We start from the raw sequence: 57,671 nt of genomic DNA on the forward strand, positions 1-57,671 counted from the left end.
CGTCGACGCGGTGCCCGGGTCGGACTTCGCCCACGCCGCGAGGAACTTCTGCGACACGTCCTTGATCTCGTCCGCCGTCGGCGGCCCCGTCCTGCGCGGCGAGGGTGCCCCCGCCGTACTCGATCCGCCCGAACCGGTCACGGCCGTCACCACGTTGTACGCGCCGTATCCCGCGCCCCCGACCATGATGGCGAACACCCCGCCGATCACAGCCGCCTTGGCCCCCTTGCGCATGCTGCGTCCCCTCCCCAGGTTCCGGTGGGGAACTTTAGGCGGCAGCCGTGCCCGGTGTGACGAGAGTGCGCAGATGTTGTCCGAACTTGTCCGAACGGAGACCGCTTGCGCGGGGTCGGGTCGTCCGAGGTCAGACCCAGGAGTCCAGCCACATCCGGGACTGCCAGGAGCTGAACGGTATCGCCTGGCCGGTATAGATCGGCCAGAAGCAGACGAAGTCTGCCCTGATCCGGCCCCCTAGGGCCCCGATCAGGGCATTTGCCTCTGGTCGGGGGCCGCATCAGGCGGCTTGGGCCGTCTCTGGGCCGTGATCAAGGTAGTGGGAGCGGCGGGCTCGGGCCTGGCTGCGTCGTCGGAGGAGGATGCGTTGGCCTCGTTCCGCTGGACCACGATCATCGCCATGTCGTCGTCCAGCGGGCCTCCTGCGTAAGCCTTGAGGTCGGTCGTGATCTTCTGCACCAGTGCTGCGGGCGCATGGTCGGCCCAGGCGGCGGCGCGCTCCGCGAGCGGATAGAAGATGCCCTCCCCGTCGCGGGTCTCGCTGACGCCGTCGGTATAGAGCAGAAGCTGGTCGCCATGGGCGAACGGGAAGGTCGTCTGGGCGTAGGGGCCGTCGGCCAGACCGCCAAGGCCAAGGGGCAGAGCGGGGTCCGGCACGCTGAGCGCGGTCACGGTGGAGTTGTGCAGGAGCAGGGGCGGCGGGTGCCCGCAGCTGATCACGTGAACCACCGGATCGTTGTCCGGGATGTCCACCACCGCGGCGGTCACGAAGCGTTCCTCGGCGTCCGCCTCGGCCCTCGAGGACTCCGAAAATTCCGCCAGACCCCACCGGACGGCGTTTTCCAGGTACGCGACCAGTTGCGGCAGCGGGGACTGACGGTGGGCCGCGGCGTGGAAGGCGCCCAGCATGATCGAGGTATCGCTGATCGAAGCGAGACCCTTGCCCCGTACATCCCCGATGACCAACCGGGTGGAGTCGGAGGTGCGGGCGACGGCATAGAGGTCACCACCGATACGGGTGTCGGCTTCGGCGCTGCGGTACTCCGAGGCGATGGACACCGGCCCGACCTTGCCCGGCAGCGGACGCAGGACGACGCGCTGTGTCGCGTCGGAGACCGAACGTACCCGGAGCAGCTCCAGCTCATGCCGGTCACGCAGAAGGGAGAAGAGCGTCAAGAGGGCGCAGAGCACCGCGAGGGCCGCCAGCTCGACGAGGACACTCTCGGTGATCAGGACCGAGCGCTCCGCCCCTGCGATGACAAGAGCCGCCACCGCGAGCCCACCGACCAGCGCGGTCAGCCGCGGACCCGTGACTGCGGAGGTAACCGCCGGGGCCACGATGAGTAGGTGGGCGAGATGGACGTCCGGCGGCAGGAAATGGTCGGCCACGGGTACCGCGACAATCAGCACCAAGGGGCCCACCAACCACAGTGCCGACCGGCGCCAGGCTTGCAGAGTCTGGGCCACTGGTGTCGTGATGGTCGCAACTGTCACGTTGATGCTCCTCGTTCCACACGTACCAACGCTTCGCCGGTCGTCACTCATTCCGGCATGCGGCCGTTCCCGGGCTACCGTCCGCGCGTATTTACCCGGACTGCTGTCCGGCGCCGAGCGGGAGGAGCTGCCGGTAACCGGCGGAACAGATCCGGCCCGGACCCAATTAGGGCGCCTCAGTCGCCCCTCAGCTGTACTCGCGGGCGGGGGGACGCCAGGAACAGGCTGTCCACCGCCTTCCGGGTGCGCCCCTCACTGCTCGGCATGAGGTGTGTGTAGGTCCGCAGCGTGAAGCCGGGGTCACTGTGCCCGAGGTACGTGCTCAGGGCTCGGATGTTCTCGCCCGCGTCCAGCAGAACGGATGCGTAGAAGTGCCTGAGGGCGTGCATGCCGTGCTCGCGCGCCGAGGCGTACCGCTCGCCCTCCTGGGGCTCCGGGATGATGCCAGCGGCGGCGATCTCCTAGGGCCTGTCTGGCGGGTGCGGGGTCGCGTCACCGACCCCGCACCCGCCAGTAATGTCACCCGAATAGCGCAACAGCATGGGCGTGCCACCCACATGGGTGAAGGTCAAGCTGACTAGTGCCCCAATTGAGGCAATACGTGAAAGGGGAACCAAATGCGCATTCGACGAATCTTCGCGGCCGTCATCGCCACGGCAGCCCTCGCCGGACTCGGCCTCACAGGCGCCGCCACCGCCACCGCCGCCACCGCCACCGCCGGCAGCGTCACCCCGGCCAGCGTCACCCCGGGTGAGTGCACGGACGGCGGCGGAACGATCGATCGGTCGACGCCCGTGCTCCCGACCTGCAGGGGCGGTATGTACGACGGGCAGACGGTCGACTAATCCCCACTAGGGCCCGTTGTGAAAGTGGATCGGCGCCCCGCAGCCACGCGCTGCGGGGCGCTCCCGCGCGAGCGTAGCCAGGAGAGTCGCAGGGACCGTGCCGACCCGTCGGGCACGCTGGGTCCGAGTCGGCCCGGAAGCACGTGGCGGGTGGGAACTCCTCATCTCGGCTGCCGGCTCGCGGCTCGTCATGATGAGCGAAGGGACGGACTGGCGCTCGCCTTCGAGGGCGCGCTCGCCCATGACGAGCGCCTGTGCCAAGTCGCCCTCCCGCGCGCCCCGCCGGGACCCTTGGAGGCCAAAGCCTGCCGACCGCCCGAAGCCAATGAACGCCGCCACCGGTTCGCCGACATCCGGGTCACCCTGAACCGCCGGGCCACCTCCCGGTCACTGGCCCCGGCCTCGATCAGATCAGCGGCTTCGAACCGCACTTGCTTACGCCGAGCCCGCTCCTCGGCCGCCAGCCCACCGCCATCGGGATACCTCACCTTCCCGGCATAGCGCATCCCACGGGAGCCGTCACGACCCGACGTAACCCGAACCGTTAGAGATCTCTAGTGGCAAGTTGGCACTAGCCAGTAGCCAGTACCTGTCCGTGGCGGCCCCGAGAGCTCAGCTTGAGCGAAGGGCAAGAAGGCGCGGCCTTCGGCCGCACGACCCTTGGCAGCTCGCTCAGCTCGCGCGCGACGGCCTCAGTCCAGCAATGCGCCGCTCCGCCCTCTCAGGCTGCCCCCGGAAGAGACCACCCCGCCCCGCCGGAGGGTGGTCTCTTCATCTCGCAGCCGAGGTTCAGCGTCCGCAGTGTCCGCAACCCCCACTCCTCTAAGAGCGGCCCTGACCTGCGGAAACCGGCTCTTCGTAACCGTGGGTGCCTGGACGCTAGTGGACGCTAAACAATCTGTTTAGCGTCCACACTGAAAGAGCAGGTCAGAGGGGGTAAGGGCAGCCCGGCGGACGTTGCGGACGCTATCTTCCCTCAACTCTCTAGGAAGGGTAGGGACGGCTCTTCAGACGGGGACCGCGAACCACCCCCCACATGAGCAGTGCTTGTCGCTTGTCGCCCACCTCTACAAACACACGCCCTCTGGGTTGTCGTGCGTCCGGGTAACTGAGAATTTCAGTGCGACATGACACTTTTCAGCGAGAAGTGGCACCACTCTGAATGCGCCCTGCGCGGAGCCTAAGCAGGCTGGGTGAAGTTGAATGCCGATCTATGCGAGCCGTCAGAAGCGCGGGTTGGCTTCTCCGGTGCCCATGCATGCTGCACAGGACTGGGGGTACTCAGCCGTAGTCCCCTTCCCGTGGCAGTTGCGGCATGGGGCCTGTCGTAGAGGGTTCGAGTTCGACCGCCGGTTCTCGATCCGCGTCTGCCTCCGCCACCACTTGCCGGTCTTCGAGTTTTCCCACCAGAGCCACAGACCAAGCAGAGTCATCCCGATTACCAACAGTGCGCCCATGGTTGCCATGGAAGCCCCGCCGGGGCGGGCAGTCAACCTGCGCAAGGGCAGGTGCTGACGCGTCAACGGAACCCGTGGCTCAGGATCGGCAGCGAACATCCCCGAGGCGCTTAGTTGGCCTGGCCGGGCGGTTCAGGTCCACGGACTTGCTTGGGTGGGTGCTGTCGAAGCGGTGCCAGAAGGCCTGAAAGCCCAGTAGGGCGCCACCCCTTATCGACATCCGGTGCCAAGTCGCGCTGACAGAACTTGCCGAATCCGCAGATCGGCGCCCACTTCTAGTGCCAACCTCTGCCGAAAGTCTCAGTAACGTCCCCTGACCTGGGAGGCGACAAGCGACAAGACAAGGCACGCGACAAGCTGCACGACAAGTCAGGCGACAAGCCCGCCCGCCTGAAAAGCCTCGCGAGTCCACGGCCGGCCGGAGCGTGGTCGTGGCGGGAACCCCTTGGAAGGCCTTCAGGCAAGAGGAGCACCCTGGGGCGGAGGCGTGCTCCTCTTGCTGTTCGGCGGCAACGCCGCCCCCGCTGAGCCCCCTATTGCCTTCCAGGGCGTGCGGCGCGTTCCTGGCGACGGCCGTCGCGCGCGAGCGGAGCGAGCTGCCAAGAGTCGTGCGGCCGAAGGCCGCACCTTCATGCCCTTCGGGCCGATGGCCCGCTATCGGGGTCGCTAACGTTAGCGGGCTTTCGCCCTGGTGAAGGAGCAAAAACGAGCCCCGGCCGGGGCCGTCTGTGGGCCGCCCGAGGGAGACCGACGACGACCGACAACGACGGAGAACGACAGGAGCGGCACGACCGCCAGCCTTGCCGCTCCTGCCCAACTTCGCAGCTAGACCCAGGAGTCCAGCCACATCCGGGACTGCCAGGAGCTGAACGGGATCGCTTGGCCGGTATAGATCGGCCAGAAGTAGACGAAGTTCCACACGATCAGCAGGACGAGCACGCCCGCGCCCGCCGCGCCCACGACTCTGCGCCGCTCCCCGGAGCCCGGTGGCCCGAGGATCGCGCCGACCAGCATCGCGACGGCGAGACAGAGGAAGGGCACGAAGACGACCGCGTAGAAGAAGAAGATCGTGCGTTCCTGGTAGTTGAACCAGGGCAGATAGCCCGCGGCGATGGCGCACGCGATGGCTCCCGCCCGCCAGTCGCGGCGGAAGAACCAGCGCCACAGCAGATACAGCACGGCGAACGCCGCGGCCCACCACAGCAGCGGGGTGCCGAGCGCGAGGACCTCGCGGGCGCACTTGTCGCCCGCGCCGGCCGGGCAGCCGTCCTTGCCGGGCAGCGGGGACTCGTAGAAGTACGAGACCGGCCTGCCGTCGACGAGCCAGCTCCACGGGTTCGACTGGTAGATGTGCGGGGAGCTGAGCCCCACGTTGAACTTGTAGACCTCGTGCTCGTAGTGCCACAGGCTGCGCACCCAGTCGGGGAACAGCCAGGTCCAGGAGCCGCCCCGGCCGTCGGTCGCCGCCCAGTTGCGGAAGTAGCCGCCGGTCCCGTCGGCAGGAGAAAGGATCCAGCCGAGCCAGGACAGGACGTAGGTGCCGACCGCGACCGGCACCGTCGACAGGAACGCCCAGCCGAGGTCCCGCTTGAGCACGGTGACGTACGGCCGGCCGGCCCCGGCGACGCGGCGCGCGCCGACGTCCCACAGGACCGTGAGGATGCCGAACGCGGCCACATAGATGAAGCCGTTCCACTTCGTGCCCGCGGCGAGACCCAGGCACAGGCCGGCCAGCAGCCGCCACGGGCGCAGGCCCAGGCGCAGCGTCTCGGCGATGTGCGCGTCGGGGCGTGGCACGCCGTCCTCGCCCCTCGGGAGCGCGGCAGCGAGCTTCCCGCGCGCCTTGTCGCGGTCCACGACCAGGCAGCCGAACGCGGCAACGACGAAGAACACGAGGATCGAGTCGAGGAGCGCCGTGCGGCTCATGACGAACGCGAGGCCGTCCACGGCGAGCAGCAGACCGGCCAGGCAGCCGAGGAACGTCGAGCGGAACAGCCGCCGCCCGATGCGGCACACCAGCAGCACGCACAGCGTGCCGAGCACCGCCGTCATGAACCGCCAGCCGAACGGGTTGAACCCGAACAGCCACTCACCGATCCCGATGACGTACTTGCCGACCGGCGGATGCACGACGTACGCGGCGTCGTGCGGGATCGGCACATGGCCGTCGGTCTTGAGGATCAGGTCGTTGGCGTTCTTGTCCCAGTTGACCTCGAAGCCGCGGTGGATCAGCGCCCACGCGTCCTTCGCGTAGTACGTCTCGTCGAATATCACGGCCTTCGGGCTGCCGAGATGCCAGAACCGCATCAGGCCCGCGACCAGCGTCACGAGCAGCGGACCGAGCCAGCCCGACCAGCGCGTCATGCCCCGCGCGACCCCGTCGGAGAGGCCGAGCGTCGCCCACAGCCGCGACGACGGCGGCGCGTACGGCGGCACGAGCCGCGTGCCCACGTCGCCTCTGGGCCGCGCCACGTGACCGAACCGCCGCAGCCGGCGCTCCCACATCGACGGCTGCCGCCCCTCGCCGGGGCTTCGGCCCGGCGGGGCGCTGGTCGAGGGCGAGTGCGGCGAGGACGCAGTACTGGTCACCGCGCCATCGTAGGGAACGTCACTGTGCGAGTCCCGTGTGCGGCCCGACCGAGTCGGCCGGCCCCCGCCCCTGCGAGGATGGATCCCGTGACATCAAGCCCAGAATCCCCCGGAACGCTCGTGCTCGCGGGCACGCCCATCGGAGACGTGTCGGACGCGCCGCCCCGGCTCAGCAAGGAGCTGGCCGGCGCCGACGTCATCGCCGCCGAGGACACCCGCAGGCTGCGGCGCCTGACGCAGGCGCTCGGGGTGACGCCGGGCGGGCGCGTCGTGTCGTACTTCGAGGGGAACGAGTCCGCCCGCACACCCGAGCTGGTCGAGGCGCTCGCGGGCGGGGCCCGGGTGCTGCTCGTGACCGACGCGGGGATGCCGTCCGTGTCCGACCCCGGGTACCGGCTCGTCGCCGCCGCCGTCGAGCGGGACATCAAGGTCACCGCCGTGCCCGGTCCGTCCGCCGTGCTGACCGCGCTCGCGCTGTCCGGGCTGCCCGTCGACCGGTTCTGCTTCGAGGGCTTCCTGCCCCGCAAGGCCGGCGAGCGCATGGGCCGGCTCAAGGAAGTGGCGGAGGAACGCCGCACCCTCGTCTATTTCGAGGCCCCGCACCGCCTCGACGACACCCTCGCCGCGATGGCGGAGGCATTCGGCGCCGACCGCAGGGCGGCCGTGTGCCGCGAGCTCACCAAGACGTACGAGGAAGTGAAGCGGGGCCCGCTCGGGGAACTCGCGAAATGGGCCGCTGAAGGCGTACGCGGCGAAATCACCGTCGTCGTCGAGGGCGCCCCGGAGAAGGGCGCGGAGTCACTCGACGCCTCCGAGCTGGTGCGCAGGGTGCAGGTGCGCGAGGAGGCGGGGGAGCGGCGCAAGGAAGCAATCGCCGCGGTGGCCGCCGAAGCGGGGCTACCCAAGCGTGAGGTCTTCGATGCCGTGGTGGCGGCAAAGAATGCCGCTCGGGGCGCCCCATCGGAGGGCAAAGGACTATCGTGAAAAGCAAAGCGCAGGCCGAGCATCGGGCCTCTTCCGATAAGGAAAGGCCAAATCGGATCCAATAGTCGACAGGCCTGATGCGATCGCGCCGGGAGAAGCGTCCACTGGTTGAAGGGACGCACCCGTCCCTCGCTTCAGGGTGGATGTAATGCCCCGCCCTGAGGTGCCTTGTCCAGCGGACAAGAGGAGCAGGCATGAGTGAGATCGCAGGCGCCGTACCGACCCCGACCGGTGCTGCCGCACCCCAGATACCCAACCGGAGCGCGGCCACAGCCATCGCCCACGAGTCGTACGCCTTCGCCTGCATGCGGTGCGGTCACGGCTGGGAACAGAGTTACGAGATCGAGCACCACATCGACGGCGACGGCGCTGAGTTCGTGATGTACGTGGTGGGCGGCGAGCGGGTCCCGTCGCCGCTGACCCGGCCCACGTGCCTCAACTGCGGCGGCCATGTCGTACGGATCATGAGGGCGGGGCGGGTCTCGTCGATCCTCGGCATGATGCACCGCGAGGAGACGGAGCCCGCGCGACGGCACGAGACCGGCGCGGAGGCGGGGGAGCACCCCGCGAAGGACCACCACTGGCACCTCTCCGACCTGCTGCATCCCTTCCAGAACCGCAAAACAGACTGAGCGCCGACTGCGCACGGGCTGAGCGGCAACCGCACCCCGACGACCCCAGTGACCCCGGCTTCGTAAAATCGGGGCATGAGCTCTGACCGTTCGAAGGACGTCACCCCGCCGCCGCTGCCCGCGCCCCTCGCGGTGCCGGTCGCCGACTCGCACACCCACCTCGACATGCAGTCGGGCACGGTGGAGGAGGGCCTCGCCAAGGCCGCGTCGGTGGGTGTGACGACCGTCGTCCAGGTCGGCTGCGACGTGAACGGGTCCCGCTGGGCCGCCGACACCGCGGCCGCGCACCCGAGCGTGCACGCCACCGTCGCCCTGCACCCGAACGAAGCGCCCCGTATCGTCCTCGGCGACCCCGACGGCTGGTCGCGGCAGGGGGAGCGGCCGGCCGGCGGCGACGCGGCCCTCGACGAGGCGCTCGCGGAGATCGACCGGCTCGCGGCCCTCCCGCACGTCAAGGGCGTCGGCGAGACCGGACTCGACCACTTCCGTACGGGACCTGAAGGCATCGCCGCGCAGGAGCGCTCCTTCCGGGCCCACATCGAGATCGCCAAGCGGCACGGCAAGGCGCTCGTGATTCACGACCGCGACGCCCACGACGACGTGCTGCGGATCCTCAAGGAGGAGGGCGCCCCCGAGCGCACCGTCTTCCACTGCTACTCCGGAGACGCGGAGATGGCCCGGATCTGCGCGGAGAACGGCTACTTCATGTCGTTCGCCGGGAACATCACCTTCAAGAACGCGCAGCCCCTGCGCGACGCGCTCGCCGTCGCTCCGCGCGAGCTCGTCCTGGTCGAGACCGACGCGCCCTTCCTGACCCCCGCGCCCTACCGCGGACGGCCTAATGCCCCGTATCTCATTCCGGTCACGCTGCGCGCGATGGCCGCGGTGAAGGGCCTCGACGAGGACGCCCTCGCGGCGGCCGTCTCCGCCAACACGGCCCGCGCCTTCGGCTACTGAACGACCACGCTCCCGGGACGGCGCCCGGCGGGTGAGGCCGGCAACGAGACGCGACACAGCGTAGTCGTGATGCTTTGGAGAGTGACGATGCTCCGCTAGGTTCTCCTCGCCGATCCGGACCCAGGAGCGTCGTCGTGAGCAATTCGCCGTACGGGACGTATGAGCCGCAGGAAACGCTCGACGCGCTCGGGACATACGACCCACCGCCCGGCCCGCAGTCCTACGGGGGCACCTACCGCCCCGGCTACGAGTCGATGGAGACCCAGCCGGCCTGGCAGGTGCCCGAAGCGCTGCTGCCGCACCAGTCCGCCCCGGCCGCGGGGCGCGCCGAAGCCCGCAGGGCGGCCCGGCGCAGGAAACGGCCCGAGCGGCCCGAGACCCTCAGACGCCTGCTGCCGCAGGCCCTCGTCGTCGTGTTCCTGGCCGGCGGCACCACCGCGTTCGTCGCCGCCGACAAGGCGGTCCAGCTCAGCGTCGAAGGCAGGCCGCGCACCCTGCACACCTTCGCGGACGACGTCGGCGAGCTGCTCGCCGACGAGGGGGTCGACGTCGGCCCGCACGACGTCGTCGCGCCCGCCCCCGGGACCGCCCTGGCCAGCGGGGACGAGGTCACCGTGCGCTACGGCAGGCTCGTCCACCTCACCATTGACGGGCAGCGCCGCCAGGTGTGGACCACCGCGGGCACCGTCGACGGCGCGCTCCACCAGCTGGGCGTGCGCGCCGAGGGCGCCTACGTCTCCGCGTCCCGCTCCCGCCGCATCGCCCGCGACGGCCTCGAGTTCGACGTCCGCACGGAACGCAGCGTCACGGTCATGGCCGACGGGCGCGAGCGCACCATCCGTACCAACGCCGCCACCGTCCGGGACGCCGTGGACGAGGCGGGCGTCTCGCTGCACGGCCAGGACACCACGTCCGTGCCGCAGGACAGCTTCCCGCGCGACGGGCAGACGATCACCGTCATGCGGATCAAGGGCAGCAAGGAGGTGCGCGAGGAAGTCATCCAGTACGCCGTGGAGCGCACCCAGGACCCGACGCTGTTCCGCGGCACCGAGGTCGTCGAACGGGCGGGCCGCCAGGGCGCCCGCCGCGTCACCTACGCCCTGCGCACCGTCAACGGCGTCAAGCAGAAGCCGCGCCGCATGAGCGCCGAGGTCGTGCGCGAGCCGCGCAGCCAGGTCGTGAAGGTCGGCACCAAGCCGCTGCCGCCCTCCGTCGCAGGCGCCGACGGCCTGAACTGGGGCGGGCTCGCCCGGTGCGAGTCCGGCGGGCGCCCCGCCGCGACCGACGCCACCGGCACCTATGGCGGCCTCTACCAGTTCGACGTACAGACCTGGCACAGCCTGGGCGGCGGCGGCCGGCCCCAGGACGCGTCCGCCTCCGAGCAGACGTACCGGGCGAAGAAGCTCTACGTGCGGCGCGGGGCGAGCCCGTGGCCGCACTGCGGGGGCCGCCTGCACGGGTAGGGCCCCCGCGGTCCGGTCGGGACCCGGTCGTGGCGCCCCGTACCCTGAGACCGTGAGCACCACTGACCCCCAGGGCCCCCTGCTTGGCCCCGCCGACATCCGCGAACTGGCGGCAGCCCTGGGCGTGCGGCCCACGAAACAGCGCGGCCAGAACTTCGTCATCGACGCCAACACGGTCCGCCGCATCGTCCGCACCGCGCAGGTCACCCCCGAGGACAACGTCGTCGAGGTCGGCCCCGGCCTCGGCTCGCTGACCCTGGCGCTCCTGGAGGCGGCGGCCCACGTCACCGCCGTCGAGATCGACGACGTGCTCGCGGCCGCGCTGCCCGCGACGATCGAGGCCCGCCTCCCGCAGAAGAAGGACGCCTTCGCGCTCGTCCACTCCGACGCGATGCAGGTACGCGAACTTCCTGGCCCCGCGCCCACGGCGCTCGTCGCGAACCTGCCGTACAACGTCGCCGTGCCGGTCCTGCTCCACATGCTCGACACCTTCCCCACCATCGAGCGCACGCTCGTCATGGTGCAGGCCGAGGTCGCCGACCGCCTCGCGGCCGCCCCCGGCTCGAAGGTCTACGGCGTCCCGTCGGTCAAGGCCAACTGGTACGCGGACGTGAAGCGCGCCGGCTCCATCGGGCGGAACGTCTTCTGGCCCGCGCCGAACGTCGACAGCGGCCTCGTCGCCCTGGTCAAGCGCGCCGAACCCGTGGCGACCACCGCCTCCAAGCGCGAGGTCTTCGCCGTGGTCGACGCGGCCTTCGCCCAGCGCCGCAAGACCCTGCGCGCCGCCCTGTCCGGCTGGGCCGGATCGGCCGCCGCCGCCGAGGCCGCCCTGGTCGCGGCCGGTGTCTCCCCGCAGGCGCGCGGCGAGGCCATCACGGTCGAGGAGTTCGCAAGGATCGCGGAGAACAAGCAGTGAGCGTGACCGTACGGGTCCCCGCCAAGGTCAACGTCCAGCTCGCGGTGGGCGCCGCCCGCCCCGACGGCTTCCACGACCTCGCCAACGTCTTCCTCGCCGTCGGCCTGCACGACGACGTCACGGCGACCGTGGCCGACGAACTGACCCTCACCTGCGAGGGCCCCGGCGCGGACCAGGTCCCCCTCGACCGCACGAACCTCGCGGCCCGCGCCGCGATCGCGCTCGGCGAGCGGTACGGGATCGAGCCCCGCGTCCACCTCCACATCGACAAGGACATCCCCGTCGCCGGCGGCATGGCGGGCGGCTCCGCGGACGCGGCCGGCGCGCTCGTGGCCTGCGACGCACTGTGGGGCACCGGCGCCACTCGGGACGAACTCCTGGAGATCTGCGCCGAGTTGGGCAGCGATGTGCCGTTCAGCCTGGTCGGCGGGGCGGCGCTCGGCACCGGACGCGGCGAGAAGCTTCAACTCCTGGACGTGGGCGGGAAGTTCTGGTGGGTGTTCGCGGCCGCCGACGGAGGGCTCTCGACGCCCGCCGTGTACGGCGAGTTCGACCGCCTCGCCGAAGGCCGCGCCGTCCCCGAGCCGGAGGCCTCGCCCGCGCTGCTCGACGCCCTGCGCTCCGGCGACGCGACCGCGCTGGCCGCGACGCTCACGAACGACCTCCAGCCCGCCGCGCTCTCGCTCTTCCCCGCGCTGAAGGACGCCCTCGACGCGGGCGCGGCGGCGGGCGCCCTCGCGGCGCTGGTCTCCGGCTCGGGCCCGACCACGGCGTACCTCTGCGCGGACGAGACGTCGGCGCACACGGTCGCCGCCGCCCTCACGGCGTCCGGCACCTGCCGCTCCGTACGGGTCACGACGTCACCGGCGCCGGGCGCGACGGTCGTCCGGGGCTGACACAGCGGGACGTACTCACGGGTAACTGAGTACGTCCGCGCTGTCGGCGACCGCGGGTGCCGCGGCACCGTGGTCGCCATGACCACCGACACCACGAGCGCCCGGCACCGGCGCCGCAGACGCCGCATCGGCAGCGCTGTCGTCCCGCTCGGCGCGCTCGCCCTCGTCGGGCTGCACTCCGCGCTCGCCACCCGCGGCCACCTCCTGCCCCCGCCCGCCGGGGGCGGCTGGCAGGGCAGGGTCGTACGGCCGCGCGAGGTCGCCGCGGTCCTCAGTCGGGCCGGCGCAGGTCCCCGCAGCCGGGCCGCTCGGCGGCGCGCTGCACGAAGGCCCTGAACGCGGCCGTCGCGAACTTCCCGTCGTGGGGCATGGCGTGGTACGGCGCGACCGTGAACCGGGCGCCGCGGCACCCGCACCCCCGTCCCCCGCTCCCTCGCCCCCGCCCGTGTCCGGGCCGTCACAGCGAAGGCGCAGGCTGTCGGGCCCCTCGCGGCGACTACGCTGGAAGACTGATCCATCCCCTTGTCAGGAGCGAAATGGCAGTCAACCTGGTCAATGTCGAGGCAGTCAGCAAGGTGTACGGCACCCGTGCCCTGCTCGACGGCGTATCGCTCGGCGTGTCCGAGGGGGACAGGATCGGTGTCGTCGGGCGCAACGGCGACGGCAAGACCACCCTCATCCGGATGCTCGCCAAGCTGGAGGAGGCCGACACCGGCCGCGTCACCCACAGCGGCGGCCTGCGCCTCGGCGTCCTCACGCAGCACGACTCCCTCGACCCCGAGGCGACCGTCCGGCACGAGGTCATCGGTGACCTCGCCGACCACGAGTGGGCGGGCAACGCCAAGATCCGCGACGTGCTCACCGGCCTCTTCGGCGGACTCGACCTGCCCGGCTTCCCGCAGGGCCTCGACACGGTCATCGCCCCGCTGTCCGGCGGCGAGCGCCGCCGCATCGCGCTCGCGAAACTCCTCATCGGCGAGCCCGACCTGATCGTCCTCGACGAGCCCACCAACCACCTCGACGTCGAGGGCATCTCCTGGCTGGCGGGCCACCTCCGGGCCCGCCGCTCCGCCCTCGTCTGCGTGACCCACGACCGCTGGTTCCTCGACCAGGTCTGCACCCGCATGTGGGACGTGCAGAAGGGCGACGTCTTCGAGTACGAGGGCGGCTACAGCGACTACGTCTTCGCGCGCGCCGAGCGCGAGCGCATCGCGGCGACCGAGGAGACCAAGCGGCAGAACCTGATGCGCAAGGAGCTGGCCTGGCTGCGCCGCGGCGCCCCGGCCCGCACCTCCAAGCCCCGCTACCGCATCGAGGCGGCGAACGAGCTCATCGCCGATGTGCCGGAGCCGCGCGACAAGAGCGAGCTGATGAAGTTCGCCAGCTCCCGGCTCGGCAAGACCGTCTTCGACCTCGAGGACGTCACCGTGCAGGCCGGGCCCAAGGTCCTCCTCAAGCATCTGACCTGGCAGCTCGGCCCCGGCGACCGCATCGGCCTCGTCGGTGTGAACGGCGCCGGCAAGACCTCCCTCCTGCGGGCCATGGCACAGGCCGCCCGCACCGCCGGCGAGGAGCAGCCCGCGGCGGGCCGCGTCGCCGTCGGCAAGACCGTGAAGCTCGCCTACCTCTCGCAGGAGGTCGCCGAGCTCAACCCCGAACTGCGCGTCATCCAGGCCGTGCAGCAGGTCCGCGACCGCGTCGACCTCGGCAAGGGCCGCGAGATGACCGCGGGCCAGCTCTGCGAGACGTTCGGCTTCAACAAGGAGAAGCAGTGGACGCCGGTCGGCGACCTCTCCGGCGGTGAGCGCCGCCGCCTCCAGATCCTGCGCCTCCTCATGGACGAGCCGAACGTCCTCTTCCTCGACGAGCCGACGAACGACCTCGACATCGAGACCCTCACGCAGCTGGAGGATCTCCTCGACGGCTGGCCCGGCTCCATGGTCGTGATCTCCCACGACCGGTTCTTCATCGAGCGCACCACGGACCGGGTGTTCGCGCTGCTCGGCGACGCCACGCTGCGGATGCTGCCGCGCGGTATCGACGAGTATCTGGAGCGCCGCCGCCGCATGGAGGAGGCCGTCGCCGCCTCGATGACGGCCGCCGCCCCGGCCCCCGCCACGGGCACGCCGGAGAAGGCGGTGTCCGCCGCGGACGCCCGCGCCGCGAAGAAGGAACTCCAGAAGATCGAGCGGCAGCTGGACAAGATGTCCGAGCGGGAGACCAAGCTGCACGCACAGATCGCCGATAACGCCACGGACTTCGCGAAGGTGGCCAAGCTGGACGGCGAGCTGCGCGAACTGGTCGGGGAGCGCGAGGAGTTGGAGATGCGCTGGCTCGAGCTCGCGGAGGACGCGTGAAGCTCCCGTAACAGACCCATCACGGGCCGGTGCTCCCTTGGGAACAGGGGAGCGACCGGCCCGATGTGCTACTGCACAGGGTGATAGAAAGGGCGCTCTGGGTTTGCCTGAGAACGACCAGAGAACGTCCTGAAATCGACCAGGCGAGCAGACACATCAGTGAAGACGGGGGGAGCGCTGATGACTCAGCCGCCCAACCAGCCGCCGCAAGGCGGCTTCGGAGCACCACAGGATCCACAGCAGCCACCGGGTCAGCCGCAGACGCCGCCGGCCCAGCCGCCGCAGCCTCCGGGCCAGCCGCCGCAGACGCCGGCCCCGCAGCCCGGATACGGCTACCCGCAGCAGCCGGGCCCGTACGGCCAGCCCCCGCAGGGCGGCCCCTACGGTCAGCCGCAGCAGCCGGGTCCCTACGGACAGCCGCAGCAGCAGCCGGGACCGTACGGCCAGCAGCCCCAGTACGGCTATCCGCAACAGCAGCCCCAGTACGGCTACCCGCCGCAGCAGCAGCCCCCGTTCCCCGGTGGTCCCGCGGGCCCGGGCGGCGGCAAGAACCCCTTCAAGGGCCGGACCGGGATCATCGTGGCCGCCGCCGTGGCCGTCGTCGTGATCGCCGGCGGTGTGGTGTGGGCGGTCGTGGGCGGCGGTGACGACAAGAAGAAGGACCCCGTCGCCGACAAGAGCCAGGACCCCAAGCCCACCGGCTCCGCGCCGGTCGACCCGGGTGACGGCTCCGGTGACGGACGCGACGGCAAGGAGGACCTCAACGCGGGCCGCCAGGCCGGTGAGTCGAAGGTCCTCTGGTACAAGACGGCCCCCAAGGCCCCCGGCGACGGTGCTGACGCGCCCGGCATGTGGGTCACCGACACGCTCGCCGCGAAGGCGGTCTACAACGAGCTCGTCGCGTACAACATCTCGGACGGCAAGCCGAGTTGGCCGACCATCAAGCTCCCGCAGAAGATCTGCGGCGCCAGCGTGCAGAAGTCGGACGACGACAAGGTCGCCATCGCGTACATGAGCGGTGTCACCGACCGCGCCAAGTGCAACCAGGTCCAGCAGATCGACCTGAAGACCGGCAAGAAGGACTGGGAGAAGAAGATCCCCGAGGGGGACCTCTTCGACGGCACCGGCAGCGGTGTCGAACTCACCTACGCGGGCAGCACGTTGATGGTCGGCCGCCAGATGTCCGGCCTCGGCCTGAGCGTCAGCGACGGCAAGCAGCTCTTCGAGAAGAAGAAGTACGGCGCGGCCTGCTTCCCCGGCGCCTTCGCCGGCGGCGAGCGCCTCCTGGCCGTCTCCTCCTGCGGTGCCTCCACGGACAAGGAGCACGACGAGATCCAGGAGCTGGACCCGGCGACGGGCAAGGCGAAGTGGACCAAGCCGTTCCCCAAGGGCTGGAAGGTCGCCCGCGCCTACTCCGTCTCGCCGGTCGTCCTCTACCTCACCAACGAGGACAAGAAGCAGTGGAACATCACCACGCTGAAGAACGGCAGCAGCGCGGTGCGTTCCGAGGTCTCGGTCGACGAGGACTTCGCGCCCGAGTGCGGCTGGGCCATCCTCGACCGTGACCTCCAGGGCTGCACGGGTGTCGCCGCCGACACCAACACGCTGTACCTGCCGACCAAGGCGACCAGCGGCAGCGCCAACGAGGTCGTCGCGATCAGCCTGGAGAACGGCAAGGAGCGCTGGCGCGCGAAGTCGCCGGTGGCGCAGAACATGCTGCCGCTGAAGACCGAGGGCGGCGCCGTGATCGCCTACGTCAACGCCTCGTACGACGCCGGTGGCAGGGTCGTATCGATCGCGACGGCGGGCTCGCACACGCCGAAGACCCTGCTGCAGAACCCGGCGGGAACCGCGCAGATCGAGAACGGCTTCTACTCCAAGGCGGTCGACTACGTCGACGGGCGCTTCTACATCTCCACGACGCGCCTGTCCGGCACGGCCAAGGGCGAGGAGAAGCTGATGCTGGCGTACGGCAAGTGACCGCCGCAGCCCCAGTGACCGCCCACCGCACCGCTGCCCGCTCCTTCTCCCCGTCACCCGAGGTACAGACGTCATGACGCAGCCGCCCCAGCCGCCCAACGAGCCGCCGCAGGGCCCCCCGCCGGTGGGCTTCGGCAAGCCGCAGGATCCCCCGTCCGGAGGGTTCGGCGCGCCGCAGGACCCGCCGCCCGGAGGGTTCGGCGCGCCCACGCCGCCGCCCCCGCCCGCGCAGCAGCCCGGCTACGGCTACCCGCAGGCGCCCCAGACCCCGCCCCCGGCGCAGCCGCCCGCCCAGCCGCCGACGCCGCCGCAGGGCCAGCCCGGGGGCTACGGCCACCCGCAGCCCCCTGCCCCCAACTACGGCTACCCGCAGGCCCCTCAGGGCCAGCCGCCGACGCCCCCGCAGGGCTACGGCTACCCGGGCCAGCAGCCGCCGCAGTACGGCGCCTACCCGCCGCCGGGCACCGTGCCCATGCAGGCGGCGGGCGGCGGCGCCGGCAAGAAGATCAGCTCCCAGATGATGATCATCATCGGCGCTGTCGTCGCGGTCGCCCTGATCATCGGCGGCGGCGTCTGGTACTCGGCGTCGTCCGGCGACGACAAGACCGACACCAGCACCGCGGGCCCGACCGGTGGCACCGGTGGCAAGGGCGGAGACGAGAACAAGGGCGGCTCCGGCGGCACCACCACCGGCGGCGCGAGCAAGGAGAAGGTCCCGGGGAACACCAGCTCCCAGGTCCTCTTCCAGCTGCCCCAGCACGAGGTGCCCAAGGACGAGGTGTTCAGCACCAAGGGCTCCTGGCTCACGGACACGACGTACGCCAAGGCGGGTCTCGGCGAGATCAACGGCTACGCCGCGGACACCGGCAAGAAGTCCTGGACGCTCCCGCTGCCCGGCCAGACGTGCGGCGGGGCCCCCGAGGTCACCCAGGACGGCCTGAGCGCGGTCATCAGCGAGGCGGCCCCGCGCAAGCCCAAGGAGTACGACTACCAGCCCTGCACCAAGATCACGGTCTTCAACGTCGACACGGGCAAGAAGCTGTGGACGAAGAGCGTCGGCACCGGCGGGCGTGACATCCCGTTCAAGGAACTGTCGATCACCGGCTCCACGCTGGCGGCCGGCGGCGGCTACGACGGTGGCGCGGCCCTCGACATCAAGTCGGGCAAGATCCTGTGGCAGCCGCAGGCCGGCTCCTGCGAGGACGTCGGCTACCGCGGCGGCGAGCAGCTGGTCGCGGTGCGCAAGTGCGGTGACTACGGCGACGAGAAGCACCAGGTGCAGCTCCTCGACCCGGCGACGGGCAAGCCGAAGTGGACCTACAAGATCCCGGCCGACGTGAACGTCATCTCCGTCGTCTCCAGCAAGCCGGTCACCTTCGTGATCGCCACCGGCGAGGAGGTCGAGATGTCGGACCTGTTCTCCCTCGACGACACCGGCAAGCTGCGCGCCAAGGTCTCGCTGGAGAAGGACCGTTACGACTTCGACTGCGACGTCAGCGAGATTCACGGCTGCCGTGGCATCACGGTCGGCAACGACCGCGTCTACATGCCGACTCGCGAGCACGACGGCGGCGGCACGTCCGGCCAGACCAACGAGATCGTGTCGTTCTCCCTGGCGAACGGCCAGCTCACCGGTGACCGCGTCGACGGCGGTGAGTACACGCTCTTCCCGGTCCGCATGGACGGCGGGAACGTCCTGGCGTACAAGGACGGCCCCTACGACAAGGGCGCCGAGATCGTCACGATCGACCCGAAGACGCTGAAGCAGAAGACGCTCCTGGTCACTCCGGCGACGGAGACCGTGACCAGCGTCATCAGCAGCATGACCCCCACCCAGTCCGAACTGCTCTACACCAACGGCAGGCTGGCCATGGGCAAGGAACTCATCTCCAAGCCGTATTCGGCGGACGAGAAGGAGTACGAGGCCGTGGTCTTCGCGGCGAAGTAACTCCGGAGCCGTTCACCGCGGACTCACGACGGCCCCGCACCCTCACAGGGTGCGGGGCCGTCGTGCCAGGCGCCCGCCGCCGGGAGATTCCGGCATTCCGGGTCACTTCTCACCAGTAGGGGAAGCGCAACGCCGAACGAGCGTGTAGCTTCCGGGAGATGGAGGAGGTCGGGGAGTCGGGGGGCTTTCCGTGCCGAGGGGGTTCTGGGGGTCCTACGGGATCCCGGGGGATGTGGGGGATGGCTCTATGGGTGTGCGGCTCATGGTGGTCGACGACCACCGACTGCTCGCCGAGGCGCTCGCTTCGGCTCTCAAGCTGCGCGGGCACCGGGTGCTCGCGGCGGCCGCGCCGGCCGCGGGAGCGGCCGAGCTGGTGATCCAGCGGGCGCCCGAGGTCTGCCTCATCGGTACGGCGACGCCCGCGGAGCCGGGCATCTTCGACCCGATCGTGCGCATCAAGCGGGAGCGCCCGCAGGTGGCGGTCGTCGTCCTCGGGCCCGTGCCGTCACCGCGCGGGATCGCGGCGGCGTTCGCGGCCGGCGCCTGTGGCTACGTACGGCACGACGAGCGGATCGAGGGGGTCGAGCGCGCCCTGATGAAGGCGCGGGCGGGCGAGGCGGCCGTGGCGCCGCAGCTCCTGCAGGGAGCCTTCAGCGAGCTGCTCAACCCGGCCGCGCAGCCAGACGACGAGGGGCAGCGGCTCCTGCAGATGCTGACGCCGCGCGAGGTCGAGGTCCTGGTCCGGGTCGCGGACGGCGAGGACACCCGGCTCATCGCGGCCGGAATGGGCATCGCCCCGAGCACGGCCCGTACGCATGTGCAGCGGGTCCTGATGAAGTTGGGCGTCGGCTCGCGCCTGGAGGCGGCGGCGCTGGCCGCGCGCACGGGGCTCCTCGACCGGGCGGGGCCGGTGGTCCCGGCGGCTCCGGGCGTGCCGGATCCGGAGTCCTGAGCTAGAGTCGATCCCGTGCTCGTCACCGCGACTCGTGGTGTGCGGGCAGTGCGTCGGTGGTCCAAGGAAAGGCGCCCCGCTTCCTGCGGGGAGATGCAGGTGCAAGGCCTGCTCGGCGCTCCACCCCAAGTCCCGTCCCGCTTCGGCGGGGCGGGACTTGTTTCGTTCACGGGGTGGGGCCCGGCTTGAATCCGCGGAGCAGGTACGCCAACGACTGTGCAGTGGTGACCAGTTCGACGCGGTCGTTGCCTTTCGCCGCCGCAGGCGAAATGAGAGGCGAGTCTTCGGAGTTCGAAGGGCCGGAGGCCATCACCCGTAGGTGATGGCCTCCGGCCGGGGCAAAGGGCTTACGCCTCGCCGTCCTGCGGCACCGGCGGAGCCGTCGGCCGCAGCTTCAGCCACACCAGGAAGAACAGCCCGAGGGCGAGCATGCCGAGGCCCGTCCACAGGTTGATGTTGATGTTCTCGGCCTTTTTCAGGTCGGCGTCGGACGCCGTGATGCCGGCGATCGTGACGATGACCCCGTACACCACGAACAGTCCGCCGATGATGCGCCGGATGTCGAAGAGCCGCGCCGCCGTCGCCGACTTGCGCTCCAACTCGGAGACTTCGTTCTGGAGTTCAGACATGAGGGTTCGCGCCTCCGATCAGAGGGAGAAGGGGACGTAGCACAGCGCGGCGAGGACGATCGCGCCCCAGCCGAGCAGCGCGGGCTTGCGGTACCAGGCGTCGTCGCCCTCGGCGGGCAGCTCCTCCAGGCCCGGCGCCGCCGTCCCGTACACGAGGCCCGCGAGCTCGGCCTCGGGCTTGGGCGCGGTGAACAGGGTGACGACGACCATGACGACCGCGCCGGCGACGAAGCCGACGATCGCCGAGACGAAGTTGGCGCCCTGGTCGGTCGGGATGTCGATGACGCCCTGCTTGTAGATCCAGAAGTAGTTGACCATCGCGGCGGTCGTGCCCGCGAGCAGGCCCCACACGCCGGACTTCATCGAGGCGCGCTTCCAGAACATGCCGATGATGAAGACGACGAACATCGGGACGTTGAAGAAGGAGAACAGCGTCTGCAGGTAGCCCATGATGTTCGAGAACGACGAGGCGATGAACGCCGTGCCGATCGACGCGAGGACGCCGACCGCCGTGATGAGGCGGCCGAACTTCAGGTAGTAACCGTCGGGCTTGCCGGTCTTCACGTACTTGGCCCAGATGTCGTACGTGAACACGGTGTTGAAGGACGACACGTTCGCCGCCATGCCCGCCATGAACGCGGCGAGCAGACCGGTCACCGCGATGCCGAGCACGCCGTTCGGCAGTAGCTCCTGCATCAAGTAGGGGATCGCGTCGTTGTACGTCAGGTCCGAACCGGTCATGCCGATCTTCGGCACCAGCACCGCGGCGACCATGCCCGGGATCATCACCAGGAAGACGATGAAGATCTTCGGGAACGCGGCGATGAGCGGGGTGCGCTGGGCGGCCGAGAGGTTCTTCGCGGACAGGGCGCGCTGCACCTCGGCGAAGTTCGTCGTCCAGTAGCCGAAGGAGAGCACGAAGCCCAGGCCGAGGATGATCGTCAGCCAGTTCGCGCCGAGCGGGTTGGCCTCACCGATGCCCGTACCGCCCCAGGCCGAGAGGAAGTTGTCGCCGTGCGCGCTCTTCAGGGAGTCGGTCATGCCGCCCCAGCCGCCGACCCGCTTGAGGCCGATGATGCAGAGGGGGATGAGCGCCGCGAGGATCACGAAGAACTGGAGGACCTCGTTGTAGATCGCCGAGGAGAGGCCGCCGATGGTGATGTACGCGAGCACGAACAGGCCGGCGACGACGATGGCCAGCCACTGCGGCCAGCCGAGCAGCGCCTCCACGACGATCGACAGGGCGTACAGGTTCACGCCCGCGATCAGGATCGCCGCGAAGGCGAAGAGTATGGAACTCAGCAGGTGCGCGCTCTTGTCGAACCTCTGGAGCAGGTACTCGGGGACCGAGCGCACCTTGGAGCGGTAGTAGAAGGGCATCATCACGAGGCCCAGGAAGACCATCGCCGGGATGGCGCCGATCCAGTACCAGTGGACGACCGAGACGCCGTACTGCGCGCCGGTCGCCGCCATGCCGAGGATCTCGGTGGCGCCCAGGTTGGCTGCGACGAACGCCAGACCGGTGACCCAGGCGGGCAGGGAGCGGCCCGAGAGGAAGAAGTCGAGGCTGGTCTTCACGGAGCGCCGGGCGGCGAAGCCGATGCCGAGGACCACGACGAAGTAGATCGCCAGGATCGCGTAGTCGAGGCCGTTGGTGGGCAGCCGGAGCCCCGCGGCCAGGGTTTGTGTGGGGGACAGCATGGAGAACTCGCTTCGTTGCGCGAACTGATCAGACCGGAACCTACGCGTCCATGTTCAATAAATGAACACTTCTGCTGAGGTTCTTTGTTTGATTGTGATGCGAGTGACATGCCACGCACCGAAGGATGCGTCCGCGGCCTTGACCATCCCGTTGAAGCGTGCTTTGTTATGTTTGATTATGTTGAGTTGATGCGAATGAGGAGCATCGGACGTGAAGAAGACGTCGACCCGGCTCGCCGACGGTCGCGAGCTCATCTACTACGACTCGCGTGACGATGTCGTGCGGGACGCGGTGGACCGGCGTCCGCTGGACCCCGTCGCCTCCTCCTCGCAGATCCGCCGCGACCCCCTCCTCGGGGACAGCGTCGCCATCGCCTCGCACCGCCAGGCCCGCACCTACCACCCGCCGGCCGACGAGTGTCCCCTGTGCCCGTCCGAGGGCGACCGGCTCAGCGAGATCCCCGACTCCTCGTACGACGTGGCGGTCTTCGAGAACCGCTTCCCCTCGCTCGCCGGGGACGCCGGGCGCTGCGAGGTCGTCTGCTTCACCTCCGACCACACGTCGTCCTTCGCCGACCTCACGGAGGAACAGGCCGGACTCGTCCTGGAGGCCTGGACCGACCGCACCGCCGAGCTGTCCCACCTGCCCTCCGTGGAGCAGGTGTTCTGCTTCGAGAACCGCGGCGCCGAGATCGGCGTCACCCTCGGCCACCCGCACGGCCAGATCTACGGCTACCCCTTCACCACCCCGCGCACCGCCCTGATGCTGCGCTCGGTCGCCGAGCACAAGGAGCAGACCGGCGGCCGCAACCTCTTCGACGACGTGCTCGCCGAGGAGCGCACCGGCGAGCGCGTCGTCCTCGAGGGCGACCACTGGGTGGCGTTCGTCCCGTACGCGGCCCACTGGCCGTACGAGGTGCACCTCTACCCCAAGCGCCGCGTGCCCGACCTGCTCGCCCTCGACGACGGCGCGCGCACAGAGTTCCCTCAGATTTATCTGGAACTCTTGAGGCGCTTCGACCGGCTCTTCGGAATGGGGGAGTCCCCGACGCCGTACATCGCCGCCTGGCACCAGGCGCCGTTCGGCACCCTGGACGACTTCCCCGGCGTCCAGCGGGACGACTTCGCGCTTCACCTCGAGCTTTTCACTATCCGCCGCACTTCCGGCAAGCTGAAGTTTCTCGCGGGTTCCGAATCCGGCATGAGCGTGTTCATCAACGACGTGCCGCCGGAGACCGCGGCCGAGCGACTGCGAGAGGTAGCGAGTACATGAGCGGGAAGTACCTGGTCACCGGTGGTGCGGGATATGTGGGCAGCGTGGTCGCGCAGCACCTGGTCGAGGCGGGGCACGACGTCACCGTCCTCGACAACCTCTCGACCGGCTTCCGCGAGGGCGTGCCCGCCGGGGTGACATTCGTCGAGGGCGACATCCGCGACGCCGCCAAGTGGCTCGACCCGTCCTTCGACGCCGTCCTGCACTTCGCCGCGTTCTCCCAGGTCGGCGAGTCCGTCGTGAAGCCCGAGAAGTACTGGGACAACAACGTCGGCGGCACCATGGCGCTCCTCGCCGCGATGCGCTCGGCGGACGTGCGCAAGCTCGTCTTCTCCTCCACGGCGGCGACGTACGGGGAGCCCGTCAGCACCCCCATCACAGAGTCCGACCCCACCGCCCCCACCTCCCCCTACGGCGCCTCCAAGCTCGCCGTCGACCACATGATCACCGGGGAGGCGGCCGCGCACGGCCTGGCCGCCGTGTCGCTGCGCTACTTCAATGTCGCGGGCGCCTACGGCAGCTGCGGCGAGCGCCACGACCCCGAGTCGCACCTCATCCCGCTCGTCCTCCAGGTCGCCCAGGGCCGGCGCGACGCGATCTCCGTCTTCGGCGACGACTACCCGACGCCCGACGGCACCTGCGTGCGCGACTACATCCACGTCGCCGACCTCGCCGAGGCCCACCTGCTCGCCCTCGACGCCGCCCGCCCCGCCGAGCACCTCATCTGCAACCTCGGCAACGGCAACGGCTTCTCCGTGCGCGAGGTCATCGAGACCGTCCGCCAGGTGACCGGTCACCCGGTCCCCGAGGTCACCGCCCCGCGCCGCGGCGGCGACCCGGCCGTCCTCGTCGCCTCCGCCGCCACCGCGCGCGAGCGCCTCGGCTGGAACCCGTCCCGCGCGGACCTCGCGGGAATCGTCGCCGACGCCTGGGCCTTCGCCCAGGCACGCCAGGAGGGGTAAGTCATGTCCGTCGCCTCGCAGTTCAGCGATCTGTACGGATACGAGCCCGAGGGGGTCTGGGCCGCGCCCGGACGCGTGAACCTCATCGGCGAGTACACCGACTTCAACGAGGGCTTCGTGATGCCGCTCGCGCTGCCGCACACCGCGGTGGCCGCCGTCGCGCGCCGCACCGACGGCGTCCTGCGGCTGCACTCCGCGGACATCGACGCGCCGATCGCCGAACTGCGGGCCGACGAACTGACCCCGCTCTCCGAGTTCGGGCAGGGCGGCTGGGCCGCGTACCTGGCGGGCGTCGTATGGGCGCTGCGCGAGGCCGGGCACACCGTCACCGGCGCCGACATCCACCTCGCGTCGACCGTGCCGACCGGCGCGGGCCTGTCCTCGTCGGCCGCACTCGAAGTCGTCACCGCGCTCGCGCTCAACGACCTCTTCGAACTGGGGCTCACCGGGCCCGAGTTGGCGCGGATCGCGCAGCGTGCCGAGAACGACTTCGTGCGCGTGCCCTGCGGGATCATGGACCAGATGGCGTCGGCGTGCGCCACCGAGGGCCACGTCCTGCACCTGGACTGCCGCGACCTGTCCACCCGCCAGGTCCCCTTCGACCTGGCCGCGCAGGGCCTCCAGCTGCTCGTCGTCGACACCCGCGTCAAGCACGAGCTGGGCGACGGCGCGTACGCGGAGCGCCGCGCGGGCTGCGAAGAGGGCGCCCGCGCGCTCGGCGTCTCGCACCTGCGCGACGTGTCGTACGCCGAACTGCCCGCAGCACTCGCCGAGTTGGCGGACCTCACCGACGAGCGGGTCGTGCGCTACGTCCGCCACATCGTCTGCGACGACCACCGCGTCGAGCGGGTCATCGACCTTCTCGACGCCGGTGACGTACGGGCGATCGGCCCGGTCCTCACCGAGGGCCACGTCTCGCTCCGCGACGACCTGCGCATCTCCTGCGCCGAGCTGGACCTGGTCGTGGACACCGCGAACGCGTCGGGCGCGCTCGGTGCCCGGATGACGGGCGGTGGCTTCGGCGGCTCCGCGATCGTCCTGGTGGAGGAGCCGGACGCGGACGCGGTGACGAAGTCGATCACGGAGGCGTTCGTTTCGGCGGGCTACACGGCCCCCCGCGTCTTCCCCGCGGTCCCGTCGGCGGGAGCTCACAAACTCACCCCAGCCGCTTCGTAGGAGTGAACTCCTTGGTCCCCGGCGGGTGGTCGGTGCTGTGCCCCATGGTGCGCTCCGCGCATGATTTGCCGCGTGGGCGGGGCGTGCTCATCCCAGGCGCTTGGTGAGCGTGAACTCCTTGATCCCTGGCGGATAGTCGGGGATCACACACACCAGCTCGTAGCCGTGCTGGCGGTAGAAGCCCGGCGCCTGGAAGTCCCAGGTCTCCACTCGGGCGCCGTGGCAGGAGCGGTCCTCGTGGGCGATGCGTTCCGCCTCCGCGAGGAGGCGGGAGCCGAGGCCCTTCGCGCGGTGGCGGTCGTCCACCCAGAGCAGGTTCACGTGGAGCCAGGTCGCCCAGGTGTGCCCGTCCAGGCCGCCGGCGATCTCGCCGCTCTCGTCCAACGCCCAGACCTGGAGCGGCACTTCACGTTCCTCGGGCGTCCCCCGCAGCGACCTGAGCTCCGCCGACGCCGCGGTATTCGCCTCCCGCAGCCGGAAGTGAAGAAGATCGCGCCGCTGTTTGTCGACTTCTGTCTCAATACGAAACATACGCCTCACCATAAACGCGCAGGCCAACCAGTTCTGCAAATTGCCTTCCGCTCCTGGCCCGCGGCCCTACTCTGAGCACAGCACCGGTGGGGGCCGGTGCTGATCAGGGGGCGAGACAGCCGGGTACGACGCCCGGAGCGGGGGTGGCGGTACGAGCACGGCGGCGGCCGTGCGACCGCGACGACCTGCCTCTTCGGGCGCTGTACCTGTGCCGGACAGCCTCCCGGCGCCGGGGAATCCCCTGCTCCGCGAGGAGCTTGGGGGAGGGGGTTATACACGTGGTTCGCATCCGAGTCCTGGTCGTCGACGACCACCGCATCTTCGCCGAGTCGCTCGCCGCGGCTCTCGCCGCCGAGCCCGACGTGGACGTGTCAGCGGCCGGCAGCGGCCCCGCCGCACTGCGCTGCATGGACCGCGCGGCGGCGGAAGGGCGCCGGTTCGACGTCCTCCTCGTCGACGCCGATCTGGGAGCGGCCCTGCACGGCCCGCGCCCGGCGACGGCAGTGCCCGACACGGCGCCCGGCCAGGACGGCCTGGTCGACGGGATCTCCCTGGTGGCGGGCGTCCGTTCGGGCCAGCCCACCGTTCGGACCGTGGTGCTCGCCGAGAAGGACGACCCGCGCCGCGCGGCCCTCGCGCTCCAGGCGGGCGCCTCCGGCTGGGTCGCCAAGGACTGCTCGCTCTCGCGGCTGCTCACGGTCATCCGGGGCGTCCTGCGCGACGAGACGCATCTGCCGCCCGCCCTGCTCACGAGCGTTCTGCGGGAGCTGACCGCGGCCCGCAAGCACCGCACCGACTCCGAGCGCCTGGTGGAGTCCCTGACGCCGCGTGAGCGCGAGGTGCTGCGCTGCATGGTCGCGGGCCTCGGCCGCAAGGCGGTCGCCGAGCGCCTGTTCCTGTCCCCGCACACGGTCCGTACACACATGCAGAACGTGCTGGGCAAGCTCGGGGTCCACTCCACGCTCGCGGCGGTGGCGCTGGCGCGCAGGGCCGGTGTCGGGCCCGCGGACCTGGAAGCGGCGTCCTAGGAACAAGAACCCGTACGACTGGGGCCCAGGGTCTGACGGTCCTAGCCGGGGATGTTGTCGAACGGCGCGGTCAACTGTCGCAGCAGGCCCGCCAGTTCGCCGCGCTGGGTGCGGGACAGCTCCGCGAGGATCGCCCGCTCCTGCGCGAGGAGGCCGGCGAGCGCCTGGTCGGCGCGGTCCTGCCCCTCGGTGGTCAGCCGCACCAGGACGCCGCGTCGGTCGCTCGGGTCGGGGAGGCGCTCGACGAGACCCTTCTTGGCGAGCCGGTCGATACGGTTCGTCATCGTGCCGGAGGTGACGAGGGTCTGTGTGAGGAGCTGTCCGGGGGAGAGCTGATAGGGGGCGCCGGCCCGCCGCAGGGACGTCAGTACGTCGAACTCCCACGGCTCCAGCTGGTGCTCGGCGAACGCCAGGCGCCGGGCCCGGTCAAGATGACGCGCCAGCCTGCTGACCCGACTGAGCACCTCTAGGGGCTCCACGTCGAGGTCAGGGCGTTCTCGGCGCCACGCTGCGACCAGCCGGTCGACCTCGTCCTCCATGACGATCAGTCTAGTGGGTCCCTCGACATGAAGTCTCTTGAATTCAACTATCTTGACATCGAGATAAATCCGGGAGGATGCTGGCCGCCATGAGCTCACCCACCTGGGACCCCCAGCAGTATCTCCGCCACGCGGACCACCGCACCCGCCCCTTCGCCGACCTCCTCGCCCGCGTCAAGGGCGACCCGGCGAGGATCGCCGACCTCGGCTGCGGCGCGGGCAACGTCACCGCCCTGCTCGCCCGGCGCTGGCCGAAGGCGAGGATCACCGGCTACGACAACTCCCCGCAGATGCTGGAGAAGGCCGCGGCCCACGCTACCGACCTCCTCGACTTCGCCCCCGCCGACGCGGCCACCTGGACCCCCGCCGAGCCCTTCGACCTGATCGTCTCCAACGCCCTGCTCCAATGGGTCCCCGGCCACACCGACCGCTTCCCCGACTGGCTGGCCGGCATCGCCCCCGGCGGCACGTTCGCCTTCCAGGTCCCCGGCAACTTCGACGCCCCCAGCCACGTACTGATGCGCGAACTCGCCCGGTCGGCGCGGTGGCGGGACCGGCTCGGCGACACGCTGCGCCACGCGGACGCCGTCCACACCCCCGAGCAGTACCTGAACAAGCTCACCGCGCTCGGCTGCGACGCGGACGTCTGGGAGACGACGTATCTGCATCTCCTCCAGGGCGAGGACCCGGTCCTCGACTGGGTCAAGGGCACGGGCCTGCGCCCCGTCCTGACCGCCCTCGCGGACGACCCGCAGGCCACGGACGAATTCCTGACCGACTACCGCGCCCAGCTCCGCACCGCCTACCCCGCGACACCGCAGGGCACGGTCTTCCCCTTCCGCCGCCTGTTCGCGGTGGCCCGCAAACCGGCGGACACCTGATGCTCCGGGCCCTGGACCACGTACAGCTCGCCGCCCCCGCGGGATCCGAGGACGCGCTGCGCCGGTTCTACGGGGACGCGCTCGGCATGACGGAGACGCCGAAGCCCCCGGCACTCGCGGCGCGCGGGGGCTGCTGGTTCGAAGCGGGCCAGGTGCGGCTGCACCTGGGAATCGAGCGGGCCCCCGCCGGAGGCGGAAGCCGAAAATGTCGCAGTCGGCCGGCCCGCAAGGCCCACCTGGGACTACGGGTCACGGGGATCGAGACGTACGCGGCGCGGCTCGCGGCGCACGGCGTGAGGATCACCTGGGACGGGGACCTGCCGGGCCACCGCCGCTTCTACGCCGACGACCCCGCGGGCAACCGGCTCGAATTCCTCGAACCGGTCACCCCCGACGCTCCCTAGCTCTTGCGGTGCCCAATCAGCCGCGGCTTCGGCTCCAGACCGTCCAGGCCGTGCCACGCCAGGTTCACCAGGTGCGCGGCGACCTCGGCCTTCTTCGGCTTACGGGCGTCCAGCCACCACTGGCCCGTAAGGGCGACCATGCCGACCAGCGCCTGCGCGTACAGCGGCGCCAGCTTCGGGTCGAAGCCGCGGTTCTTGAACTCGCGGCCCAGGATGTCCTCGACCTGCGTCGCGATGTCGGAGATCAGCGAGGCGAACGAGCCCGTGGACTGCGGGATCGGGGAGTCGCGGACCAGGATGCGGAAGCCGTCCGTGTACTCCTCGATGTAGTCGAGGAGCGCGAAGGCGGCCTGCTCGCACAGTTCGCGCGGGTGCCCGGCCGTCAGGGAGCCGGTCACCATGTCGAGGAGCTGGCGCATCTCACGGTCCACGACGACCGCGTAGAGGCCCTCCTTGCCGCCGAAGTGCTCGTACACCACCGGCTTGGAGACCCCGGCCTTCGCCGCGATCTCCTCCACCGACGTGCCCTCGAAGCCCTTCGCGGCGAAGAGGGTGCGACCGATCTCGAGCAGCTGCTGGCGGCGTTCCGCACCGGTCATCCGGGTGCGGCGCGCGCGCCGGGGCTTGTCGTTGCCGGCTGGGCTCGCAGAGTTCGGATCGGTCGCCACGGGCTCCATCATGCCGCGTCAGCGGCCTGCGGCTTGCGGCGGGAGTCGATCCGCTCCTTCGACGGCCAGCGCACGTCACGCGCCCAGCCCAGCTGCTCGAACCAGCGGATCAGCCGCGCGGACGAGTCCACCTGGCCGCGCATCACACCGTGCCGCGCCGACGTCGGGTCCGCGTGGTGCAGGTTGTGCCACGACTCGCCGCACGACAGGACGGCCAGCCACCACACGTTGCCGGACTTGTCACGCGACTTGAAGGGCCGCTTGCCGACGGCGTGACAGATCGAGTTGATCGACCACGTGACGTGGTGCAGCAGCGCCACCCGCACCAGCGAGCCCCAGAAGAAGCCCGTGAACGCGCCCCACCACGACATCGTCGCCAGGCCGCCGATCAGCGCCGGCAGAGCCAGCGAGAGCATCGTCCAGAAAATGAACTGACGCGAGATCGCCCTTATGGCCGGATCATTCACCAGATCGGGTGCGTACTTCTCCTGCGAAGTCTGCTCCTCGTCGAACATCCAGCCGATATGCGCCCACCACAGGCCCTTCATCAGCGCGGGCAGCGTCTCACCGAACCGCCACGGCGAATGCGGGTCACCCTCCGCGTCGGAGAACTTGTGGTGCTTGCGGTGATCCGCCACCCAGCGCACGAGAGGACCCTCGACCGCCATCGAGCCGGCGACCGCCAGAGCGATCCGCAGCGGCCGCTTCGCCTTGAAGGAACCGTGCGTGAAATACCGGTGGAAGCCGATCGTGATGCCGTGGCAGCCCAGGTAGTAGAAGAACACCAGGAGGCCGAGGTCGAGCCAGCTCACACCCCAGCCCCAGGCCAGCGGCACCGCCGCGACCAGCGCCAGGAACGGAACGGTGATGAAGAGCAGCAGCGCGAGCTGCTCCAGCGAACGCTTCTGCTCACCGCCGAGCGTGGCGGAGGGCAGCGAAGCGCCGGTCGAATCGCCCGACGACGCCCCCGGGGCGTCATCGATCAGATCGGGGCTTGGTGTCATGGGGCGTCCCCTGTGGGGTCGAGGGTTGAGACAGGTTTGAGGACGGGGATGTGGTGCTGAGAACTTTTACTACGCGTCCGTAACCTACGGCGTCGTAAGTATGGCAGCGCGGAGGCGAGCGGCAAGAGGCCCGGAAACGGCCCTCACCGGCGGACACCTATCCTTGGAAACGGTCGGACAGCGCGGTCCGCTCTGTATCTCCACCCGGGACTCATACCCGGTTCCCGGGGTTTCCCTCCCAGACGTGCTTCAACACTGCAAGGAGCCGCACCTGTGAGCAGTGCCGACGACCAGAGCCGTGAGGCCACATCCAGCGCCGAGCTGCGCGCCGACATCCGCCGACTCGGCGACCTCCTCGGCGAGACGCTCGTACGCCAGGAGGGCCCCGAGCTCCTCGAACTGGTCGAGAAGGTCCGCCGCCTCACCCGGGAGGACGGCGAGGCCGCCGCCCGCCTGCTCGGTGACACGGAACTGGAGACCGCGGCCAAGCTGGTCCGCGCCTTCTCGACGTACTTCCATCTGGCGAACGTGACCGAGCAGGTACACCGAGGCCGCGAGCTGCGCGCCCGCCGCGCCGCCGAGGGCAGCCTCCTCGCCCGCACCGCCGACCGGCTCAAGGACGCCGACGCGGAGCACCTGCGCGAAACGGTCCAGCACCTGAACGTACGGCCGGTGTTCACCGCCCACCCGACCGAGGCCGCCCGGCGCTCCGTCCTCAACAAGCTGCGCCGCGTCGCCGAGCTCCTCGAGACCCCCGTCATCGAGGCCGACCGCCGCCGCTACGACACCCGCCTCGCCGAGAACATCGACCTGGTGTGGCAGACCGACGAGCTGCGCGTCGTACGCCCCGAGCCCACCGACGAGGCGCGCAACGCGATCTACTACCTCGACGAGCTCCACGCCGGCGCCGTCGGTGACGTCCTCGAGGACCTCACCGCCGAGCTGCAGCGCGTCGGCGTCACCCTGCCCGACGCCACCCGCCCCCTCACCTTCGGCACCTGGATCGGCGGCGACCGCGACGGCAACCCGAACGTCACACCCGCCGTCACCTGGGACGTCCTGATCCTCCAGCACGAGCACGGCATCAACGACGCCCTGGAGCTCATCGACGAGCTGCGCGGCTTCCTGTCGAACTCCATCCGCTACACCGGCGCCACCGAGGAACTCCTCACCTCCCTCCAGAACGACCTGGAGCGCCTCCCGGAGATCAGCCCCCGCTACAAGCGCCTCAACTCCGAGGAGCCCTACCGGCTCAAGGCCACCTGCATCCGGCAGAAGCTGGAGAACACCAAGGAGCGCCTCGCCAAGGGAACCGCCCACGACGACGGCCGCGACTACCTGGGCACCGGCGAACTCCTCCACGACCTCACGCTCATCCAGACATCCCTGCGCGAGCACCGCGGCGCCCTGTTCGCCGACGGCCGGATGAACCGCACCATCCGCACGCTCGCCGCGTTCGGCCTCCAGCTCGCCACCATGGACGTACGCGAGCACGCCGACGCCCACCACCACGCGCTCGGCCAGCTCTTCGACCGGCTCGGCGAGGAGTCCTGGCGCTACGCCGACATGCCCCGCGAGTACCGCCAGAAGCTCCTCGCCAAGGAGCTCAGGTCCCGCAGGCCGCTCGCCCCCTCGCCCGCCCCCCTCGACGCCGCCGGCGAGAAGACCCTCGGCGTCTTCCACACCGTCAAGCGCGCCCTCGACGTCTTCGGACCCGAGGTCATCGAGTCGTACATCATCTCGATGTGCCAGGGCGCCGACGACGTGTTCGCCGCCGCCGTCCTCGCCCGCGAGGCCGGACTCATCGACCTGCACGGCGGCTGGGCCAAGATCGGCATCGTGCCGCTCCTGGAGACCACCGACGAGCTGCGCGCCGCCGACGTCATCCTCGACGAGATGCTCGCCGACCCCTCCTACCGGCGCCTCGTCGCCCTGCGCGGCGACGTCCAGGAAGTCATGCTCGGCTACTCGGACTCCTCCAAGTTCGGCGGCATCACCACCTCCCAGTGGGAGATCCACCGCGCCCAGCGCCGGCTGCGCGACGTCGCCCACCGCTACGGCGTGCGCCTGCGCCTCTTCCACGGCCGCGGCGGCACCGTCGGCCGCGGCGGCGGCCCCTCGCACGACGCGATCCTCGCCCAGCCGTGGGGCACCCTCGAGGGCGAGATCAAGGTGACCGAACAGGGCGAGGTCATCTCCGACAAGTACCTCGTGCCGTCCCTGGCCCGCGAGAACCTCGAACTGACCGTCGCCGCCACCCTCCAGGCGTCCGCGCTGCACACCGCGCCCCGCCAGTCCGACGAGGCCCTCGCCCGCTGGGACGCGGCCATGGACGTCGTCTCCGACGCCGCGCACGCCGCGTATCGCAAGCTGGTCGAGGACCCGGACCTGCCGACGTACTTCCTCGCCTCCACCCCGGTGGACCAGCTCGCCGACCTGCACCTGGGCTCGCGGCCCTCCCGCCGCCCCGGCTCGGGCGTCTCGCTCGACGGCCTGCGCGCCATCCCGTGGGTGTTCGGCTGGACCCAGTCGCGGCAGATCGTGCCCGGCTGGTTCGGCGTCGGCTCCGGCCTCAAGGCACTGCGCGAGGCCGGCCTCGGCACCGTGCTCGACGAGATGAGCGAGCACTGGCACTTCTTCCGCAACTTCCTGTCGAACGTCGAGATGACCCTCGCGAAGACGGACCTGCGGATCGCCCGGCACTACGTCGACACGCTCGTCCCCGACGAGCTGAAGCACGTCTTCGCCGACATCGAGGCCGAGCACGAGCTGACCGTACGAGAGGTACTGCGCATCACCGGCGGCCAGGAACTCCTGGACACACAGCCGGTGCTCCAGCAGACCTTCTCGATCCGCGACGCCTACCTGGACCCGATCTCGTACCTCCAGGTGGCCCTGCTCAAGCGCCAGCGCGACGACGCGGCCGCCGGCAACGAGCCGGACCCGCTGCTCGGACGGGCACTCCTGCTCACCGTCAACGGCGTCGCGGCGGGCCTGCGCAACACCGGCTGATCAACCAGTGGGGACAGGACGGCAGTTCACCAGGTGAGCGTCGCGAACGCGGCACTCAGCAACGCGACCCCGGTGGCTGCCGTCACCCATGCCCAGCGCGTCAGACGCAGCCCGCCCGCGATCACCACCGCGGCCAGCAGCAGCGCGCCGCCCAGCGGGACCCACGCGTGGAAGAACCCCGCAGCCCCCGAGCGCACCACCTCATCCGAGCCGGGCTTCACCACCACCGGGATACGCGCGCCCTTCTTCTCCGCGATCGACCGGTCGATGACGACACGGGCGCGGGGCTGCGAACCCGGCGACAGAGGCGCGTAAGGGCCGGCGCACGTGCCGTCGGTGCACCGCGTCACCGTCATCGTGCCCCGCTCACGGCCCTTGGTGAGCATCACGTGCTGCGCCGACGCCCAGGACGCCCGGACGCCCGCGATCAGGATCAGCAGGGCCACGACCGTCATCGCGGCCCGCCGGGTGTACGAGAGCATGGCGGCGATCCTTGGCCATGGCCCCGCAAAGAGTCAAGAAAACCGGGCAGGTCCCGGTCGAGATGCCCGTGACCTGCCGAGATGCCCGGTCAACTCACTCGACAGATCAGGAGTTGTACGCGCTCTGCGCCCGCTCCAGACCCTCCGTGACCAGACACTCCACCGCGTCCGCCGCCCGGTCCACCAGGTAGTCCAGCTCCTTGCGCTCCGTCGACGAGAAGTCCTTCAGAACGAAGTCCGCCACCTGCATACGCCCCGGCGGACGCCCGATCCCGAACCGCACCCGGTGATAGTCCGCACCCATCGACTTCGTGATCGACTTCAGACCGTTGTGCCCGTTGTCGCCACCGCCCAGCTTCAGCCGCATCGTCCCGTAGTCGATGTCCAGCTCGTCATGGATCGCCACGATGTTGCCGACCGGCACCTTGTAGAAATCCCGCAGACCCGTCACCGGACCACCCGACACATTCATGAACGACATCGGCTTCGCCACAATCACCCGGCGGTTCTGCGGACCCGGCGCACCGATCCGCCCCTCGAGCACCTGCGCCTGAGCCTTGCCCGCCCGCTTGAACTTGCCGCCGATCCGCTCCGCGAGCAGATCGGCCACCATGAAGCCCACGTTGTGCCGGTTCATCGCATACTCGGGCCCGGGGTTCCCGAGACCCACGATGAGCCAGGGGGCAGTGGCATCGGTCGTCATCGGGACCGCGTCTCCTCACGTACAACAGACGGACACGAACATGAAAAGACGGGGTGGCGGGCCGCAGTGGCCCGCCACCCCGTCAAGCAGAGCGTACGGCTCAGGCCTCGGCGCCCTCGGCCTCGGCACCCTCGGCAGCCGGCTCCTCGGCCTGCGCGGCCAGGATCTGGATGACGACGGCGTCGGGGTCGGTGACCAGGGTCGTGCCCGACGGCAGCGTGACGTCCTTGGCGTGGATGGCGTCGCCGCCCTCCAGGCCCGCAATCGACACGGTGACGGAGGTCGGGATGTGCGTGGCCTCGGTCTCGACGGACAGCGTGTTCAGCACGTTCTCGACGAGGAAGCTGCCCGGAGCCAGGTCGCCCTCGGTCTCGACGGCGACCTCGACCGTGACCTTCTCACCCTTGATGACGGTGAGCAGGTCGACGTGCACCAGGTAACCCTTGATGGCGTCACGCTGAACAGCCTTCGGGATCGCCAGCTCGGTCTTGCCGTCGACGTCCAGGGACAGCAGAACGTTCGGCGTACGCAGGGCGAGCAGCAGCTCGTGGCCCGGCAGCGTCACGTGAACCGGCTCGGCGCCGTGACCGTAGATGACACCGGGAACCTTGTTCTCACGGCGGACGGCGCGGGCAGCACCCTTGCCGAACTCGGTACGGACCTCGGCGGCAAGCTTGATCTCAGCCATGTGCACTCCTCGTAGAAAAGGGGAAAGGTGGTCACCCGGCCACGAACGGGCCTGCTACGAAGAGCGCGTCGATAACGGACCGCCGCACATAACAGTGCGGCCTCCCTCGCCGAGCAACTCCGTGAGTCTACCCGGCGGGAAGGCCGCCCCAAAATCGATCTAGAAGAGCCCCAGAGCCCTCAGAGCGACTACGCCTGCTCCTCGAACAGGCTCGTCACCGAACCGTCCTCGAAGACCTCACGCACCGCACGCGCGATCGTCGGCGCGATCGACAGCACCGTGATCTTGTCCAGCTCCAGCTCACCCGGCGTCGGCAGCGTGTCCGTGAACACGAACTCGCTCACCTTCGAGTTCTTCAGACGATCCGCCGCCGGACCCGAAAGCACACCGTGCGTCGCCGTCACGATGACATCCTCCGCACCATGCGCGAACAGCGCGTCCGCCGCGGCACAGATCGTGCCACCCGTGTCGATCATGTCGTCGACCAGGACACACACACGGCCCTTCACATCACCGACGACCTCGTGCACGGTGACCTGGTTCGCCACGTCCTTGTCACGACGCTTGTGCACGATCGCCAGCGGCGCGCCGAGGCGGTCGCACCAGCGGTCCGCCACCCGCACACGGCCGGCGTCCGGAGACACCACCGTGAGCTTGGCACGGTCGACCTTCGCCCCCACGTAGTCCGCCAGGATCGGCAGCGCGAACAGGTGGTCCACCGGGCCGTCGAAGAAGCCCTGGATCTGGTCCGTGTGCAGATCCACCGTCAGAATGCGGTCCGCACCCGCCGTCTTCATCAGGTCAGCCACCAGACGCGCCGAAATCGGTTCACGTCCACGGTGCTTCTTGTCCTGACGGGCGTAACCGTAGAACGGCACGATCACCGTGATGGAGCGGGCCGACGCACGCTTCAGCGCATCGATCATGATGAGCTGCTCCATGATCCACTTATTGATCGGAGCCGTGTGGCTCTGAATCAGGAAGCAGTCAGCGCCGCGAGCGGACTCCTGATAGCGGACATAGATCTCGCCATTGGCGAAGTCGAATGCCTTGGTCGGAACGATCCCGACACCGAGAGCGTGCGCGACCTCCTCGGCAAGCTCGGGGTGGGCGCGGCCGGAGAAGAGCATCAGTTTCTTCTCGCCGGTCGTCTTGATCCCGCTCACAGCACTTGTCTCCTCAGACGCGTTCTTCCGCCGCTGCGCCCGCTCGTCCCATTAGCAGCGAGGCAGCCGAATCGTGTGCACCTATCACGGTACGCCGTGTCGGACGCACCTGTTTCCGGTCAGCCGTCGCTGCCGGCCTCCCGGGACGCCTCCTCAGCCGCCTTCGCAGCCGCACTCCCCGGACGCTTACGGGCCACCCAACCCTCGATATTCCGCTGCTGGCCACGGGCCACGGCCAGCGAACCCGCCGGCACATCCTTCGTGATCACCGACCCCGCAGCGGTGTACGCACCGTCCCCGACCGTGACAGGAGCCACAAACATGTTGTCCGACCCCGTCTTGCAATGCGACCCGACAGTCGTGTGGTGCTTGGCCTCGCCGTCGTAGTTCACAAAGACGCTCGCAGCACCGATGTTCGTGTAGTCACCGATCGTCGCGTCACCGACGTAGGAAAGGTGCGGCACCTTCGTGCCCTCGCCGATCGTCGAGTTCTTCGTCTCCACGTACGTACCGATCTTGGCCCTGAGACCCAGACGGGTACCAGGACGCAGATACGCGAACGGACCCACCGACGCGCCCTCGCCCACCTCCGCGCCGTCCGCCACCGTGTTGTCGACCCGCGCACCCGCACCGACCCGCGTGTCCGTCAGCCGCGTGTTCGGACCCACCTCGGCACCCTCACCCAGCCACGACGCACCCAGCAGCTGCGTACCCGGATGCACGATCGCATCCCGCTCGAAGCCCACCGTCACATCGACCCACGTCGACGCCGGATCCACGATCGTCACACCCGCGAGCATCGCCCGCTCAAGAAGCCGGTCGTTCAGCGTGCGACGCGCCTCGGCCAGCTGCACACGGTTGTTGATACCCGCGATCTCACGGTGGTCGGCGGCCACCGACGCGCCGACACGATGACCCGCCTCCCGCAGAATGCCGAGCACGTCCGTGAGGTACTCCTCACCCTGGCTGTTGTCCGTACGCACCTTGCCCAGCGCATCCGCCAGCAACGCACCGTCGAACGCGAACACACCCGAGTTGATCTCACGAATCGCATGCTGCGACTCGCTCGCGTCCTTGTGCTCGACGATCGCCGTCACCGCACCCGACGCCCCGTCCCGCACGATCCGGCCGTAACCGGTCGCATCCGGAACCTCGGCCGTCAGCACCGTCACCGCATTGCCGTCACCCGTGTGCGTCGCCGACAGGTGCATCAGCGTCTCGCCCGTCAGCAGCGGAGTATCACCGCACACGACGATCACCGTGCCCTCGACAACCCCACCGAGCTCCTCGAGCCCCATCCGCACGGCATGCCCCGTGCCGTTCTGCTGCTCCTGCACGGCGGTACGGGCGTCCGGATCGATCCCGGCGAGATGCTCACGCACCCGGTCCCGCTCGTGACCCACGACGACGACCAGGTTCTCGGGGCTCAACTCCCGCGCGGCGGCGAGCACATGCCCGACGAGCGAGCGCCCACTGATCTCGTGCAGGACTTTGGGTGTGGCCGACTTCATACGGGTGCCCTCACCCGCTGCAAGAACGACGACGGCGGCCGGGCGGGGGCTGTTGGCGCTCACGGGTGTGCCCTTCGGCTTCGGATGCTTCGTTGGGGGGACATCCGCAGGATACCGGGGCGTTGTGGGCGCGAAATGGGGGCGGGCCTTGCCGACTCGCCGGGCCGCGCGACGCCGTGAGCTCCCCCGCCAGGACTTGAACCCGGACAGATGGCACCAAAAGCCACAGTGCTGCCAATTACACCACGGGGGATGGAAACGGCCTAAGTCGGACATTTCGTCAGGCTGTCGGCCGGGCTCCCAACACTATGCCGTACCAAGCGCCTTCCATGCGACGGTACAACTCGGCGCTTTGCCGGACATAGATCACGAGGCAGCCGTGGTAGTTCACGCCGGTGTTCTTCCGGACGGTTCGCGGGTTGTGTTTCTTGATCGTGGGCTTGCTTGAATACGGAAGCGTCGACGCCGACAACCTCTGCCCAGTGCGCCTCCGCTGCCGCAATGTCGGCCGACTCGTGAATGCTGACGCGCAACGTCAGGCGATCGGCAGTGACGTCGAGCAGCTCGAGCCAGCGCACGAAGTGCCGGATCACGTTGGGATCGCTGTTGATGAACTGAAGGGCCTCGGAGCGGCGATAGGGCTTGCTCTTGGTGCCTTCGGCCCAGTAGAGGGCCACGCCGGTCAGGAAGAGTTCGCGATCGGACAGAGGGCCGACTGCTTCAGCGGCCTCGCGCTTCACCTCTTGGCGCTCGCTGTCTTGAGTGGCGCGCAGCTGGGCGAGGCCCGCATTCATGCGGGCACGCTGTTCCTCGGGTGTGCACCTGGCCTCAGGTTTGGGCATGTCTCGGACCCATAGCGAGACCGAGCTCTTCGAACAGCCCAGCTCGGCCTGGATCTCGTTGTAGGTCCGCCCCAGCTCGCGTAGCTTCCGCGCCTGGTCCCGCAGGTCGTCTTTTGCGTTGGGGCGCTTGTTCCGCTCGGCCGGAGGTTCGCCCTTGACGAGGCGGCTCAAGGTCTCCTTGCTGCGTACCCCCAGTGCGTCGCCGATCTGCCGAAGGCTGAGACCCTCCCGTCGCAGCGCGACCGCCCGCTCCCGCAGTCCCTCGAAGTCCGTGTATTTGCCTGTGGTCTGTGTCATAGGCACAGGCTCGTTCCGGATGCGGGTGGGTGGGGTCGTATTTGCATATGGGCCAACAGTTCGAGGGATACCAGCTGGTTTCGCTTCTGTTCGATTGGTGCCCGTGGCAGAGGGCTGTCGCGGAAACTCACCGGAAAAGGGGCACTCCCCGCCCGTAGGCTGGACGGCATGACCACGACGGGGGAAATGCACCGGACGGCCGGGGGGCCGTGGTGGTGGGAGCGGCGGCGTAGTGCCGTGCTCGATGTCGGGCTGGCCGTCGCGTCGGCGGTGGAGTGCGGGGTGGAGGGGGTCGGGTTCGCGCGGGACGCCGGGGTGCCGGCGGCCGTGGGTGTTGTTTTCGGGGTGCTTGCCGGGGCGACGCTGGTGCTGCGCCGGCGGTGGCCGATCGCGGTGGTGCTGATCGGGGTCGCGGTGACTCCGGCCCGGATGGGTGTGCTGCTGAGCGTGGTGGGTCTGTACACGCTGGCCGCGTCCGAGATGCCGCGGCGGATCATCGGTGCTCTGGCGGGGATGTCGTTCGTCGGGACGCTGATCGTGTCGGTGGTGCGGGCGCAGCAGGACGTGGGGCACGGGAATCTCGTGCGGGTGGGGGACTGGTTCGTTCCGTTCGTCGCCATCACGACGTCGTTGGGTGTGACCGCTCCGCCGTTGCTGCTGGGGCTTTATGTCGGTGCGCGGCGGCGTCTGATGGAGAGTCTGCGGGAGCGGGCGGATTCGCTGGAGCGGGAGCTTCAGTTGCTTGCTGAGCGTGCGGAGGAGCGGGCCGAGTGGGCGCGGGGTGAGGAGCGGACGCGGATCGCTCGGGAGATGCATGACGTGGTGGCGCACCGGGTGAGTCTGATGGTGGTGCATGCGGCGGCGTTGCAGGCGGTGGCCCGTAAGGATCCGGAGAAGGCCGTGAAGAACGCGGCGCTGGTGGGGGACATGGGCCGGCAGGCGTTGACCGAGTTGCGGGAGATGCTCGGGGTGATGCGGTCGGGTGGCGGTGGGCGTGAGCCTGGTGCGGGGGTGCCGTTGGCGGCGGTGGGTGTGGCGGCTGCGGCTGCGGCGTCGCGGGCCGTTGATGAGGAGGACGGGCCGTGTCTGGGTGATCTGGATGAGCTGGTGGGTCAGTCGCGGGCGGCGGGCATGGTGGTGGAGCTGCTGGTCGAGGGTGATGCGCGGTCGTATGTCGCGGTGGTGGAGCAGGCGGCGTATCGGGTGGTGCAGGAGGCGCTGACGAACGTGCACAAGCACGCGGCGGGTGCGAAGACGTATGTGCGTCTTGCTCACCGGGTGTCGGAGTTCGCGATGCAGGTGGAGAACGAGCCGCCGCCGGACGTGGATTCGGCGGCTGGTGTGCGGCTGCCGAGCGGGGGGAACGGGCTGGTCGGCATGAGGGAGCGGGTGACGGGCCTGGGTGGCGTGTTCGTGTGCGGGCCGACGGATGCGGGCGGGTACCGGGTGTCGGCGGTGTTGCCGGCGACGTAGGTCGTGGGTCCGGTGGGGGTGTGGCGCGCTATGCCGCTGTCAGGCGGGTGGGCTGGGTGCCGTTGATGAGGGTTTCCAGGGCGTGGTCGATGTCGGGGCCGAGGTACCAGTCGCCGCTGTGGTCGAGGGCGTAGACGCGGCCTTCGGTGTCGATGGCGAGGAGGGCTTCGGAGCCGGATTCGGCGCCGAGGGGGCAGACCTCGGTGTCGAGGGCGCGGCCGAGGTCGCCGAGGGTGCGGGCCATGTGGAGGCCGTGGAGTGGGTCGAGGTGGGGCTGGGCGGGTGCTATCTGGCGGCCGGGGCCCTGTGGGGTGAGGTGGAGTCCGCCGAATTCGGCCCAGGCCTCGACGGCGGCGGGGAAGACGGTGTGGCGGTGGCCTGCGGGGGATACGTGGGTGCGCAGGGCGTCGGCCCAGAATTCGGCCTGTTTGATGTCCCAGCGGCCGGGCTGCCAGCCGGCGGCGCGCAGTGCGGCGTCGACGGGTGCGGTGAAGCGGGTGCGGTCGGCGGTCATGTGGGGTGGCCTCGTCCTGTTCTGCTGCTGCCTGCGGTGGTGCGTGGGTGTTCTGGTGTGCCGGTCAGCCGGTGGTGTCCGTGGCCGGGTCCACGACGTGGACGCCGAAGTGGGCGGTGAGTGCGGCGCAGGCGCGGCAGGGGCGGGCGAAGCCGCCGTGCAGGGGGTCGCCGTCCTCGCGGATGCGGCGGGTGGTGAGTTTGGCGTGTTTGAGGGCTTTGCGGGCTTCGCCGTTGGTCATGGGTTTGCGGCGGGCGCGTTTGGAGCGTTCCTCGTCGGCGGCCGTGAGGTGGCGGGAGATGAGGATCGTTTCGGCGCAGCGTCCGGTGAAGCGGTCGCGCTGGGCGCTGGTGAGGGTGTCGAGGAAGTCCTGGACGAGCGGGTGCAGGGCGGGGGCGTGTTCGCCGCGGGCGGCGGTGCTGGTCAGTGTGGTGCCGCGGACGGAGAGGGCGGCGGCGACGGTGGGCAGGATGCCGTCGCGGCGCTGGCGCAGGGCCGGGGCGGGCGCGTCGTCGGCGCTGCTCCAGCCGACGCGTGGGTCGCCGGAGGCGCCGTCGGCGGTGGCCGGGTGCCCGGTGTCGGGTTCCTGGGCCGGTACGACGGCTGTGTCGGATGACGGTGCGGTGCTGCTCTGCATGTGGTGCTTCCCCTCCTGCAATCCCCCGGGTTGCGTGCACAGACTGCCAAATGCGGCCGGTGGTGCGGAAGCTGGGGCGCGGCGACACGCGGGAGCGTGGGCTCATCGTCACGGTGGGGTGACTGCTGGTCATGGAACCGGAGGGCCGGTGACCGGTGTCGTACAACCGCATAGGCTGTCGCTATCCGCGATCCATAACAGTGCCGCAGGGGGCAACCGCCATGACGACAGGTCGGCTCGGGCAGCAAGCCGCGCCGCCGAACGCGGCCTACGCCGGGCAGGTCGTGCACTTCCCGGACCCGGTCCGTGCTGCGCGCCATCCCAGGGGCGTACGGATCGACGGGAACGGCTATCCGGATTTTTCGGCCTACGCGCGTGCCGCGGCGGAGATCGCCGAGCCCCCGGAGGGGTTCGGGGTCGATGAGCTGCGGTTGACGGACTATGTGTCGGCGAATGCGGCGTTGGCCGCGGCCGGGCATGACTTGTGGGACACGATCGTGCCGGTGGCGACGCCGCACGGCTGGACCTGGCATCACGTGCCGGGCAGTCGTCGCATGGAGTTGGTGCCGGTCGAGGTGAAGGCGCTGCTGCGGCATCACGGTGGTCTCGCGACGGCTGCCGTGGATCACGGCAAGCGGGGGACGCGTCCGTTGCAGGAGACGCGGCCGGCGCATTTCGGGCTGCCGAAGTCGTCGGTGGCGGTGACCGAGCAGCAGGTCCTGGGTGCCGAGGAGGACTTGGGGTACCGGTTGCCGGGTGCGTACCGGGCGTTCTTGAAGGCGGCGGGCGGGTGTGCTCCGGTGGGGGCGGCGCTGGATGCCGAGCTGGGGCTTCTGGTGGACCAGCCGTTCTTCACGGTGCGGGACGAGGCCGCGGTGAACGATCTGGTGTACGTGAACAAGTGCCTGCGTGATCACCTGACCAAGGACTATCTGGGTGTGGGGTTCGTGCAGGGCGGCATTCTTGCCGTGAAGGTCAAGGGTGATCGGGCGGGTTCGGTGTGGTTCTGCGCGTATGACGACGCGCGGGACAGCGGGGACACGGCCGGGTGGTCGGTCGCCGAGCGGGTGGAGCGTCTGCTGCTGCCGTGCGGTGACGACTTCGATGCGTTCCTGGCCCGGCTCGCGGGCAATCCGCCGGAGCTGGAGACGGTGGCGAACCTGATGGTGGACGGCGGTTTCGCGAGTGCGGTGGACGCCTCCGGCGTCGCCGTGCCGGCTGCTTCGACTGTCCCGGACGAGGGGTGAGTGTCCGATGGTGACGTTCGCGCAGGCGCAGGAGCGCGCCGAAGAGTGGATCAACGGGGATGTGCCCGGCTATCAGCACCGTGAGGTGCGGGTGCGGGAGTTCGAGCTGGGGTTCGTGGTGTGGGCGGAGGACCGCGACGGTGGTCCGGTGTCCGACGGCGGGCGCCAGCGGCTCGTCATCGCGCGTGACAGCGGGGACGCTTCGCTGTGGCCGGGGCTGCCGGTGGGTGAGGTGATCCGGCGGTACGAGGAGGAGTACGGGCTGCCGGAGGCTTCGCCGGAGCCGTCGGACGCGCCGCCGGAGCGGGTGGATCTGAATCAGACGTCGTTCCTGTTGAGCCCTCCGGAGTGGCTCCAGGAGGCGGCGGACAAGCTGGGCATTCCGGATCGGCGGGGGGATGCGTCTTCTGCCGGCGGGTCTGGCGCGTCTGCTGGTGCTGGTACGGGTGCTGTCTCCGGTACGGGTACGGGTGCTGTCTCCGGTGCGGGATCGGGTTCGGGTGCGTCCGTGCCTGGGCCGGCCGCCCCGGCGCCGGTGGCCGCCGACGCGGGCAGTGGCGCGACGCCGTGGCCCGCTTCGCCCGCGACGCCTTCCGGGGCGACTCCGTGGGCCGGTACGGACACGAACGCGGACGAGGAGGAGGACCGCTCGGTCGCGCCTCCGGCGACGGTGTTCGCGCCGCCGCTGGTGGACGAGGGCGACGTGCCTGCGCCGACCGCCGCTCCTGAGGCCAAGACGGCGCTGATGTCGGGCGGCAGCCAGCTCCCGCGCACGGCGGTGGCCCCGGCGTTCGACGGGTCGGCTCCCGCCGCTCCGGGCGCCCCGACGCCGGGTGCTCCTGACGCGTACGGCTACCCGCAGGGTCCCGGCGCGCAGCAGACTCCGCCGCCCGGCGCGCCGCCGAACTACGGCTACCCGCAGGGGCCGGGCACTCCGCCTGCGCCCAACGTGCCGCAGGCGCACGGGAGTTCGCAGGGCGGGCAGACTCCGTCGCCCACGTACGGCTACCCGCAGGGTTTCGCCGCGCAGCAGACTCCGCCGCCCGGCGCCGCGCCGAACTACGGCTACCCGCAGGGGCCGGGCCGGCAGCAGACTCCGCCGCCGGGTGCTCCTGACGCGTACGGCTATCCGCAGGGTCCGGGTGCGCAGCAGGCTCCGCCGCCGGCCGGGCAGGACGCGGCCGGGCGGCCGCTCGCGCCCGGGGCCGGTGACATCGCCGACGCCGCGACCAGCAAGGCGCAGGGTCCGCCCCGCGGTGCGCGCGGTGGTGGCGCGACGACTCCTCCGCCGCCCGGTGCCCCGGGCACTCCCGGCGCGCGGCCCTCGGGGCCCGGCGCTCCGGGTACCCCGGCGGGCGGCTACGTTCCGACGCAGCTCGTTTCGCAGCTCGGTCCCGACGGGCCCGAGGCCCCGCCCGCTCCGGGTGGTACGCCGCCCGGCGGTGTGCACCACGCCGCGACGATGCTGGCGGACCCGAGCATGGGTGGCCCCGGCGCGCCCAAGCCGCCCGGCGCGCCCGGCACTCCGGGGGCTCCCAAGCCGCCCGGTCCGCCCGGCGTGCCCGGTGCGGGTGCCCCCAAGCCGCCCGGCGCCCCCGGAACTCCCGGTGCGCCGCAGCCTCCCGGCCCGCCCGGCGCCCCCGGGGGTACGCCGCCCGGTGGCGTGCACCACGCCGCGACCATGCTGGCCCAGCCGGGTCCGGCCGGTCCCGGTACGCCGCCCCCGCCGGCGGCGCCCGGCGTGCCCGGGGCACCTGGTGCGCCCGGGGCTCCCGGTGGCGGTGTTCATCACGCCGCGACGATGCTGGCCGGTCCCGGTCAGGTCGGTCCCGGCATGCCTCCTCCCGCGCCGCCGCAGGCGCCGGGCGGGATGCCGATGCCGCCGCCCATGCCCGGGCAGCAGGTTCCTGGCGGTCCGCCCCCGGCCTCGTACGGGTATCCGCAGCCCACCGGTCAGCCGACCGTCGGGCCCGGCTACCAGGCCGTGCTGCGCTACCGCGCGCCCGACGGCTCGGAGCAGCAGCTGATCCGCCGCTCGGCGCCCGGTACGCCGCACCCGGAGTGGCAGATCTTCCATGAGCTGCGCGGCATGAACGTCCCGCCGGACCAGGTTCTGGAGCTGCACACGGAGCTGGAGTCCTGCGAGCTGCCGGGCGCGTACTGCGCCCGCATGATCCGTGAGCAGTGGCCGCAGGCCAGGATCACGTCCATCGCCCCGTACGGCAGGGACCACGCGTCGCGCCAGCAGGGCATGCAGCAGCTGATCGCGCACCAGGGCGAGTTGCACCAGGTGGCGGACGGTCCGGCGCGGCTCGCGCCGGTGCGTGCGCCGCTGCCGCCCGCGCAGCCGATGCCGCCGGTTCCGCCGGAGGCGGTCGGGCAGGAGCTGGCCGCTGCGTTCGGTCCCGGGGTGTTCCGGTTCGACCAGCGGGCCGTGTCCCGTCAGGGCGTGCCGGACCTCGTGGCGCACACCCTTGTCGTGGCAGGGCTGCCCGCCGACTTCGGGCCGTTCTTCTGGGCGCAGGCTCAGCCGGGCCGTCCGGTGCCGACGCTCGCCGAGCTGGCGCAGGAGCGGGGGGTGCAGCCCGCGGCGGACGCGGGTTCGTACCTCGTGATGGGCAGTGACTTCGGGCGGGCGATCTGTGTCCAGTACGGCACGGCGAACATCGTGGCCGTGCCGGTGGAGGCGGGTCCCGGCGGTGCGCCGGTGCCGCCGCAGTTCGTGAACACGGGTCTGCCCGAGTTCGCGCGCAGCCTCGCGGTGCTCGGCCGGATGTGGCCGCTGCGGTTCGGGCTCAATCAGGAGCAGGCGGGCCGCTGGACCGTCGACTTCCAGGCGCAGCTGGCCGCCGTCGACCCGGCGGCGCTCGCGTCGCCGGAGGGCTGGTGGTCGGTGCTGCTCGAGCAGATGTGGGACGGCCTGCTGTAGCCCGTCGGCAGCACAGAAGTCGAGGAGAGGCGCGCGACCGTATCGGTCGCGCGCCTCTCCTCTTTCTCTGGGTCCCTCTTTCTCTGTGCGCCCTTCACGGACGGGGCAGGGTGTGAGCTGCCTCGCTCCCCGGGCTCCCGATTCCGACTTTCAGCAATATTTGGCGCATCCTTGTCGAGTGGGTTGGGCGGAGTGTCTTGTTTTGAGCGCTTCGGCTCGATCGAGTGCTGGGTAGGAGAGCCGAAGCGGCTAAGAGGGGAATCAAGGATGAGCAGCGGTACGTCGGTGTCGCCCCATGGCTTCGTCGCGGGACGGGGCCGCGGCTATCGTCCCGGGCCGGTGGACGCGCTGGCCGCCGAGCTGTCCGGGGCCCGCGACGACGCCCGCGAGCGCGCCGCCCTCCTGGCCGCCCAGGTCGAGGAGCTGGAGGCCGAGGCGCAGCGGCTGCGCCTGGCCGTGACCCAGCTCGCCCCCCAGACGTACGAGTCCCTCGGCGACCGCGCCCGCGAGATCCTCGCCCTCGCCGAGGAGGAGGCGGACGGGGTACGGGCGTCTGCCGCCGATTCCGTCCGGCGGATCACGGCGGACGCCGAGGCCGATGCGCGGGAGACGCGCGAGGCGGCCCGCGCCGCGGCCGACGCCGTACTGGCCGAGGCCGAGCAGTGGGCCGACGAGCGGCTGAACGCCGACCGGGCCACGGCCGACGGGGCCCGCGCCGCCGCACGTGACGAGGCGAAGGCGTGGCGCGAGGAAGCGCTTGCGGCGCTGGACGAGGCGCGGGAGCGGACCCGGGCGACCCTCGCAGGTCAGGAGAAGGACCACGCCGAGCGGCGGGACGAGGCCGAGCGGGAGCTCGCCGGGCAGGAGGCCGCGGCGGACGCGCGCGACGCGGAGCGCCTGGCGCGGGCCGAGGGGCGTCTTTCCGAGGCGAGGCGGGCGTTCGCCGAGACGGAGGAGTCGGCCCGGCACGGCCAGGAGGACGCCGAGGCCCGCGCCGCGGAGCTCCTCGCGGAGGCGACCCTGCACGAGGAGGGCGTGGGCCGCGAGACGGAGCGGGTGCTGCGCGAGCACGGCGAGAAGTGGGACGAGGTCCGCGCCCACATGGACCACGTCCGCACCACCCTGGCCTCCCTCACGGGCCGAAACCCGGCCGACGAGGCGCCGTAGGCGCTGCGGCCAGCCACGAGCCGCGCCCACGCCGACGGGGCGTCGTACGCGCCATTGCTCCCGAGCCACACCACGGCCGCCGCGACGGGACGCCGTAAGCGGGCCGGATCCTCGCCGAGGGACGCCGTAAGCGGGACGCCGCAAACCGGCCAAGCCCCCGCCCACGAGACGCCGTAGGCGGGCGGCGCGGCCCGTGTCGCGCCCTACCCGTCCTTCCCCCGCGGTGCCTGCCGCGTCACGCCCGCCAGGATCCACGCCTCCACCGCCTCGTACTGGCGGCGCTGGTCATCGGCTGTGCGGCGGCCGGAGGCCATCGTGCCGAGCCAGCCGAAGAGGAAGCCGAGCGGGATCGAGACGATGCCTGTCGTGGTGAAGGGGAACCAGTTGAAGTCCTGGTCCGGGAACGCCGAAGTGGGCGAGCCCGACACCAGGTTGGTACCCGTCATCAGGACGAGGCAGGACGCCGTGCCGCCGAGCAGCGTCCACAGCAGGCCCGTACTCGTGTAGCGGCGCCAGAACAGGCTGTAGACGAGCGCGGGCGCGAGCGCCGAGGCGCCCAGGCAGAACGACAGCGTGATCAGCGGCTGGAGGTTGTAGTGCTGGACGAGCGTGGCCAGGAGGATCGCGGGCACACCGACGGACAGCGCCGAGACCCGGGCCAGCGTCATCTCCCTGCGGGCGGTGAGCTGCGCCTTGCGGTGCGCGAAGACGTCGTGCGCAAGGGAGTTGGCGCAGGCCAGGATCATTCCGGCGACCGAGGCGAGCAGCGTGAGGAAGAGCGCCGTGGTGACCGTGGTGAACACCAGCGTCTCCGCCGTGGAGGCGTCCGCGCCGAACGCGGCCCGCGCCCCGAGCAGATAGGCGGTGTTGCCCTGCGGGTCGGCCGCCGCGACGGCGGCCCGGCCGAGGAGCGCCGTCGCGCCGAACCCGACGACCGCGATGATCAGTACGAAGAGACCGACCGCTGACACCGCCCAGGACATCGAGCGGCGCACCTCACGCGCGCTGCGCGCCGTGTACATGCGCATCGTGACGTGGGGCAGGCACGCGCCGCCGAGGACGACGGTCAGCTCCGAACTGATCATGTCCAGGCGGGGGTTGGCGGTGCCGGCGAACTGGAGGCCCGAGTGCAGGAAGGCGTCTCCCACACCGCTGGCCTGTGCGGCCTGTGAGGCGAGCGCGCCCGGGTTCCAGTCGAAGCGGTACAGGATGATGAGGGCGACGGCGAGGCCGGAGCCGAGCAGCATCACGGTCTTCATGATCTGGATGAGGGCGGTGCCCTTCATGCCGCCGATCGCCGCGTAGCTGATCATCAGGGCGCCGAGCGCGATGACGCAGCCCGTCTTGAACCCCTCGCTGGTGAAGCCGAGGACGAACCCCAACAGATCGCCCGCGCCCGCAAGTTGGACGAGCATCAGCGGGAGCAGTGCCGCGAGGGTGGCAGCGCACGCGGTGATGCGTACGGCGCGTCCCGGCAGACGGCGGGCGATCACGTCGCCCATGGTGAACCGGCCCGCGTTGCGCAGGGGTTCGGCCAGCAGGAACATCAGGAGCATCAGGGACAGGGAGGTGCTCAGGGCGAGGACGATCCCGTCGTAGCCGGTGAGCGCGATGATGCCGCCGGTGCCGAGTACGGTCCCCGCGGAGATGTAGTCGCCCGCGATGGCGAGGCCGTTGCGCATCGGGGTGAGGGAGCCGAAGCCGGTGTAGAACTCGTCGAGGTTGTCGCGGTCGGGGCCCGTCATCACGCACAGGAGCAGCGTGATGGTGGCGACCGCGGTGAAGGCGACCAGGGACATGTCCTGGGCCGAGCTGCTGAAGTCCGTCATCGGGAGTTCCCCCCGGCCGTTCCGGGAGCCGGGCGGTCCAGCTCCGCTTGTCTGCGCAGTCGGTGGGCGAGCGGGTCGACCCGGCGGCGGGCGGTGTACTCGTACAGCCAGAGCGCGAGCGCGGTCACCGGGAGCTGGCACAGGCCGAGGAGGAGGCCGGTGGAGAAGCCGCCGGGGAGTGTGCCCGTCATGAGGGAGGGCGCGAACGCCGACAGGACGAGGAAGAGGGTGAAGTAGCCGAGGGCGGTGAGCGTGGCGACGCGGCGCTGCCAGCGGTAGGCGCTGCGCAGGAGCCGCAGGTCACTGTGGTGGCCGAGCGCGGGGTGGCGGGGGAGCCGGTGTGTGGGCGCGGGCGGTGGGGGAGGGGGCGCCCAGGGATAGGTGAGGGCGGGGTCGGGCTGCTGTCGGGGGTGCGGCGGTTGTCGGGGGTACGGCTGCTGGTGCTCGCCCGGGTACTGGTTCCCGTACGGGCCCTGGCTCGGGTTGCCGTACTGGTTCCGGTTCTGGCTCCCGTACTGGCTCTGGCCCGTGGGGAAGGGGCCCTGCCATGGCTCGTTCTGGTGGTCGGAATATGAGCGGTGCGGTGTGTCGGACATCCCGGTTCTCCTTGCGCGGCTTGGGTCCGCCGGGGAGTGCGGACGCAGGGAGCGAGAGGGGAGCCGGAACGTTACTCGTAGGTAGCGCTTTCCGCGACGGTTCTCGTGAACTGTTCAGTCGGTTTGTTGTGAGAGGGGTGAGTGATGCCGATGCGCATCTTGTGAGCCGGCTGAGTTGCAGGCGGCCTCTGATGTCGCCTCGCCAGCCCCCTCGCCCGCCCGCTCGCCGCCCCGCTCGCCGTCCTGGTCGATCACCGGGAAACGCCGCGGCGCGAGGCACAGCAGGACGACCAGAGCGAGCGCGGCAGCGCCGGCCGCACCCACGTAGACCGAGTCGACGGCCGCCGCGACGGCGCGCCGCAGCCGGTCCGGGTCGGCCACCGAGGCGGGGTCCTCAAGGGCCTTGGCCACCGAGTCGAGGGAGCCGGCGCCGCCGAGGCGCCCGGCGAGCACGGTGTTGGCGACGGCGCCGAACAGCGCGGCGCCGATCGTCTGGCCTATCTGCCGGCAGAACAGGACGGACGCGGTCGTCGTGCCGCGCTCGGCCCACCCGACGGTCGACTGGACCCCGATGATCAGGGGCAGTTGGAAGAGGCCGAGCGCCGCGCCGAGGAGCAGCATGACCAGCGCGGGCTGCCAGGCGGCCCCGGGGTAGGGGAGCAGCGGGAACGCGAGCAGGATGAGGAGCGCGGCGGCCATGCCGACGACGGCCGTGTTGCGGAAGCCGATCCTGCTGTACACGTGCTGACTGAGGGCCGCGGAGACGGGCCAGCTCAGCGTCATCACGGAGAGCACGAACCCGGCGGCCATGGGCGCGAGTCCGAGGACGGCCTGCGCGTAGGTGGGCACGAACACGGTGGGTGCGACCATCAGGAGGCCGAGTGCGCCGAGCGCGAGATTGACGGCCGCGATGGTGGGCCGGCGCCAGACCCAGCCGGGGATGATCGGCTCGGCGGCGCGCCGCTCGATCGCGACGACGGCGCCGACCAGCGCAACTCCCGTACCGAACAGGGCGATCGACTGTGCGGAGAGCCAGTCCCAGGCGACGCCGCCCTGGACGAGCGCGGTCAGGAGCACCCCGCCGCACGCGAACACGGCGAGCGCTCCGGCCCAGTCGATGCGGGCGCGCGGCCCCTTCTCCCGTACGGGTTCGTGGAGATGGCGTGCGACGAGCCAGAGGGCGAGCGCGCCGATCGGGATGTTGATGAGGAAGATCCAGCGCCAGCCCGCGTACGAGGCGAGGAGCCCGCCGAGCGCAGGGCCCGCGACGGCGGAGGTCGCCCAGACCGTCGACAGCCGGGCCTGGATGCGGGGGCGTTCCTTGAGCGGGTAGAGGTCGGCGGCGAGGGTCTGGACCGTTCCCTGGATGGCGCCGCCGCCCAGGCCCTGGACGACGCGGAAGGCGATGAGCGTGCCCATGTTCCAGGAGCCTGCGCACAGGACCGAGCCGACGAGGAAGAGGATGCTGCCGCCGATGAGGACGGGCTTGCGGCCGAAGGTGTCCGACAGCTTCCCGTAGACCGGCAGCGTGACCGTGACGGCGAGCAGATAGCCCGAGAAGAGCCAGGAGAAGACGGAGAATCCGCCGAGGTCGCCGACGATCTGCGGGACCGCCGTCGAGACGATGGTGGAGTCGAGTGCCGCCAGTGCCATGGAGAGCATCAGCGCGGCGACGACCGCGCCCCGGCGCCGGTCCTTCCCCGTGCCCGCCTGCGATGTCGCGCTGCCCACCGGATTCCTTCCCCCTGCATCTATTCCGCCGCCGACACCATCTCACTTGACCCTGCCGCGGCGGGAGGGTGGAGCGTGACTGCGCAGGAAGGTGGAGCGAACCCCTAGAGGCGCTCCACCGTTGGGTGGACTCCCCCTAGGGGGACCTCCGTACTACGGACAGGGGACGGTTCGTCCCCCCGGAGGACGAGGGGAGTGGGGGGTTCTTCCTACCTTCAAGGGGTGGGGTTTTCCCCCGGGAAAGACGGCGACCTGCACCAGGGCGCCGGGGCACCCCTCGCCACCAGACTGAAGCGCGTCGCACACACCTGACATTCCGCATGACCGACATAGGAGACTTACCGTGACAACGGCTGTGACCATTCCCAGGACCGGGGGCACTGGAGGGCAGACGGCCGTCGCCGCACGGGCGCGGCAGGTCGTCAAGGCCTACGGCTCGGGTGAGACCCGCGTCGTCGCGCTCGACCACGTCGATGTGGACATCGCCCGCGGCCGGTTCACCGCGATCATGGGCCCCTCGGGCTCCGGCAAGTCCACGCTGATGCACTGCCTCGCAGGCCTCGACAACGTCACGTCCGGGCAGATCTACCTGGACGAGACCGAGATCACCGGCCTCAAGGACAAGAAGCTCACGCGGCTGCGCCGGGACCGGATCGGCTTCATCTTCCAGGCGTTCAACCTGCTGCCGACGCTGAACGCACTCGAGAACATCACGCTCCCCATGGACATCGCGGGCCGCAGGGCGGACAAGGAGTGGCTGGACCGCGTCGTGCGGACCGTGGGCCTGGCCGAGCGCCTCAAGCACCGGCCCACCGAGCTCTCCGGCGGCCAGCAGCAGCGCGTCGCCGTGGCCCGCGCGCTCGCCGCTCGGCCGGAGATCATCTTCGGTGACGAGCCGACCGGAAACCTGGACTCCCGCGCCGGCGCCGAAGTGCTCGGCTTCCTGCGGCAGTCCGTCGACGAGCTCGGCCAGACCATCGTGATGGTCACCCACGACCCGGTCGCCGCCTCGTACGCGGACCGGGTGCTCTACCTCGCGGACGGCCGCATCGTCGACGAGATGCTCCGCCCCACCGCGGACGCCGTCCTCGACCGCATGAAGGACTTCGACGCGCGGGGGCGCACGTCATGAGTGCGAACACCGTGATGAAGACCTCCCTGCGCAACTTCTTCGCGCACAAGGGGCGCATGGCCCTGTCGGCCGTGGCGGTCCTGCTGTCGGTGGCGTTCGTGTGCGGCACGCTCGTCTTCACCGACACGATGAACACGACGTTCGACAAGCTGTTCGCGGCGACGTCGTCCGACGTGACGGTCAGTCCGAAGGCCGCCAGGAGCGAGGGCAGCGACACCGGGCGCCCCGAGTCGATGCCGGCCTCCACCCTCACGCAGGTCAAGCGGGCCGACGGCGTCAAGTCGGCCGAGGGCGCGGTCAGCTCGATGAACGTGACCGTCGTGAACGCGGACAACAAGAACATGGGCTCCGAGAACGGCGGCCCCACGATCGCGGGCAACTGGACGCACAACGACCTGCGTTCCATGGACATCACCTCCGGCCACGCCCCGCGCGGGCCCACCGAGGTCATGGTCGACTCCGACACCGCCGACAAGCACCACCTGAAGATGGGCGACGAGCTGCGCACCATCGCCGCCACCGGTGACTTCAGGGCGAAGATCGTCGGCATCGCCTCCTTCAAGGTGACCAACCCGGGCGCGGCCGTCGTCTACTTCGACACGGCCACCGCCCAGCGCGAACTCATCGGCCGGGGCGGCCGGTTCACCCAGATCAACGTCGCCGCCGCCCCCGGCGTCAGCGACACCCTGCTCAAGAAGAACGTCGCGGCGTCCCTCGACGGCCCGTACAAGTTCCAGACGCAGAAGGAGACCGCGGACGCCAACCGCAAGGACGTCGGCTCCTTCATGAACGTCATCAAGTACGCCATGCTCGGCTTCGCCGGGATCGCCTTCCTCGTCGGCATCTTCCTGATCATCAACACCTTCTCGATGCTGGTCGCCCAGCGGACCCGCGAGATCGGCCTGATGCGGGCCATCGGGTCGAGCCGCAGGCAGGTCAACCGCTCGGTCCTCGTCGAGGCGCTGCTGCTCGGCGTCTTCGGGTCGGTCATCGGCGTCGGCGCGGGCGTCGGACTCGCCGTCGGCCTGATGAAGATGATGTCCGCGGCGGGCATGGACCTGTCCACCGACGACCTGACCGTCAAGTGGACGACCCCCGTCGTCGGGCTGCTCCTCGGCATCGTCGTCACCGTCTTCGCCGCGTACATTCCGGCCCGCCGCGCGGGCAAGGTCTCGCCGATGGCAGCCCTCAGGGACGCCGGCACCCCCGCCGACGTCAAGGCGGGCGCGGTCCGCGCCCTGATCGGTCTCGTCCTCACGGGCGGCGGCGGCTTCGCGCTCTACACCGCCACACAGGCCGCCAAGGCGAGCGAGGGCTCCCTGTGGCTCGGCGTCGGCATCGTCGCCACGCTCATCGGGTTCGTCGTCATCGGACCGCTCCTCGCGGGCGGTGTGGTGCGCGTCATCAGCGCCGTGCTCCTGCGGATGTTCGGCTCCGTCGGCCGCATGGCCGAGCGCAACGCGCTGCGCAACCCGCGCCGCACCGGCGCCACCGGCGCGGCCCTGATGATCGGCCTCGCGCTCGTCGCCTGCCTGTCCGTCGTCGGCTCCTCGATGGTCGCCTCGGCCACCAGCGAGCTCGACAAGTCCGTCGGCGCCGACTTCATCGTCGAGGGGCAGAACGGGCTGAAGCCGCAGGCCGCCGAGGCTCTGAAGAAGGCCCCGTACGTCTCCCACGTCACGGAGGTCAAGTACGTCAAGACGAAGCTGACCACACCGGGCGGCACGAAGGAGGACGAGGAGCTCGTCGCCGCGACGCCCACGTACGCCCAGGACCTGCGGCGCGAGACGACCGCCGGTGAGCTGTCGGCGGCGTACGGGAAGAACGCGATGTCGGTCGGCTCGGAGTTCGCCACGAAGAACCACCTCAAGGTCGGCGACACCATGAACGTCGCCTTCGAGCGGGGCCGCACCGCCGACCTGAAGATCGCGGCGATCACCTCGGACGACACGACGTTCGACAAGGGCGCGATGTACATCGGCCTCGCGACCGCGAAGCAGTACGTGCCCGCCCGGCAGCTGCCGCTCAACGGGATGATGTTCGCCAAGGCGGACTCCGGCAAGGCCGACAAGGCGTACAAGGCGCTGAAGGCGTCGGTCGCGTCCGACCCGACGGTCCACGTCAAGGACCAGACCGACTACAAGCAGACCCTGAAGGACCAGATCGGCCAGCTCCTCAACATGATCTACGGGCTCCTGGCCCTCGCGATCATCGTGGCGGTCCTGGGCGTCGTGAACACGCTGGCCCTCTCCGTGGTGGAGCGCACCCGGGAGATCGGCCTGATGCGGGCCATCGGCCTCTCGCGCCGGCAGCTGCGCCGCATGATCCGCCTGGAGTCGGTGGTCATCGCCCTCTTCGGCGCACTCATCGGCCTCGGCCTGGGCATGGGCTGGGGCGCGACCGCCCAGAAGCTCCTCGCCCTGGAGGGCCTGAACGTCCTGGAGATCCCCTGGCCGACGATCATCGGCGTCTTCATCGGCTCGGCCTTCGTGGGCCTGTTCGCCGCCCTGGTCCCGGCGTTCCGGGCGGGCCGGATGAACGTACTGAACGCGATCGCCACCGAGTAGCTCCGCGGGGCGATGCGAACGGGGGAACGTGGGGAAAGGGGACGGCGGCCCCGGAGTGTCCTTCCCGGACACTCCGGGGCCGCCGTGTGCCCTGGGGACCACGCATGTGATCCGCGAATGATCCGCACGCGGGTGTCGGCGGCGCGTCGTAGTCTGGAAGACCCCCGGCCCGTTCGACGTGTCGGGCGGTTCGCGTTGCCCACTCCCCGGGATGGAAGCCCTTCATGAGTCTGCACGGTCTGCTGGACGCCGTAAGTCGAGACCCGGCGCTCGCCGAAGCGGTGAAGGCCGCCACCGACGGGCACCGCCCCCACGTCGACCTCGTCGGCCCGCCCGCCGCGCGGCCCTTCGCGGTGGCCTCTCTTGCCCGGCGGACCGGGCGGACCGTGCTGGCCGTGACCGCCACCGGGCGGGAGGCCGAGGACCTGGCCGCGGCGCTGCGCTCGCTGCTGCCGCCGGACGGCGTCGCCGAGTACCCCTCGTGGGAGACGCTCCCGCACGAGCGGCTCTCGCCGCGCTCCGACACCGTGGGCCGCCGGCTCGCCGTCCTGCGCCGCCTCGCGCACCCCCGCACCGACGACCCCGAGACCGGCCCGGTCTCCGTCGTCGTCGCCCCCGTCAGGTCCGTGCTCCAGCCGCAGGTCAAGGGGCTCGGCGACCTGGAGCCCGTGGCGCTGAGGACCGGCCAGAGCGCCGATCTGAACGAGATCGTCGAGGCGCTCGCCGCGGCCGCCTACGCCCGGGTCGAACTCGTCGAGAAGCGCGGCGAGTTCGCCGTACGCGGCGGCATCCTCGACGTCTTCCCGCCGACCGAGGAACACCCCCTGCGCGTCGAGTTCTGGGGCGACGACGTCGAGGAGATCCGCTACTTCAAGGTCGCCGACCAGCGCTCCCTCGAAGTCGCCGAGCACGGTCTGTGGGCGCCGCCCTGCCGCGAGCTGCTGCTCACCGACCAGGTGCGCGAGCGGGCCGCCGCCCTCGCCGAGGAACACCCCGAGCTGGGCGAACTCCTCGGCAAGATCGCCGAGGGCATCGCCGTCGAGGGCATGGAGTCCCTCGCCCCGGTCCTCGTCGACGACATGGAGCTGCTGCTCGACGTGCTGCCCGAGGGCTCCATGGCCGTGGTGTGCGACCCGGAGCGGGTGCGCACGCGCGCGGCCGACCTGGTGGCCACGTCGCAGGAGTTCCTCCAGGCGTCGTGGGCGGCCACGGCCGGCGGCGGCGAGGCCCCCATCGACGTGGACGCGGCGTCCCTGCGGTCCATCGCCGACGTCCGTGACCGGGCCCGCGAGCTGGACATGATGTGGTGGTCCGTCTCCCCGTTCGCGGCCGACGAGGAGCTCGGCTCCGACACCCTCAAGCTCGGCATGCACGCCCCCGAGTCGTACCGCGGCGACACCGCGCGGGCGCTCGCCGACACCAAGGGCTGGCTGTCCGACGGCTGGCGCACCATCTACGTCACCGAGGCGCACGGCCCCGCAGCCCGCACCGTCGAGGTGCTCGGCGGCGAAGGCGTCCCGGCCCGCCTCGACCAGGACCTCACCGAACTCACCCCGGCCGTCGTGCAGGTCTCCTGCGGCTCCATCGACTACGGCTTCGTGGACCCGGCCCTGAAGCTGGTGGTCCTCACCGAGACGGACCTGACCGGCCAGAAGGCGGCGGGCAAGGACGGCCAGCGCATGCCGGCCCGCCGCCGCAAGACGATCGACCCGCTCACCCTCGAGTCCGGCGACTACATCGTCCACGAGCAGCACGGCGTGGGCCGCTACATCGAGATGGTCCAGCGCACGGTCCAGGGCGCGACCCGCGAGTACCTCGTCGTCGAATACGCCCCGGCCAAGCGCGGCCAGCCCGGCGACCGCCTCTACATCCCCACCGACCAGCTGGAGCAGATCACCAAGTACGTCGGCGGCGAGGCCCCGACGCTCCACCGCCTGGGGGGCGCGGACTGGACGAAGACGAAGGCCCGCGCGAAGAAGGCGGTCAAGGAGATCGCCGCGGACCTGATCAAGCTGTACTCGGCGCGCATGGCGGCGCCCGGCCACTCCTTCGGCCCGGACACGCCCTGGCAGCGCGAGCTGGAGGACGCCTTCCCGTACGTGGAGACCCCCGACCAGCTCACGACCATCGCCGAGGTCAAGGAGGACATGGAGAAGACGGTCCCGATGGACCGCCTGATCTGCGGCGACGTCGGCTACGGCAAAACAGAGATCGCTGTTCGCGCAGCCTTCAAGGCCGTCCAGGACGGCAAGCAGGTCGCGGTCCTCGTGCCCACGACCCTCCTCGTCCAGCAGCACTTCGGGACGTTCTCCGACCGCTACTCGCAGTTCCCGGTCAACGTACGGGCGCTGTCGCGCTTCCAGACGGAGACCGAGTCGAAGGCCACCCTGGAGGGCCTGCGCGACGGGGCGGTCGACATCGTCATCGGCACACACCGCCTGTTCTCCTCCGAGACGAAGTTCAAGGACCTCGGCCTCGTCATCGTCGACGAGGAACAGCGCTTCGGCGTCGAGCACAAGGAGCAGCTGAAGAAGCTCCGCGCGAACGTCGACGTCCTCACGATGTCCGCGACCCCCATCCCCCGTACGCTCGAAATGGCCGTCACCGGCATCCGCGAGATGTCGACGATCACCACGCCGCCGGAGGAG

The 57,671-nt window shown here is 70.6% G+C and carries 45 protein-coding genes, 1 tRNA gene and 3 pseudogenes (2 of these 49 cut by a window edge); 26 read left to right on the forward strand and 23 right to left on the reverse strand.

Annotated features, from left to right (window positions below; all coding sequences use genetic code 11):
* The 3 genes and pseudogenes from OG574_RS27260 to OG574_RS27270 form a co-directional block, all read right to left on the reverse strand.
* A protein-coding gene (locus OG574_RS27260) for a penicillin-binding transpeptidase domain-containing protein (RefSeq protein WP_326775348.1) crosses the window boundary here: on the reverse strand, positions 1-234 show its beginning. The gene continues 1,404 nt to the left of window position 1, outside the view; only the first 234 of its 1,638 coding nucleotides appear in the window; it begins with the start codon at positions 232-234; the stop codon falls past the left edge of the window.
* Positions 235-483: 249 nt separating this feature from the next.
* Complete coding sequence (locus OG574_RS27265; protein ID WP_326775349.1) at positions 484-1,728, reverse strand: PP2C family protein-serine/threonine phosphatase; 1,245 nt, start codon at positions 1,726-1,728, stop codon at positions 484-486.
* Positions 1,729-1,904: 176 nt separating this feature from the next.
* A pseudogene (locus OG574_RS27270) lies at positions 1,905-2,186 on the reverse strand (tyrosine-type recombinase/integrase); the annotation flags it as partial.
* A gap of 159 nt (positions 2,187-2,345) precedes the next feature.
* On the opposite strand from OG574_RS27270, the gene OG574_RS27275 reads away from it, so the two are divergent.
* On the forward strand, positions 2,346-2,573 hold the full coding sequence (locus OG574_RS27275) for a hypothetical protein (protein WP_326775350.1): 228 nt from the start codon (positions 2,346-2,348) through the stop codon (positions 2,571-2,573).
* 272 nt (positions 2,574-2,845) lie between these two features.
* Here OG574_RS27275 and OG574_RS27280 read toward each other — a convergent pair.
* Both OG574_RS27280 and OG574_RS27285 read right to left on the reverse strand, forming a co-directional pair.
* Positions 2,846-3,061 (reverse strand): annotated as a pseudogene (locus OG574_RS27280) (helix-turn-helix domain-containing protein); the annotation flags it as partial.
* Between the two features lie 1,794 nt (positions 3,062-4,855).
* Complete coding sequence (locus tag OG574_RS27285) at positions 4,856-6,619, reverse strand: dolichyl-phosphate-mannose--protein mannosyltransferase (RefSeq protein ID WP_398377913.1); 1,764 nt, start codon at positions 6,617-6,619, stop codon at positions 4,856-4,858.
* A 78-nt stretch (positions 6,620-6,697) separates the two neighbouring features.
* On the opposite strand from OG574_RS27285, the gene rsmI reads away from it, so the two are divergent.
* The 11 genes from rsmI (at position 6,698) to OG574_RS27340 (ending at position 19,704) form a co-directional block, all read left to right on the forward strand.
* A complete protein-coding gene (gene rsmI / locus OG574_RS27290; RefSeq protein WP_398377914.1) occupies positions 6,698-7,603 on the forward strand; it encodes a 16S rRNA (cytidine(1402)-2'-O)-methyltransferase in 906 nt (301 codons plus the stop codon).
* Between the two features lie 194 nt (positions 7,604-7,797).
* Complete coding sequence (locus tag OG574_RS27295; protein ID WP_326775352.1) at positions 7,798-8,235, forward strand: hypothetical protein; 438 nt, start codon at positions 7,798-7,800, stop codon at positions 8,233-8,235.
* A gap of 75 nt (positions 8,236-8,310) precedes the next feature.
* On the forward strand, positions 8,311-9,192 hold the full coding sequence (locus OG574_RS27300) for a TatD family hydrolase (RefSeq protein ID WP_326775353.1): 882 nt from the start codon (positions 8,311-8,313) through the stop codon (positions 9,190-9,192).
* A gap of 134 nt (positions 9,193-9,326) precedes the next feature.
* The gene (locus OG574_RS27305; protein WP_326775354.1) at positions 9,327-10,655 is read left to right on the forward strand and encodes a ubiquitin-like domain-containing protein; all 1,329 of its coding nucleotides are present in this window, start codon (positions 9,327-9,329) and stop codon (positions 10,653-10,655) included.
* Between the two features lie 52 nt (positions 10,656-10,707).
* The gene (gene rsmA, locus OG574_RS27310; protein WP_100596141.1) at positions 10,708-11,571 is read left to right on the forward strand and encodes a 16S rRNA (adenine(1518)-N(6)/adenine(1519)-N(6))-dimethyltransferase RsmA; all 864 of its coding nucleotides are present in this window, start codon (positions 10,708-10,710) and stop codon (positions 11,569-11,571) included.
* The gene (locus tag OG574_RS27315; RefSeq protein WP_326775355.1) at positions 11,568-12,467 is read left to right on the forward strand and encodes a 4-(cytidine 5'-diphospho)-2-C-methyl-D-erythritol kinase; all 900 of its coding nucleotides are present in this window, start codon (positions 11,568-11,570) and stop codon (positions 12,465-12,467) included. Before rsmA ends, OG574_RS27315 begins: the two co-directional genes overlap by 4 nt.
* A gap of 78 nt (positions 12,468-12,545) precedes the next feature.
* Positions 12,546-12,803, forward strand: a complete 258-nt coding sequence (locus OG574_RS27320) for a hypothetical protein (RefSeq protein WP_159032553.1) — start codon at positions 12,546-12,548, stop codon at positions 12,801-12,803.
* Positions 12,804-13,003: 200 nt separating this feature from the next.
* The gene (locus OG574_RS27325) at positions 13,004-14,824 is read left to right on the forward strand and encodes an ABC-F family ATP-binding cassette domain-containing protein (protein ID WP_326775356.1); all 1,821 of its coding nucleotides are present in this window, start codon (positions 13,004-13,006) and stop codon (positions 14,822-14,824) included.
* Between the two features lie 180 nt (positions 14,825-15,004).
* Positions 15,005-16,804: an outer membrane protein assembly factor BamB family protein gene (locus tag OG574_RS27330; protein WP_326775357.1), complete on the forward strand. Its 1,800-nt coding sequence runs from the start codon at positions 15,005-15,007 to the stop codon at positions 16,802-16,804.
* A gap of 73 nt (positions 16,805-16,877) precedes the next feature.
* Positions 16,878-18,752: an outer membrane protein assembly factor BamB family protein gene (locus OG574_RS27335; protein WP_326775358.1), complete on the forward strand. Its 1,875-nt coding sequence runs from the start codon at positions 16,878-16,880 to the stop codon at positions 18,750-18,752.
* A gap of 247 nt (positions 18,753-18,999) precedes the next feature.
* The gene (locus OG574_RS27340) at positions 19,000-19,704 is read left to right on the forward strand and encodes a helix-turn-helix transcriptional regulator (RefSeq protein ID WP_100596147.1); all 705 of its coding nucleotides are present in this window, start codon (positions 19,000-19,002) and stop codon (positions 19,702-19,704) included.
* A gap of 347 nt (positions 19,705-20,051) precedes the next feature.
* Here the strand turns inward: OG574_RS27340 and OG574_RS27345 are convergent, their stop codons facing one another.
* Positions 20,052-20,333, reverse strand: a complete 282-nt coding sequence (locus tag OG574_RS27345; RefSeq protein WP_100596148.1) for a hypothetical protein — start codon at positions 20,331-20,333, stop codon at positions 20,052-20,054.
* 18 nt (positions 20,334-20,351) lie between these two features.
* Positions 20,352-22,034, reverse strand: a complete 1,683-nt coding sequence (locus OG574_RS27350; RefSeq protein ID WP_100596149.1) for a sodium:solute symporter family protein — start codon at positions 22,032-22,034, stop codon at positions 20,352-20,354.
* A 211-nt stretch (positions 22,035-22,245) separates the two neighbouring features.
* Here OG574_RS27350 and galT point away from each other — a divergent pair, with 211 nt between their 5' ends.
* The 3 genes from galT to galK are packed head-to-tail and all read left to right on the forward strand — an operon-like array spanning position 22,246 to position 25,445.
* Positions 22,246-23,307, forward strand: a complete 1,062-nt coding sequence (gene galT, locus OG574_RS27355; RefSeq protein ID WP_326775359.1) for a galactose-1-phosphate uridylyltransferase — start codon at positions 22,246-22,248, stop codon at positions 23,305-23,307.
* Positions 23,304-24,269: a UDP-glucose 4-epimerase GalE gene (galE, locus tag OG574_RS27360; protein WP_326775360.1), complete on the forward strand. Its 966-nt coding sequence runs from the start codon at positions 23,304-23,306 to the stop codon at positions 24,267-24,269. Before galT ends, galE begins: the two co-directional genes overlap by 4 nt.
* Before the next feature lie 3 nt (positions 24,270-24,272).
* On the forward strand, positions 24,273-25,445 hold the full coding sequence (galK, locus tag OG574_RS27365) for a galactokinase (protein WP_326775361.1): 1,173 nt from the start codon (positions 24,273-24,275) through the stop codon (positions 25,443-25,445).
* A gap of 87 nt (positions 25,446-25,532) precedes the next feature.
* Here galK and OG574_RS27370 read toward each other — a convergent pair whose 3' ends face one another.
* Positions 25,533-25,988, reverse strand: coding sequence for a GNAT family N-acetyltransferase (locus tag OG574_RS27370; protein WP_326775362.1), 456 nt, complete (start codon positions 25,986-25,988; stop codon positions 25,533-25,535).
* Between the two features lie 266 nt (positions 25,989-26,254).
* Here OG574_RS27370 and OG574_RS27375 point away from each other — a divergent pair, with 266 nt between their 5' ends.
* A complete protein-coding gene (locus OG574_RS27375) occupies positions 26,255-27,004 on the forward strand; it encodes a LuxR C-terminal-related transcriptional regulator (RefSeq protein ID WP_100596153.1) in 750 nt (249 codons plus the stop codon).
* 41 nt (positions 27,005-27,045) lie between these two features.
* On the opposite strand, the gene OG574_RS27380 is transcribed toward OG574_RS27375, so the two are convergent.
* Positions 27,046-27,543, reverse strand: coding sequence for a MarR family winged helix-turn-helix transcriptional regulator (locus OG574_RS27380; protein ID WP_100596154.1), 498 nt, complete (start codon positions 27,541-27,543; stop codon positions 27,046-27,048).
* A gap of 89 nt (positions 27,544-27,632) precedes the next feature.
* Here OG574_RS27380 and OG574_RS27385 point away from each other — a divergent pair, with 89 nt between their 5' ends.
* Together OG574_RS27385 and OG574_RS27390 are read left to right on the forward strand one after the other, a co-directional pair.
* The gene (locus tag OG574_RS27385) at positions 27,633-28,424 is read left to right on the forward strand and encodes a trans-aconitate 2-methyltransferase (RefSeq protein ID WP_326775363.1); all 792 of its coding nucleotides are present in this window, start codon (positions 27,633-27,635) and stop codon (positions 28,422-28,424) included.
* Positions 28,424-28,828 (forward strand): VOC family protein, encoded by a 405-nt coding sequence (locus OG574_RS27390; RefSeq protein WP_326775364.1) that lies wholly within the window; start codon positions 28,424-28,426, stop codon positions 28,826-28,828. Before OG574_RS27385 ends, OG574_RS27390 begins: the two co-directional genes overlap by 1 nt.
* Here the strand turns inward: OG574_RS27390 and OG574_RS27395 are convergent.
* Both OG574_RS27395 and OG574_RS27400 read right to left on the reverse strand, forming a co-directional pair.
* Positions 28,825-29,508 carry a TetR/AcrR family transcriptional regulator gene (locus OG574_RS27395; protein ID WP_100596156.1) on the reverse strand — a complete coding sequence of 228 codons (684 nt, stop codon included), beginning with the start codon at positions 29,506-29,508 and terminating at the stop codon, positions 28,825-28,827. The two genes, OG574_RS27390 and OG574_RS27395, sit on opposite strands and share 4 nt — an antisense overlap.
* The gene (locus OG574_RS27400) at positions 29,505-30,500 is read right to left on the reverse strand and encodes an acyl-CoA desaturase (protein WP_326775365.1); all 996 of its coding nucleotides are present in this window, start codon (positions 30,498-30,500) and stop codon (positions 29,505-29,507) included. Before OG574_RS27400 ends, OG574_RS27395 begins: the two co-directional genes overlap by 4 nt.
* A 273-nt stretch (positions 30,501-30,773) precedes the next feature.
* Between OG574_RS27400 and ppc the strand changes: the two genes are divergently transcribed.
* Complete coding sequence (gene ppc, locus OG574_RS27405) at positions 30,774-33,512, forward strand: phosphoenolpyruvate carboxylase (RefSeq protein ID WP_326775366.1); 2,739 nt, start codon at positions 30,774-30,776, stop codon at positions 33,510-33,512.
* A 26-nt stretch (positions 33,513-33,538) separates the two neighbouring features.
* Here ppc and OG574_RS27410 read toward each other — a convergent pair whose 3' ends face one another.
* The 7 genes and pseudogenes from OG574_RS27410 to OG574_RS27440 all read right to left on the reverse strand — a co-directional run bounded on the left by OG574_RS27410 (position 33,539) and on the right by OG574_RS27440 (position 39,201).
* Positions 33,539-33,994, reverse strand: coding sequence for a hypothetical protein (locus OG574_RS27410; protein WP_326775367.1), 456 nt, complete (start codon positions 33,992-33,994; stop codon positions 33,539-33,541).
* Positions 33,995-34,100: 106 nt separating this feature from the next.
* Complete coding sequence (gene pth, locus OG574_RS27415) at positions 34,101-34,697, reverse strand: aminoacyl-tRNA hydrolase (protein WP_326775368.1); 597 nt, start codon at positions 34,695-34,697, stop codon at positions 34,101-34,103.
* Positions 34,698-34,797: 100 nt separating this feature from the next.
* Positions 34,798-35,385, reverse strand: coding sequence for a 50S ribosomal protein L25/general stress protein Ctc (locus tag OG574_RS27420; RefSeq protein WP_326775369.1), 588 nt, complete (start codon positions 35,383-35,385; stop codon positions 34,798-34,800).
* A gap of 188 nt (positions 35,386-35,573) precedes the next feature.
* The gene (locus OG574_RS27425) at positions 35,574-36,551 is read right to left on the reverse strand and encodes a ribose-phosphate diphosphokinase (protein WP_100596162.1); all 978 of its coding nucleotides are present in this window, start codon (positions 36,549-36,551) and stop codon (positions 35,574-35,576) included.
* Positions 36,552-36,670: 119 nt separating this feature from the next.
* Positions 36,671-38,125: a bifunctional UDP-N-acetylglucosamine diphosphorylase/glucosamine-1-phosphate N-acetyltransferase GlmU gene (gene glmU / locus OG574_RS27430; RefSeq protein WP_326775370.1), complete on the reverse strand. Its 1,455-nt coding sequence runs from the start codon at positions 38,123-38,125 to the stop codon at positions 36,671-36,673.
* A 118-nt stretch (positions 38,126-38,243) separates the two neighbouring features.
* Positions 38,244-38,315: transfer RNA gene (locus OG574_RS27435), tRNA-Gln, on the reverse strand.
* Between the two features lie 27 nt (positions 38,316-38,342).
* Positions 38,343-39,201 (reverse strand): annotated as a pseudogene (locus OG574_RS27440) (hypothetical protein).
* A 168-nt stretch (positions 39,202-39,369) separates the two neighbouring features.
* Here OG574_RS27440 and OG574_RS27445 point away from each other — a divergent pair.
* Positions 39,370-40,674, forward strand: coding sequence for a sensor histidine kinase (locus tag OG574_RS27445; RefSeq protein WP_326775371.1), 1,305 nt, complete (start codon positions 39,370-39,372; stop codon positions 40,672-40,674).
* A 28-nt stretch (positions 40,675-40,702) separates the two neighbouring features.
* Here the strand turns inward: OG574_RS27445 and OG574_RS27450 are convergent, their stop codons facing one another.
* Together OG574_RS27450 and OG574_RS27455 are read right to left on the reverse strand one after the other, a co-directional pair.
* Positions 40,703-41,188 (reverse strand): SUKH-3 domain-containing protein, encoded by a 486-nt coding sequence (locus OG574_RS27450; RefSeq protein WP_326775372.1) that lies wholly within the window; start codon positions 41,186-41,188, stop codon positions 40,703-40,705.
* Positions 41,189-41,252: 64 nt separating this feature from the next.
* A complete protein-coding gene (locus OG574_RS27455; RefSeq protein WP_326775373.1) occupies positions 41,253-41,825 on the reverse strand; it encodes a YwqJ-related putative deaminase in 573 nt (190 codons plus the stop codon).
* 221 nt (positions 41,826-42,046) lie between these two features.
* On the opposite strand from OG574_RS27455, the gene OG574_RS27460 reads away from it, so the two are divergent.
* The 3 genes from OG574_RS27460 (at position 42,047) to OG574_RS27470 (ending at position 47,168) form a co-directional block, all read left to right on the forward strand.
* Complete coding sequence (locus OG574_RS27460; RefSeq protein WP_326775374.1) at positions 42,047-43,072, forward strand: SMI1/KNR4 family protein; 1,026 nt, start codon at positions 42,047-42,049, stop codon at positions 43,070-43,072.
* 7 nt (positions 43,073-43,079) lie between these two features.
* The gene (locus OG574_RS27465; protein ID WP_326775375.1) at positions 43,080-46,001 is read left to right on the forward strand and encodes an SUKH-4 family immunity protein; all 2,922 of its coding nucleotides are present in this window, start codon (positions 43,080-43,082) and stop codon (positions 45,999-46,001) included.
* Between the two features lie 267 nt (positions 46,002-46,268).
* The gene (locus OG574_RS27470; RefSeq protein ID WP_326775376.1) at positions 46,269-47,168 is read left to right on the forward strand and encodes a cellulose-binding protein; all 900 of its coding nucleotides are present in this window, start codon (positions 46,269-46,271) and stop codon (positions 47,166-47,168) included.
* 203 nt (positions 47,169-47,371) lie between these two features.
* Here the strand turns inward: OG574_RS27470 and OG574_RS27475 are convergent, their stop codons facing one another.
* The 3 genes from OG574_RS27475 to OG574_RS27485 form a co-directional block, all read right to left on the reverse strand.
* A complete protein-coding gene (locus OG574_RS27475) occupies positions 47,372-48,997 on the reverse strand; it encodes a sodium/solute symporter (protein ID WP_326775377.1) in 1,626 nt (541 codons plus the stop codon).
* Positions 48,994-49,593: a DUF485 domain-containing protein gene (locus OG574_RS27480; protein WP_326775378.1), complete on the reverse strand. Its 600-nt coding sequence runs from the start codon at positions 49,591-49,593 to the stop codon at positions 48,994-48,996. The genes OG574_RS27475 and OG574_RS27480 overlap by 4 nt, the downstream gene beginning before the upstream one ends.
* 114 nt (positions 49,594-49,707) lie before the next feature.
* Entirely contained in the window at positions 49,708-51,324 is a 1,617-nt protein-coding gene (locus OG574_RS27485; RefSeq protein ID WP_326775379.1) for an MFS transporter, read from the reverse strand.
* Positions 51,325-51,667: 343 nt separating this feature from the next.
* Here OG574_RS27485 and OG574_RS27490 point away from each other — a divergent pair, with 343 nt between their 5' ends.
* The 3 genes from OG574_RS27490 to mfd form a co-directional block, all read left to right on the forward strand.
* Entirely contained in the window at positions 51,668-52,456 is a 789-nt protein-coding gene (locus OG574_RS27490; RefSeq protein WP_326775380.1) for an ABC transporter ATP-binding protein, read from the forward strand.
* Positions 52,453-55,023: an ABC transporter permease gene (locus tag OG574_RS27495; RefSeq protein ID WP_326775381.1), complete on the forward strand. Its 2,571-nt coding sequence runs from the start codon at positions 52,453-52,455 to the stop codon at positions 55,021-55,023. Before OG574_RS27490 ends, OG574_RS27495 begins: the two co-directional genes overlap by 4 nt.
* 224 nt (positions 55,024-55,247) lie before the next feature.
* A protein-coding gene (gene mfd, locus OG574_RS27500; RefSeq protein WP_326775382.1) for a transcription-repair coupling factor crosses the window boundary here: on the forward strand, positions 55,248-57,671 show its 5' portion. Its footprint extends 1,107 nt past the window's final position; 2,424 of the gene's 3,531 nt are visible here — the first part of the coding sequence; its start codon is at positions 55,248-55,250; the stop codon falls past the right edge of the window.

It is taken from the genome of Streptomyces sp. NBC_01445, assembly GCF_035918235.1.
GTDB lineage: Bacteria > Actinomycetota > Actinomycetes > Streptomycetales > Streptomycetaceae > Streptomyces.

Excerpts from the sequence above, each read along its gene's own strand:
- OG574_RS27275 (WP_326775350.1), top strand. The coding sequence starts at position 2,346 with ATGCGCATTCGACGAATCTTCGCGGCCGTCATCGCCACGGCAGCCCTC.
- rsmI (WP_398377914.1), top strand. The coding sequence starts at position 6,698 with ATGGATCCCGTGACATCAAGCCCAGAATCCCCCGGAACGCTCGTGCTC.
- OG574_RS27295 (WP_326775352.1), top strand. The coding sequence starts at position 7,798 with ATGAGTGAGATCGCAGGCGCCGTACCGACCCCGACCGGTGCTGCCGCA.
- OG574_RS27300 (WP_326775353.1), top strand. The coding sequence starts at position 8,311 with ATGAGCTCTGACCGTTCGAAGGACGTCACCCCGCCGCCGCTGCCCGCG.
- OG574_RS27320 (WP_159032553.1), top strand. The coding sequence starts at position 12,546 with ATGACCACCGACACCACGAGCGCCCGGCACCGGCGCCGCAGACGCCGC.
- OG574_RS27325 (WP_326775356.1), top strand. The coding sequence starts at position 13,004 with ATGGCAGTCAACCTGGTCAATGTCGAGGCAGTCAGCAAGGTGTACGGC.
- OG574_RS27330 (WP_326775357.1), top strand. The coding sequence starts at position 15,005 with ATGACTCAGCCGCCCAACCAGCCGCCGCAAGGCGGCTTCGGAGCACCA.
- OG574_RS27335 (WP_326775358.1), top strand. The coding sequence starts at position 16,878 with ATGACGCAGCCGCCCCAGCCGCCCAACGAGCCGCCGCAGGGCCCCCCG.
- OG574_RS27340 (WP_100596147.1), top strand. The coding sequence starts at position 19,000 with ATGGGTGTGCGGCTCATGGTGGTCGACGACCACCGACTGCTCGCCGAG.
- OG574_RS27345 (WP_100596148.1), bottom strand. The coding sequence starts at position 20,333 with ATGTCTGAACTCCAGAACGAAGTCTCCGAGTTGGAGCGCAAGTCGGCG.
- OG574_RS27350 (WP_100596149.1), bottom strand. The coding sequence starts at position 22,034 with ATGCTGTCCCCCACACAAACCCTGGCCGCGGGGCTCCGGCTGCCCACC.
- galE (WP_326775360.1), top strand. The coding sequence starts at position 23,304 with ATGAGCGGGAAGTACCTGGTCACCGGTGGTGCGGGATATGTGGGCAGC.
- galK (WP_326775361.1), top strand. The coding sequence starts at position 24,273 with ATGTCCGTCGCCTCGCAGTTCAGCGATCTGTACGGATACGAGCCCGAG.
- OG574_RS27370 (WP_326775362.1), bottom strand. The coding sequence starts at position 25,988 with ATGGTGAGGCGTATGTTTCGTATTGAGACAGAAGTCGACAAACAGCGG.
- OG574_RS27380 (WP_100596154.1), bottom strand. The coding sequence starts at position 27,543 with ATGGAGGACGAGGTCGACCGGCTGGTCGCAGCGTGGCGCCGAGAACGC.
- OG574_RS27385 (WP_326775363.1), top strand. The coding sequence starts at position 27,633 with ATGAGCTCACCCACCTGGGACCCCCAGCAGTATCTCCGCCACGCGGAC.
- OG574_RS27390 (WP_326775364.1), top strand. The coding sequence starts at position 28,424 with ATGCTCCGGGCCCTGGACCACGTACAGCTCGCCGCCCCCGCGGGATCC.
- OG574_RS27395 (WP_100596156.1), bottom strand. The coding sequence starts at position 29,508 with ATGATGGAGCCCGTGGCGACCGATCCGAACTCTGCGAGCCCAGCCGGC.
- OG574_RS27400 (WP_326775365.1), bottom strand. The coding sequence starts at position 30,500 with ATGACACCAAGCCCCGATCTGATCGATGACGCCCCGGGGGCGTCGTCG.
- OG574_RS27410 (WP_326775367.1), bottom strand. The coding sequence starts at position 33,994 with ATGCTCTCGTACACCCGGCGGGCCGCGATGACGGTCGTGGCCCTGCTG.
- pth (WP_326775368.1), bottom strand. The coding sequence starts at position 34,697 with ATGACGACCGATGCCACTGCCCCCTGGCTCATCGTGGGTCTCGGGAAC.
- OG574_RS27420 (WP_326775369.1), bottom strand. The coding sequence starts at position 35,385 with ATGGCTGAGATCAAGCTTGCCGCCGAGGTCCGTACCGAGTTCGGCAAG.
- OG574_RS27445 (WP_326775371.1), top strand. The coding sequence starts at position 39,370 with ATGACCACGACGGGGGAAATGCACCGGACGGCCGGGGGGCCGTGGTGG.
- OG574_RS27450 (WP_326775372.1), bottom strand. The coding sequence starts at position 41,188 with ATGACCGCCGACCGCACCCGCTTCACCGCACCCGTCGACGCCGCACTG.
- OG574_RS27455 (WP_326775373.1), bottom strand. The coding sequence starts at position 41,825 with ATGCAGAGCAGCACCGCACCGTCATCCGACACAGCCGTCGTACCGGCC.
- OG574_RS27460 (WP_326775374.1), top strand. The coding sequence starts at position 42,047 with ATGACGACAGGTCGGCTCGGGCAGCAAGCCGCGCCGCCGAACGCGGCC.
- OG574_RS27465 (WP_326775375.1), top strand. The coding sequence starts at position 43,080 with ATGGTGACGTTCGCGCAGGCGCAGGAGCGCGCCGAAGAGTGGATCAAC.
- OG574_RS27470 (WP_326775376.1), top strand. The coding sequence starts at position 46,269 with ATGAGCAGCGGTACGTCGGTGTCGCCCCATGGCTTCGTCGCGGGACGG.
- OG574_RS27475 (WP_326775377.1), bottom strand. The coding sequence starts at position 48,997 with ATGACGGACTTCAGCAGCTCGGCCCAGGACATGTCCCTGGTCGCCTTC.
- OG574_RS27480 (WP_326775378.1), bottom strand. The coding sequence starts at position 49,593 with ATGTCCGACACACCGCACCGCTCATATTCCGACCACCAGAACGAGCCA.
- OG574_RS27495 (WP_326775381.1), top strand. The coding sequence starts at position 52,453 with ATGAGTGCGAACACCGTGATGAAGACCTCCCTGCGCAACTTCTTCGCG.